Source organism: Thermostichus sp. OS-CIW-33 (assembly GCF_054059615.1).
Genome location: NZ_JBSSCH010000016.1, coordinates 1 through 47,770, shown reverse-complemented (window position 1 = coordinate 47,770; position 47,770 = coordinate 1). Strand labels below are relative to the sequence as shown.

Genomic DNA, 47,770 nt, shown 5'->3' with positions numbered 1-47,770 from the left:
TAGAGGTCCGTGGTTGGCTTGCCAACTGCAGGGCTACCGTTCGCGCCAGCGGGCCGGAGGCCTTAAGCCCGCCCCGTACTGCGAAGCAGTCAGGGCCGGGTAGTTTACTGCCAGCTTTTTGCGCTTCTTGTACAGGAAAGCGAGATCCTTAGCCCAGGAGGTTGACGGGCCGACTCAGTTGGATCCCTTGCGAGAGCTGGGGTTGAACTTGTGGGGGATCCTCACTTGGCCAATTTCCTTGGGGCTGGTCGTCTTCTCCTGCTGGGTGCTGTATCGATTTGGCCCCAGCCTGCGCCGACCCCAAATCCCGATTTGGCCGGGGGCCATCGTGGCCAGCCTACTGTGGGTTGGGGTGTCGTGGGGGTTGCGGATTTACGTGGAGCACTTTGGGCAGTTCAACCAAGTCTACGGGGCGGTGGGGGCAGTTATTGTGCTGCTGCTCTGGGTTTGGCTCACTTCCTTGGCGCTGCTGTTTGGGGATCAAATCAACATCGCCCTCTACCAGGCGCGAAAATGGATTGCAGAACGGGATCCCTAGCCCCACCCCAAATCCGAGTCATGGATGCAGACGGAAATTCTTTCGCCCACTCCTGAGCACATTGCCGTAGCGGCTGCGGCCTTGCTGCAGGGCCAGTTGGTGGCCATCCCCACGGAGACGGTTTACGGCCTGGCGGGCCATGGCTTGGATGAGCAGGCAGTGGCAAACATTTTTGCCGCCAAGGAGCGCCCCCGCTTCGATCCCCTGATCCTGCATCTGCCGGCTGGGGCGACCCTAGAGCAGCTGCAGGGGTGGCTGGTGGATGTGTCGGCTTTTACTCCCACCGCCCGTGCTCTGCTGGGATCCCTGATCGACACCTTCTGGCCGGGGCCCCTAACCTTGGTGCTGCCCAAGTGTCCCACCGTGCCGGATCTGGTGAGCAGCGGGTTGCCTACTGTTGCCCTGCGGGTGCCTGCTCACCCGGTGGCTCAAGCTTTGTTGCAGGCGGTGCAAACCCCTCTGGCTGCCCCCAGTGCCAATCGCTTTGGCCGCATCAGCCCCACCTCAGCCCAGGCCGTCTATGCAGAGTTGGGAGGGCGGATCCCTTACATCTTGGATGGGGGAGAGTGTGCTGTGGGCCTGGAGTCCACCGTGCTAAAGCTCAGCCCCGAAGGGATCCCAACGCTGCTGCGCCCAGGAGGGATCCCACTGGAAGCCCTAGAAGCTCACCTGAAACTGCCCATCCGGGCCTCTGAGGACGGCAAAACGGGCCCGCCGGAAGCGCCGGGACGACTGAGCAGCCACTATGCCCCCAGTAAGCCCCTCCGGCTTTTGCCCACCCCTTTTGCCCAGCTTCAGCCCGGCGATTGGCAACAGGTGCAGCACCTGACAACCGGTCATTCCCACCTGGGCATCCTCAGCTTTGCCACGGATCCGCAGGCTCTGCTGAACACCCTCTCCCGCCATTGGCCGGGGATCACTTTCAGTTTGGAGTGTTTGGGTTCGGATCCCAAGGCAGCCGCCCGCGCCCTCTTTGCCAGCCTGCGCCGCCTGGATGAGGGAGATGCTACGCTCCTGCTGGCAGAGCCCCCACCCATCTCGACGGGGTTGGGCTATGCGATGATGGATCGGCTACGCCGGGCCAGCAGCCTTTCGCGTTAGCGTCGCTTAGCGATATGGAACTCTCCCCCCTCGTTGCCATCGTAATGGGCAGCGATTCCGATTTGCCCACCCTTGCACCTGCCGCCCAGGTGTGTGAGGAGTTTGGGATCCCTTACCAATTGCAGATCCTCAGCGCCCATCGCACTCCCGAGGCGATGGTAGAGTTTGCCCGCTGCGCCCATACCCAAGGGATCCGCGTCATCATTGCCGGGGCAGGGGGAGCAGCCCATTTGCCGGGGATGGTGGCGTCCCTCACCCCTCTGCCGGTGATCGGGGTGCCGGTGCTCAGCCCATCCCTGCAGGGGATCGACTCCCTGTACTCAATTGTGCAAATGCCCAAAGGGATCCCGGTGGCCACGGTGGCCATTGGCAACGGCTACAACGCGGGTCTGTTGGCGGTGCAGATCCTAGCCAGTGGGGATCCCGATCTGCTCCGGCGGGTGATCGCCTATCGGGAAAGCCTAAAACAGGCGGTGCAGGAGAAAAACGATCAGTTGCAAACCCAAGGGTGGAAAGCCTACCTCGACTCTATAAAGCATAAGAGCATAATTTAAGGAGCGTTGATCTATCTTGCCGCTTGCAAAGGGCCAGATAGGGCCGAGTTTTGGGAGTTGCCATCGGTGAAACATCAATCGGGTCGCCCTTCTTCCGGCCAGGGATCCTGGCCAGAATATCTGCAGCGGGTGGGGCGTGGGGCAGTGGAGACGGGATCCCAAGTTGCTCTGTGGATCCTATCGGGGCCGCAGTGGCGGGTTTTGGCTCTGTCGGCCTTGGCGTTGGCAGGGCTGGCCTTCTGGAATGGGCGGCTGGCGCTCTCTCTGGGGGTGGGCACCTTGGTGATGTTGGGGCTACAGGGGGTGCGCAGCCCTGAGTTCAACCGCCGCTGGCAGGAGTGGCAAGCTTGGTTTCGGCAGGCGGATCGCTGGCTTTTGCTGGCAATTGGTTCGGGAGCAGCCGCCACCTTGGGCACCTACACCCTCATCTCCATCTGGGCAGAATCCACCCAACGCTGGCTGGCCACCGGTGCCATTCTACAGGGATTGGCCACTCTAGCCTTGTTGTCGCTACTGTTTGGGGAGTGGCTCAGGGGCCGACAAGAGCGGCAACGGTCTCAATTGGAGCGCGACCTCAGCGACATTGCTTCTCCCGATCCCTTCCGACGGCTGGCGGGCGTTCGCCGCTTGCAGAGCTTAATGTCCCACCTGGATCCCGAGCAAACCCGGCTGGCGGTGGATTATCTGCGGTTGGCCCTCGACCAAGAGACGGTAGCGGTTGTGCGGGAAGCCCTGCTGGAGGCCCTACAGGGATGGGGGATCCTGCGCCGCCTCAACGATTTGACCAATCTCAAACACCCCAGCAGGGATCCCTCTTCAAACTAAGATAACGGCTGTCTTGGTCCTCAAGGGTTTGACTGGGATGATAAATTCAGTCCCTTGGGCAATCCGCCAAATAGATTGCTCACCTCAGGTTTAGCTAAACCGCCGAGAAGCCCCGCGCTGTATGCGTAGCAACCCTGCGGGAAGCTAGCTACAGGGTCGGGAGTATGTTACGCGGCATACCCCCTTTCCATCTAGGCTCAGGCTTGTCCCTCTGCCGCCAGCCCTATTGCAAAAAGCTTGCTTGGAGCTGGCCTGCAAGGAAGGTTAGAATCTTTTACTATGGGTAATCCTCTCCAGCCGCTCCCTTAGCCGCACTGTGCCAGCATGTATACCATTTCCGACTTTGACCGCCTGATCCAGTTTCTCCCAGTGGAGATCCGCCCTGAAGTGCAGATCGAGATCGGCACCCCTGACCAGTCTCGGGTTGTGCAGCCGTTGTGGCGCTTCCCCTGGCAAAAGTACTCTCGCTTTGCCATTGACCTCAGCCGTTGGCAGAAGCTGAGCCCTGACCAGCAGAAGATCTACTTCTTGCGAGAAGCGGTGATGGCCACAGAGCTGGCTTTGGGGGATAACTGGTCGGCGTTGTTGCTGTATCCCGCCTTGATCGGGGCCGGCAGCATGGGCATTTTGGTGGAGCTGCAGATGGGAGATAACCTCGGCGTTGGCTTAGCAGCAGGCTTGGCCGCGTCAGCGGTGTTTCTGTTGCGCAAAGCGGAGAAGGGCCAGAAGGCCCAGGTAGCAGCCGACGAGTTTGCCGTGCGCTATGCCTCCCAGAATGGCTACACCTCCGAGCAAGCTGCTGCTATCTTGCTGAGCGCGCTGCAGCAGGTGGCCATCCTCGAAGATCGCGTCAAGAACGACTACGACACCACCATGCGCCGCCGCAACCTGGAGTTCTTGGCGCAGCGGGGTTTGGGATCCGGCACCTTGACCATCAATCCTAAGTACCGCAACAAAGGCCAGAGCTCCAACCCCGGCCCCAATCCTTACCAAAACCCCTTCCAGCGCTGAGTCTTCAAGGCATGCGCAGCTCCCCTTCTACCTCGAGGCGGGTGTAGGGGCCGACGCGAAGGAAGCGCTCCCCCAGCATCTCGGCGGCGGCAGGCTGGATCCAGCCCATGCGCTGCAGCAGGTGCAAAGCCAGGGCATACTTGGCCCGGGCGGCTCCATCCTGGACCTTGATGGCCAGGCCCATGCCTTCCCCCACCCGGCCAATGCACTGGATCCCTTCAGCACCCGATTTGCTCACCAGATCCCCTTGAGTAGCCCGCATCAACTCCGTGTCGAAACACCCCTGTCCGGCCACCATCTCCGGGTGATGGGTCATGGCCCGTGCTACCGATTCCAAGTCGGGCCGCTCGCCGGCGGTCAGTTGGGCGAATAGAGAAGCCAGGTGGTTCAGTTGCAATTGGTAGGTGGGCACCCCACAGTCATCCCGCGCAAACAAAAACTCCTCCGAGGGCATTTGCAGCAAATCCGCCAACTTGGCCCGCACCAGCGCTTGCACCGGATGCTGCCGCTGGGCATAGTCTGACAAGGTCCAGTTTTGGGCGCGGCTGGCCACGAGCATGCCGGCATGTTTGCCGGAGCAGTTGTGGCACAGGGGGCTGGGCTTGCCGGGTGGGGTGGGGCAGACCAGCAAATCGGGAGACAGATCGGCCCGCCACAGTATACTGAACACCTGCCGCGCATGAGCCGTGGTGCCCTGATGGGATCCGCACATGATGGCAATATCTTTCTCGCTGAGGCGGTAGCGCTCGCGGATGCCGGTGGAGAGCATGGCCAGTGCTTGGAAAGGTTTGAGGGCAGAACGGGCAAAAACAGGGGTGGTGCTGTTGCCGGCCATGGCCAGAGAACGCCCGCGGCTATCGGCCACGACAGCTTGGCAATGATGGATAGATTCGGTCAACCCCTCCCGCAAGACATGGATTAAGAGTTCAGGGGCGGTGGAACGATTCTCAAATGACATGAAAACCTGGGAAAGGGCTGACGAAGCTGGGAAAGAGGGTGTGTACTCTTCAAATCATACGCGCAGATCCTACGCGAGAAGTTGGCGGGATCCCCTAAAGTAGCAAAATGGAACCCTTCCGCTCGGATCCCTGACCTCTGCCATGTCCTCCAATCCCCTGGTGTTTTTGGTCTGTCACGGCAGCCGGGATCCCGATTATCAGCAGGCTTTGGCAGATTTGTTGGCCCGGGTGCAGCAGCAGCTGGCTCCCCAGCCGGTGGAGCTGGCCCAGTTGGAAGGTCAGCCTCTCACCCTGGCCGAACAGATTCAAGGACGGCTGGCAGCTTGGCTGGGCGCAGGCCGATCTCCCGATCAAGTGGTGCTGCTGTCGCTGTTTATGGGCGAGGGATCCCATGTGGAAGAGGATTTACCGGCTGCGGTGAAGCAGGTTCAAGCTCGCTGGCCGCGCCTGCCCATCCGGTTAACACCCCCCATTGGCCAGCACCCGGCCCTCCTGGATCTGTTGGCGGCTCGCATTCTGGCTCCACAGCCCTCTTGCTCTGCAACGCTCAGGCAATCCGGCGAACGGGCAGATGCCTGGATTGTGCTTGGCCATGGCAGCCGTCTGCCGGGGTTTGCCGCCCAGCTCCAAGCAGGGATCCAAACTGTGCAACGGCGCTTGCCCGAGATCCCCTTGCATGTGGCTTTTGCTGCCCAGTCCCCCACCTTAGAAGCGGTCGTGATCCATTGCTTGCGCCTTAGCCAGTGCCGTCTACGGGTGCTGCCGTTTTTTCTCTTTCCAGGCGGTCTGCTGCGCGCCCTACAAGAACAGGCTCAGCGATTACAGCGGGAATGGCCTCTGCTCCAAATCCAGGTGGAGCCGCCCCTCTGGCGGGATCCTCAACTGATGCAGGCCATTGTGGAGACACTCCAGGCTTTTAGCCCGGCGCTGGAATAGCCGAATCTTTCCCGTTCCCTCAAAATGGATATTTCCAACAGCAATGACGCGACCAGGACTTGAGATGGGCAAAGTGTATTTGGTGGGGGCAGGGCCTGGGGATCCAGGGCTGCTGACGGTGAAGGGAAAGGCGCTACTCGCCCACGCGGATGTGGTCATCTACGATGCTCTGGTGGGATCCTCCATCCTGGAGCTGATCCCGCCGACGGCAGAACGGATCTATGCTGGCAAACACTGCGGCGCTCACACCTTGCCCCAGGAGCAGATCACAGCCTTGCTGATGGAGAAAGCTCGGACGGCAGCCGTGGTGGTGCGGCTCAAAGGGGGGGATCCCTTCATCTTTGGGCGAGGCGGCGAGGAGATGTTGGCTCTGGTGCAGGCCGGGATCCCAGTGGAGGTGGTGCCGGGAATTACGGCGGGCATTGCCGCCAGCGCCTATGCCGGGATCCCTCTCACCCATCGCGACCTCAGCTCCTCAGTTGCTTTTGTTACCGGACATGAGGCGGCAGGGAAATACCGCCCTCAGGTCAATTGGCGGGCTTTGGCCGGGGCGGTGGAAACCCTGGTGATCTACATGGGCATGCACAACCTCAGCCACATTGCCGCTGAATTGTTGGCCGGAGGGAAAGCTCCCGATACCCCGGTTGCCCTGATCCGCTGGGGCACCACCCCTGAGCAAGAGATTCATCTGCTCCGCCTGCAGACTCTGGCTGGGCGGCCCTCGCCCGTAGCACCGCCTTCAATTGTTGTGGTGGGAGCAGTGGTCAGCCTGGCCAGCTTGTTGCCCACTTTGCGTCCGCCAGTCTCGTATTGCTCCGCAGCGCTTGCGCAACCGGAATCTCCATGAACGCCTTCTTTCGCAAGTTGGGTGCCCTCTTCTCCGCCTACTACGCCTACATGCTGGAGTACCGGGCCGAGCTGATCCTGTGGGTGTTGGCCGGATCCCTGCCCCTGATCATGATGGGGGTGTGGAGCGAGGCAGCCCGCTCAGGAGACTTCTCGCTGTCTGCTCTGGAGTTCATCCGCTACTTTCTGGCGGTGTTCCTGGTGCGCCAGTTCACCATCGTCTGGGTCATCTGGGACTTTGAGCGAGAGGTGGTCGAAGGCAAATTATCTCCTCGCCTGTTGCAGCCTCTGGATCCCGCTTGGCACCATGTGGCCAGCCACCTGATGGAGCGCTTGGCCCGTCTCCCCTTTACCCTGGTTTTAATCGCCCTTTTCTTCGTCCTCTACCCCCGTGCCTTTTGGATCCCCTCTTGGGCACAGGTGGGGCTGGGATCCCTGGCCATTCTCCTGGCTTTTGCCCTGCGCTTTCTCATGCAGTACACCCTGGCGCTGCTGGCCTTTTGGGTGGAACGGGTGACGGCCTTGGAGCAATTCCATTTTTTGGTGTACTTGTTTTTCTCGGGGGTGATCGCTCCTCTGGAGGTGTTCCCACCCCCCGTGCGCCAGCTCTTGGCCTGGACACCCTTCCCCTACCTGGTGCACTTTCCCGCCAGCCTCTGGGCAGGGATCCCGGTGGATATTCTGCGCGGCTTTGGCATGGGCCTGGCCTGGACGGGCCTGCTCTGGCTGGCCAATCGCTGGTTATGGCGCAAAGGCTTGCAACAGTACTCAGGAATGGGAGCTTAGAGGCCCAGGTTCAATTCCCCATCTTTACAGCCACCGTGGTTCTCAGCTTTCAACCAGACCACTTCTGAAACCACTATCATGGGTTCAGTCTCCGTAGCCAAATGACGAATCCTGTCCGTCTCCCTAAAATAGCGACAGATAACGGGTAATAGCGCTTTACCCTTTTCCTTGACAGCCTCCTCGGGTTCTCATGAAGCGTGTACTGGTCGTAGATGACGATCCCCTCTCCCTGAAGGTGCTGAGCCGCCACCTGACTCAGCATGGCTATCGGGTTTCTACAGGCGCTTCGGGTGTAGAAGGGTTGCGTCTGTTTGCCCAAGAGCAGCCGGATGTGGTGGTTTCAGATGTGGTGATGCCGGAAATGGACGGCTTCGAGTTTTGCCGACAGCTGCGCCAACAGCGCGGCGGCGAGCTCGTCCCCTTCATTTTTCTCTCTTCGCGGGGAGAGATCGATGACCGAGTTCAGGGCTACGAGCGGGGGGCGGATGACTACATCATCAAGCCCTTTGAACCCCTGGAGTTGGTGGCCAAAATCGAGGCCCAGATTGAACGCTCCCGCCGCACCCAATCGGAAATTCTGCGGCTGATCCAACAGCAGTCCCAGCCAAAACCGGAAGCGGCCCCCCGACCCACTCCACCCGAATTGCCCCTGACCCCTGCCGAAGAGCGGGTCTTTCGGGAAGTCATTCGCGGCTTCACCAACAAGCAAATCGGCGAGAAGCTGTTCATCAGCCCGCGCACCGTGCAAACTCACCTGACCAACATCCTCAGCAAGCTCTCTCTGGAAAATCGCTCACAACTGGTGCGTTTTGCCTACGAACGGGGCTACACCGCCCAAGAGGAGCCGGGCCAGAAGGGATCCCTTTCAGGCCAGGTGTAGCCTCAAAACAGCACGTGGCGCTTTTCGCACCCGGCAGGGGATCCGCTCCTTGCCCAAGCGGACAAATGCCTCGTAGCGATGGCAGCCGGAGAACCCATAATACTCCCCTTCCACTTCCAAAACCTCAATGGGCTCCTGCAGACCGATTGCTTCGATAGAAGCCATCAGCGCCCGCACCTTATCCGGATCCGTTTGCCGCGGCAAAGGGCGGCGAATTTGGGCAAGGGGAATCTCGCGAATCTGCGCCATGTTGAACTTTCTCCCTAAGCAAGCTACTTAATCATACTCGTTATGACTTTGCTCTATCAAGACTGGCAGAGGGGATGGATTCTCAGGCCAGAGCATGGCAGGATAACACCATTCCTCACTGCTCTCTCCCTCAGTAGCCAACCCAGCCATGTGGCAACTCCTCAAAGCCTTATGGGGAAAGATCGCCGGCCAAGCCCCCCCTGCACCCCCCGCTGCCGCGCCACGACCACCTCTTGACAAGAGGCTGGTTCAGCAGCCCTCTCCCCGGAATGTCCCTGCTGCAGAGGCCGCCCGCAAAGAAGAAGCCCCTGAGCCCACACCAGAACATCCCACCCCAAAAGTTGCAGTAGCTCAACGGGGTGAGGAACCTGTGGTGTGGATCCCTTCTCAGGAGAAATCCCCAGACTCTGTGGCAGTAGAATCCCCCATCGGCCCGGCTCAACCCACCTCTACCGCCAAAAGCATCAGCAGCTTCTGGGCCATGACCGACACTGGATCCCGGATTTCCTGCATTGCTGCCACCACCGACAGTGGCCGTGCGGTCAGCTCCATTGCGACTGCTAGGCTCCGCCAACCGGAATAGCGACCGGGATCCCTCTGGCTCCAGAAAAAACTTCAGGGCAAGTCAGGAATAACTCCCATCCATTTCCACCCGCTACTGCAGGGATCCCCAGGGGGCATTGGGCCGATAATGGACAGGTAGCGTTGGGGGTTCCAAGCATGCTGGAGATGATCTTTAACGGGGCCAACTGGTTTGCTCTGCCCTTTTGGGCAATGATGATTCTGTTGCCGGGTTGGAAGGTAACCCGCAAGGTGATGGAATCGCTTTTGCCCATCGCTATTTTGGCGGCGGTTTATTTGTATCTTTTGGTCACCGGGTTCAACGCGGATGTTCTCAAGGAATTTTCCAACCCTCAACTGTCTCTGACCAGCTTAACTGGCCTATTCAGTCAACCCTCTGTTATGGCGACGGGATGGGTCCACTACATCGTCATGGATTTGTTTGTGGGCCGCTGGATCTTCTTGGAAGGGTGGGATAAGCGAGTATGGACAACCCATTCCCTGATTTTGTGCTTGTTTGCTGGGCCTGTGGGTCTGCTCTCCCATTTGCTTACGGTGGCGATTGTACAAGCAACTCGCCAGAACCGGCCCAGTGCTCCTCAACCTGACAAAGGCTCAGAAGTGCCGCAAGAATCCATCTAGCCCCTGCTTGGCTTTATGGCTCTTTCCGATGCACAAGGTGCAAAATGAGCAGCGTGGGATCATCCTCGACCTCAACGTTGCTGCCACGCAGCTCCCCAGCGCTACGTACTCGCCAGCACACAGGGTGGTTCCCGAGTGCCTTTAGGTGCCGTTGTAAACAACAACCACAAAACCCACTGAGGTCGGATCCAACCGTCAGGCTGTCGGGTTTAGGGCCTACAGCCCGTTTACGCGAACAATGCGCCCTGTGCTGCTGTGGGCGAGAGCGGCTGACTACCCTGGCACTGCAGGCAGCGTAGCACAAAGCCGCTTTAAAGGGCGGGGCTTCAAACCCAGTTTTTCGGTAACCGAATTCTTGTATTCTGAAACCCTGACATACTCCCCGCCCTACTGGCTTGCTTCCGCGCAGCGATGGGACGGGGCCTTAAGCTCAGTCTTCGGGTAAACAGGAGTGCAAACCTCTCATGACTGCTACCTTTGTTCACACACCCTTGGCGCAAACTGTTCTGCCTCGCCCTTCCCGAACTCGGGATCTCCTGCTGGTTCTGGGGGGAAGTTTGTTCGTAGCTGCCTTGGCTCAGGTGCGGATCCCTCTGCCCTTCACGCCGGTACCGATTACCGGGCAAACCTTTGGAGTAATGCTGGTGGGGGCAGGCTTTGGGGCACGGCTGGGCTTTCTCACGTTGCTGGTGTACCTGCTGGAAGGGATCCTGGGATTGCCCTTCTTCAGCGGTGGCGGATCCGGGCTTGGCCACTTGGCCGGGGCGACGGGGGGCTACCTGTTGGCTTTTCCCCTGGCTGCAGGGCTGATGGGTTGGTTGGTGGAGCGCTGGGGCGTGGATCGCAACCCCTGGAAGATGGCGCTGGCGATGTTGTCCTGCTCGGCTCTGATTTTTTTGCTAGGAGCCACTTGGCTGGGGGTGTGGCTGAACCAGAATGTTGAGCCCACCTCGATCTTGGCCGTCCTCAACAAAGGGGTCTTCCCTTTTATCCCAGGAGACTTGGTGAAGTGCGGACTGGCGGCAGTGCTGCTGCCCACCATCTGGCGCTGGGTGGGTCGGGAAAGGCCACCGGCAGACTCCTAGCCCACTGGGCAAGAGCAGCAACTCTAAAGACCGCTCCGGCAAAGCAGAAGGGGCCTGGGATTAGCCTCGGGTCGGAAAATCTAAAAAAAAGATAACAGCTCCGAGGATTTGGCCTTTTTTCTGAGATTCTAAAAACTGTGCTCAATACGGTGTTCAATACGGCCTATTCATGGAGCTTTTCTTTACGTTGCTCTAGACTTTTATAAGTCGCTGACTGGTCGCGATAGAGCCCCCTTGTGGGGCTTTTTATTTTCTAGCTGCCGACCAAAAGAAGCTGATCTCAACCTTAAGCTATAATTATGTCTTTCTGAATTCATGGGATCCCTATGGATTCCCTGGATAGACGGGATCCCTGCCATGCAACAGACGCGCCGGATCCCAGAAGCATCCCGGTGGGTAGTCATTCAGTCCTTGACGGGCACCTTCTTTTCCAGCCACTGAGCCACTTGATCTGCCAGGTCAACTCCTTCCAACTGACAGAGTTCTCGCAGCATTGTTGGGCTGGTCACGTTCACTTCGGTTAGTCGTTCCCCGATAACATCAATCCCCACAAAATACAGCTTCTCCTGCCTGAGCACCGGTGCCAAAGCCCCGCAGAGAGCCCGTTCTTTTTCGGTAATCTTGGTTTTTTCCACTCGACCGCCGGCAGCAACATTGCCCCGAAAATCGCCCTCTCCAGGGATCCGATTGACGGCACCCAAAGGCTCTCCTTCCAGCAGCAAAATGCGTTTGTCTCCTGCCGCCGCCTGTGGCAAATACTCCTGCACCATCACAGGCAGCCGACCAAATTGGGTGCTCATTTCAATCAACGAGTTGAGGTTTGGATCCCCGGCATTGACCCTCAGGATCCCTTCCCCACCTTTGCCACCCAAGGGCTTGAGCACCGCCTGTCCTTCCTGTTCAACAAACTGACGCAGCAGACGCTTGTTGCTGCTGACGCGGGTGCGCGGGATCCACTCTTGAAATTGCAGGGCATAGAGCTTTTCGTTGGCCGAGCGGATCCCGGCAGGATGATTGAGCACCAGTGTGCGGCTGGGAGAGAGACGATCCAAAAGGTAAGTGGCATAGAGATAGGCCGCATCTACCGGCGGATCCTTGCGCATCCACACCGCCTGCATTTGGCTCAGGGGCAGCAGTTGCCGGTCTTTGACCTCATACCAGGGATCCGCTTGCAGATCCAACCGGATTTCCTCAAGGGATCCCCACGTTTCCCCTTGATCCCAGTAGAGATCCGCCAGGCCCAGGCAGAAAATGCGGTGTCCCCGTTTCTGCAGAGCTTCCATCAGGGCAATGCTGGTGTCATGGCCCACCTGCAACTGAGGCAATGGATCGACAATAAAAGCTACCTGCATGGGAGGTGTGGTTCACTGACGAAAGGCTGCCCCGAGTATGCAACAAATCGGAGCCGATTGTGCTCTGCTGGCAGGCTGTTTCCACAAGAGAAGACCCCCTCTGGAAAGCTCGATGCAGAGTTGTCTTTTTAATATCCTCTTAACCTCGACAGGCGACGCAAACGTTAGCTTGATAGGTGGAATCCCCAGTTGGCCCTCAGTTCTCGGCTGGGTTGACCGGATTTCTGGCCTAACCTGTGAGGAATGCTCCATCTGTGAGTGCTCCCCCTTCTCAACCCTCAGAGCCGGTTCGCATTGAAACCACGCGGGACTTGCTGGAAGCCTTGCGTGAGGGGCGCTCCCTGGTGGGTGCCAACCTGGAGAATGCCTACCTCTCGCGGGGCCTGTTCGACCGCATTCAGATGCCCAAATCCAATTTGACGCGGGCTAACCTGCGCTCGATCAGCCTGCAGCAAGCCGACCTACGTCTGTGCAACTTTCGCCGCGCTGAGCTAGAGCGGGCCAATTTTACCGCCTCAGATCTACGGGGATCCAGCTTTAGCCAGGCTCTGGGGGACTACAGCAACTTTACTGCCGCCAAACTGGACAAAAGCAGCTTTCAGGGGGGCCGTTTCAGCCATTCCATCTTTCGCGAAGCCAGCTTGGTGGCTGCTAATCTGGCGGAGGGGAACTTTTTTGCCGCCGACTTCCGCCAGGCCAACCTATCTCGCTGCAACCTCTCCCAGGCTGCCTTGGTGAGTTGCCAGCTTCAGTTTGCCAACCTAGAACAAGCCATTTTGGTGGGGGCCAACCTACGGGACGCTCAGATTGAAGATACGCTCTTCAGTGGAGCCGATTTTACCGATGCCAAGCTCTCCGATGAGACGCGCAAGCTCTTAATCGAGCGGGCCAGCGGCACCAACGAGCTTACCCAACGGGATACCCTCAACACCTTGCTGGCGGGTTTGCAGCCCAAGTCGCGTAAGCTTTTTGGCTTGCTGTGAGGTTGGAGCCGTCAAGGACAACCGGGCTAAAGAGAAAACTCAAAACTGGTTGAGGTCGATCCCGGCTTCCCGGGCCATGGCTCCTATACCCTTGGCCTTGAGAGTCTTCAAGGCTTTGGTGGAAAGGCGCAGACGAACAAACCGCTTACCCTCTTCCCACCAGATGCGCTTCCACTGCAAATTGACTTCCTGCAGGCGCTTGGTGCGCCGGTGGGAGTGGGAGATGGCAAAAGCGTTGTTGCGTTTCTTGTTGGTTAGTTGGCAGCGACGCGCCATGGGATCAAAGCAAACTCAGCCTAGCTATCGTAAGGCATCTTTTTGTTGGGCAGCAAGCTGAAGTTGACTTTGCAACTGGGCTAGCTCTGCCTTCAGTCGGTCAAAGGTTTGTTGGCAGTGGTTAACGCTTTTTAGGGGCAGCTCTTCATTTTTGGCAATGCAGGTCACCTGTACAGAGCCGTCGGCAGCCTGACGGGTGCGATCCACAAACACTTCCACCGTCACCAGTTTGGTGTGGGGATTTTTTCCGGGAGGCTCGCCGGCCACCCAATAATCAAGGCTGTTGTGGAGGATATTGAGTTGGCAGCGCTCCAAAACAGCGCGGATCGACTCGCTGAGCTGCTCGGCTGAGCCCACAAGCTGGGTAACGCAAGAGTATCGAGCCATAGAACAGGCAAGCCACCACGGTTATCCTACCATTAAGTTTTCGGCTCCTGCAGCCAAAGGCGAACCGGCAAAATTGCGCTCAAGAGTACTCTACACCGGCTCGGTCAACCCTGCTGCGAGGAGGTGAATTACGTTAGAACATGAACAACTCCCAGGAGAGTTGCCATGTTTAGGGTCTCCTGTTTGGCTCATTCTCTTTTGCTACTGGGATCCCTGGGCCTGGGTTGGATAGGCGTGTCTTTTGCCCACGCGCAGCCCTTTCAGGCGGGCGACCTGGATGGGGATGGCCGTTTGACGGTGCAGGATCTCAACCTGTTGGGGGCCTACTTGCGGGGAGAACGGGGATTGACCGACGACCAGATCCGAGCTGCCGATGTCGACCAGGATGGACGGATCACAGAAGCCGACTGGCAAGTGTTGCAGCAGCGCATTCAGGCAGCAACGGATGTGCCCACAGGACAGGTGCAGTTGGATTCCGCCTATTCGGGACAGGTGGTGGATCGGCTGACAGGGCAGCCCTTGGCCGGGGCGGAGGTGGCCATTCCGGGGGCGGGTATTTCGGTGCGCACCGATGCCCAGGGTCGGTTTCGCCTGCCAGGGCCACTGCCGGCAGAAGAAATTTTGGTGGCGCGGCTGGAAAATTACTTGCCCTATTCCCAAAGTACAGGCAACGGTCAAGCCAGCGGGGATCGGCCTTGGCAACTGCAGTTGGAGCGCTGGGATCCCAACACAACTTTGGTACTGGAGGCGAATGTCATCCGCCTGGGGGATAACCAGTACTCACCGGAATCGGCTGCCGCCGGGCAATTTCTGGGCCCTGCCCAAGGGGTGGAGATGACCCGCTCTTTCACTTTGCAACGCCTGCCTTCGCGCCCACCGGTTTTGCGGATTGGATCCCTGATTGGGTTGGATACTGCCGCCGCCTATCGGGCCGGCCAATCCCGGATCCCCAGTGCCAACATGTCTCCCATGCAGGTCATCCTGAACGGAGTGGAAGTCGAACAGATTCACCTGGGGGGAGATAACCTACAGATTCCCCTGCCGCTGCAACCTCTGCGCCTGGGCCTGAACACTGTTACCCTGCGCACCGGCAAAACCCTGATTCAGCCCCCCATGGTCACCCGTGGTCCCCAAGTGCCGATCAGCATTCCCCTTTTCGGGGGATCCCTGCACATCTCGGTGCCGCTGGGAGGTGATACAGTCATCCGGCACGGCGGAGCCTGGGTGGATCATGACGATGTGCAGTTGGCCAATGTAACCATCGAGATCCCCAACTGACCCTGCTCCGTTCAATGGTTTTACGGCCCATACCGTCAGCCAATAGCTTGGACGTTGAATCCAGGTTGAGCGGGCCACGGGGCCTGTCGGTCAAGAGGAACAAGTTTGAGCCTGCTTTCGATAACTGACTCGATATCTGATCCGTTTGCTCAACAAGGGAAATACGTTTGTCCAGCGATTGGAAGATTCCCCTTCCAATAGCAGGCATACTGCAGTTGCTGAATGGCTCCTCTTCGATGCCTCTGTGAGTTCTGTGCATCTTGCTCTGCAAGAGGGATCCCTGAGGTGGCCCATGTGAGTGAGGTGAAATCCTGGCAACCGAGCAGATCGATAACCCAAACTGAGGAGAGCTGACTATGAGTATGAGTATGAATAGGGCTTCTGCCTTCCCCTTAACCTGGCTGTGGACGGGATCCCTGGCCCTGGGGGTGACGGCCCTGGTGACCCGCCAAGTGATCTGGGGGCTCTTACCTTTGGCAGCAGCCTACCCTGCCATCCGCCGCCGCGAAGAACAGCTTGGCCAAGTTCTGGAACAGACCTGGACACAGCAGCAACAGACAGCAACCCAACTGGAGACCCTGCAAGCGCGTTTCGAGGTGCTGGACGCTCGGCTCACTGCTGAACCGTCCCTTCTGCAGCAGACCTTGGCTTCCCCGGCTGAAGCCATTCAAGAGCTCGAGCAGAAAGTAAAGGTTTTGGAGCCCATCTGGGTACAGCAGCAGCAGACGGCGGCCCAACTGGAAACATTACAAGGGCGGATCGACGCCCTCGAAGCTCGGCCCACGTCTCATCTGTCCGTGCGGCAACAGCTGGCCCCCATCACCCAGGCCATCCAGCAAATCCAGCAGCGGTTAAAAGCCGTGGAGCTGCGGTTGAATGCTCTGCCGGTATCCCAGCCCCAAGTGACTTTGGAGCAACTGGAGTTGGTGCAGGCGCAACTCCAACACCTGCAACAGCTTGTGGCATCCCAGCCGACCCCTGCTTTTCCGCGCAAAGCCCTGGGGGTGTTCATCGACGCGGCCAATCTCCACGCCAGCGCCCAACAGTGGGGATCCCATCTCGACTATCCCAGTCTGCTCAGCTGGCTGGCCCAGGGCAGATCCGAGATGGAAGTGCATGTCTACAGCGGGGTAGATCGCCACAACCTAGCTCAGCGTCGTTTCCTGCGGGAGTTGAGAAAACAGGGCTATCGGGTGGTCACCAAGCCGGTGGTGATCCACGCCGACGGCAGCCGCAAAGCCAATCTGGATGGGGAGCTGATCGTGGACTTGATGACGATGTGCTCCCACTACGAGACGGTGCTGCTGCTGAGTGGGGATGGAGATTTTGTGCCGGCCCTCAAGCATATCCGCCGCCAAGGCTGCCGGCTGGAGGTAGCCGCCTACAGGCCGAACACGAACCCGGCGTTAATTCGGATAGCCGACCAGTTCGTGGATTTGTGCGCTTGGCAGGGGACAGGAACGCTGGTGCCGCTGCCTGCAAAACAGACTCCGGCCACCGGCTGAACCTTGCCATCTCAGCACAGTTACATCGATCCCTGACTCCCCTCTCCCAAGGCAGGGAGAGGGGCTGGGGTTGAGGGTAGGCGGCACAGCGTCTTAACCTTGTTTGAAGTGATCAGAAGTGCTCATCTTCTCTAACCATTTTCTGATTTGCAGTCTCAACGCCTGAGACTCGCTTGGATCAACCTTGCCCCAGCAGTCAACTTAACCCCAATTGGAGAGTCCAGATGTCAACGCAACTCACACAGCGGTTTGTGCAGGCAATGCACTATGCCCATCGCTGGCATGCTTCTCAGACCCGCAAGGGAACCGGGATCCCTTACCTCAGCCATCTGTTGGCCGTAGCAGCCATCGCCCTGGAGCATGGGGCGGATGAAGATGAAGCGATTGCCGCTCTGCTCCACGACAGCCTAGAGGACGGCCCCCACAACACAGGCGAGCCCCGGGCCCAGATTGAGCAACAGATCCGGGAGCACTTTGGAGAACGGGTGCTACAGATCATCCTGGGATGTACGGATACCGAAAGCGATGGCTCCCGAGGCGAGCCCAAAGAAAACTGGAAAGAGCGCAAAACCGCCTACCTGAAGCACCTGGAAACGGCAAATGCCTCGGTTTTGTTGGTGGCCGCCTCTGACAAGCTGCACAACGCCCGCTGCATCTTGCGGGATTTTCGCCAACTGGGGGATGAACTCTGGCAGCGGTTTTCCGCCGGAAAAGAGGGATCCCTGTGGTATTATCGATCGTTGGCAGAGATTCTGAGGCGACGGCTGCCCGGCAATCTATCGGCGGAGCTTCAAGAGCTGGTGGCTGAGTTGCAATGCCAAGCTGGAGCGGTAATGCCTTGACAGAGACAAGCAGGGCTGAAGAAAATGCTGAGGGCAGCCCTATTCATCACACTTTTTGGGTCACGCACCTATGGTTCTCGCTGTTGGCACCCCTGCTCCTGTGTTTAACACCACTGACACCCAAGGCAACCAAGTCTCTCTGGCTGATTTTGCCGGGAAAACCGTAGTCCTCTACTTTTATCCCAAAGACGACACCCCCGGCTGTACCAAAGAAGCCTGTGGATTCCGCGATGCCTACGCCGACTACCAAAGCAAGGACGTGGTGGTGCTGGGGGTGAGCATGGACGACCAGGCTTCTCACCAAAAGTTCACCGAAAAGTACAACTTGCCTTTCCCCCTACTGGTGGATAGCAGTGGGGTGATTACCCGCGCCTACGATGTGGATGGGGGCGGCTATGCCAAGCGGGTGACCTACGTCATTGATGGCGAGGGCAAAATTGCCAAGGTCTACCAGAACATCAATACCGAAACCCATGCCCGCGATATTTTGGCGGATTTGGGTTTGTAGAAACGCTGCCTCTTTTCGGTACTCCTCGCTAGATCCCGGCCTTTGCGCATGAACGACGACATTCCGGTCGCCCGTCGCCAGTCCACTCCGGCGAAAAAAGCGCAAAGTTCGGTGCCTGCCCTGAGGTCCCGTCTAGTCTTGGGCCTGGTGCTGGTTGGGCTAGTGCTCCTGGCGGGTTGGGGGATAGAGAAGTTACCGGGATCCCAGCAGGCGGCGGATCCCCAAGTTCTGGAAGAAACCGGTCAGCCCCCTCTGCCGCAGCCAACTGTGCAGAATGGGCGAGCTTCCTTGCTGGGGCACTATGCCTATTCCGAAGCCCCTGCAGACAGCTTGCGGGTGGTGGGCAGCTACCGTGGTCGAGAGGTGCGCCTGCGCCAGGCGGCTGCCGAAAGTTACCTTCGCATGAGCGAAGCAGCTCAAGCTGCCGGGATCCGCCTTGTCCCCATTTCCGGGTTTCGCTCCATTGCGGATCAGGAATTCTTGTTTTTTCAATTGGCTCAATCCCGAGCCTTGCGACCCGAGGAACGAGCTGCTGTCAGTGCTCCCCCTGGCTACAGCGAGCACCACACTGGCTATGCCATCGACCTTGGGGATGCCGGGTTTCCGCAGTGGGATACTCAAGAAGCCTTTGAGACCACCCCGGCCTTCCAGTGGCTGCAGAGCAACGCGGCCCGCTTTGGCTTTGAGCTGTCTTTCCCCAGAAACAACCCTCAGGGGGTAAGCTACGAGCCCTGGCACTGGCGCTTTGTGGGCGACCGTGACAGCCTGGAGACCTTCTACGCTCCCCAAATCAAACCATTCCCAAATCAGCCCAATCAAACCGAGACCCCTACTCTCCCGTCTTCCAGAGGGAGAAGAGCTGGGAGTGAGGGCTGACTCCTTTGGGGAGAGAGGAAAGGGGGAGCTCCTTGGGACTACCGTCACGGCCCTCTCCCTTGCAGGGATCTCATTCCCCTCTTGAATGGGTTCACAAGCCTAAGCAAGCGGATGACGCGATTCGAACGCGCGACCGTCTCGTTGGCAACGAGAAGCTCTACCACTGAGCTACATCCGCGTCGGGAAATTTATGATGGCAAGTTTTGCGGTGGTTTGTCAAGTCAGGGATCCCTGGCGCATTTTGTTCCAGAATGAGAGAAGTTCATCTTTCTTTGCAGTTGCGCAAAGTCTGGGCGGGATCCCGGGCAGCGCCTGTTTGAGGGTATTGCTATGCGGGTAGCCATTATTGGGGCCGGATTGGCCGGGTTGGTGACGGCAGTCGATTTGGTCGAGGCAGGACACGAGGTGCAGCTCTACGAGGCGCGGCCTTTTGTCGGCGGCAAGGTGGGATCCTGGCAGGATGCCGATGGCAACCACATCGAGATGGGGCTGCACGTTTTTTTCTGCAACTACAGCAATTTGTTTGCCCTGATGAAAAAGGTGGGGGCCTACGAGAACCTGCTGCCCAAGCAACACACCCACACCTTTGTCAACCGAGGTGGGCAAACGGCCAGTCTGGATTTTCGCTTTCCCCTGGGGGCGCCTTTCAACGGCCTCAAAGCTTTTTTCACCACCGAGCAGCTCTCTTGGGCGGACAAGCTGCGCAACGCCTTGGCGCTGGGCACCAGCCCTTTGATTCGCGGCTTGCTGGACTATGAAGGGGCAATGCGGCAAATTCGCGCCTTGGATCGGATGAGCTTTGCCGATTGGTTTCGGCGGCATGGGGGATCCGAGGGTAGCCTGAAGCGGATGTGGAACCCGATTGCCTATGCCTTGGGCTTTATCGATACAGAGCAGATTTCTGCCCGCTGCATGCTGACGATCTTTCAGATGTTTGCCAGCAAAACAGAGGCCTCCAAGCTCAATTTCCTCAAGGGATCCCCGGACACCTATCTCACTCAGCCTATCGTCCGCTACATCCAAGCCCGTGGGGGCCAGATCCACACCCGCAGAGGGGTCAGCCGCATTGAAGTGAGCGACTCCTCTCCCTACCCCGTGACCGGCTTGCTCTTGACTAATGGAGAGCGGGTAGAGGCAGATGTGTACGTGTGCGCAGCGGCGGTGAAAGGGGCCAAGCGGCTGATCCCGGAAGTGTGGCGGCAGTGGCCACAATTCGACAACCTCTACAAGCTGGAATCCGTACCGGTGGCCACGGTGCAATTGCGCTTCGATGGCTGGGTGACGGAGCTGAACCCCCAAGGCCAGGCCAAACGAGCCAGCCAACACCCAGAGGCTCTGGGTATCGACAATCTCCTCTACACTGCCGATGCCGATTTTTCCTGTTTTGCCGATCTGGCCCTCACCAGCCCCGCCGACTACTACAAGCCGGGCCAGGGATCCCTGCTACAATGCGTGCTCACGCCGGGGGATCCCTTCATTTCCATGCCCAACGAGCAAATTGCCCAGCACGTGTTGCACCAAGTCCACGAGCTGTTTCCTTCATCCCGGCAACTGAACATGACCTGGTACAGCGTGGTGAAACTGGCCCACTCCCTCTATCGAGAAGCGCCGGGCATGGATCCCTACCGCCCACAGCAAAAGACCCCAGTACCCAACTTCTTTTTTGCCGGCAGCTACACCGCCCAAGACTACATCGACAGCATGGAAGGGGCCACCCTCTCCGGCCACCTGGCTGCTCAGGCCATTCTGGCTGCCCACAGGGATCCCTGATAGGAGGACTTTCACCTGATGGCACTTGACCCCTTTGACATACTCCCCGTCATAAAGGGCGAGGATTCCGGTTCCTGGTTCTGCTACGGCACTTCCTCTGTCGGGTTGCCCTCCCATTCGCGCCAGCGGGACGGAGCCCTTGAAGCCTGCACTCTCTCGCTTTAGCGGCGCGGAGCGCTTTGTGTCGGCATGAGTGTGGGAGTATGTCACAGTGGGTACCAGAAGTCTTGGCCCAAAGCCGAGAGTTGGGTAGAAGTCCAGCCCTTCGCGCCCCTCGCCAAAAAATACGCTCCATCCTAGGGGATCAATACGAGCCACAGGCCCCATACCCTGAGAGTTTTGCCCAGGAAGGATGATGATCGCCCTCAACCTGCAGCCGGCTGTGAATTTAACCGATGAAGTTTTCGAGCAGCTCTGCCGGCGGAATCCTGAGCTGCGCCTGGAACGCACCGCCCAAGGAGAACTGATCGCCATGGCTCCTGCAGGCAGCGAAAGCAGTCGTCAAAACTTGAGCCTTAGCGCCCAGCTCTGGCAGTGGAACCGGCAAACTCAGCTTGGTGTGGCCTTTGACTCTTCCGCCGGTTTTGCCTTGCCCAATGGGGCCATTCGCTCTCCCGATGCCGCTTGGATGCCCAAAGAGCGCTGGCAGCAGCTCACCCCAGAGCAGCGCCGTCGGTTTGCTCCTCTGTGCCCTGACTTTGTGCTGGAACTGAAGTCTCCTACTGACGAGCTGGCCACCCTTCAGGCCAAGCTGCAGGAGTACCTGGACAACGGATCCCAACTGGGCTGGTTAATCGACCCGGAAAGCGGGAAGGTCTATGTCTATCGCACAGGTCAGCCGGTGCAAGTTTTGGAGCGACCTACCAGCTTGTCTGGGGATCCCGTTCTCCCTGGCTTTGTGGTGGATCTCACCTTAATCTGGGAATAGTGCTCCCCACGCTCTAAAACTGCCCACCAGGATGAGCTCATGATTGCCCTCAACCTGCAGCCGGCTGTGAATTTAACCGATGAAGTTTTCGAGCAGCTTTGTCGGCAGAATCCTGAGCTGCGCCTGGAACGCACTGCCCAAGGAGAACTGATCGCCATGGCCCCTGCAGGCAGCGAAAGTGGATTCCGCAACGCCGACCTACTGGGCCAACTTTGGCAGTGGAATCGACGCAAGAACTTAGGTCTTGTCTTTGACTCTTCTGCAGGTTTTGCCCTGCCCAACGGGGCCATTCGCTCTCCCGATGCCGCCTGGGTTGCCAAAGAGCGCTGGCAGCAGCTCACCCCAGAGCAGCGCCGTCGGTTTGCTCCCCTCTGCCCTGACTTTGTGCTGGAACTGAAGTCCCCTACCGATGAGCTGGCCACCCTTGAGGCCAAGTTGCAGGAGTTCCTAGACGACGGATCCCAGCTGGGCTGGTTAATTGACCCGGAAAGTCGCCAAGTCCACGTCTATCGCCCCGGTCAGCCGGTACAAGTTTTGGAGCAGCCTGTGAGTTTGTCTGGGGATCCCGTTCTCCCTGGCTTTGTGGTGGATCTCACCCTAATCTGGGGATAACCGACCCACCTTTTTCCCAGGTTGGGGAGAAATGTCAGGGATCCCCCCGCTGTTTCACTGCTCAAAATAGCCCTGCTCTACTGCTTGGAGCCAGAACTAACCGCTGCTCCCACCCTCTCCATTAGGTCGTCCAGCTCGCTGTAGTCCGGCAAAGTGGTGTCGATGGCCTGCCCCTGACGCAACACCACCCGGTCATGTTGGGGTCGCGAGAGCAGCTCGTCAAAGCCACGTCCTTTGAACAGCACCAGATCTGCCGGCAGCCCCACCCCAATTTGCCCTCGCTCGGTCAAGCCCATGATGCGGGCAGGGGTGGTGGTAATCGCCTGTGGCCAATCCCCATAGGGGGTATCCAGGTGCAAAATGCGGGTGGCCTCCCGGAACACCTCCAGGCCGTCGTGATCCCCAAAGCCATAAAAGGGATCCCGGCAATTATCGCTGGCTATCATCACCGGCACGCCCAAAGCCTTCAGCTCATGCAACAGCGTCACTCCCCGCCAGCGGGGGGTATGGCCGGGGTTACGGGCTTGCAAATATAGGTTACACATGGGCAGGCTGACCACGGCAATTCCCGCCTCTCTGACCAAGGCCATAGTCTTGTGGGCCACCTCCGGCGGTTGCACGGCCAGGCTACAGCAATGGCCACACACCACCTGATGGGGAAAATCGTTGCGCAAGGCCGCCGCTGCTACGTGTCTCAATGTGAGGGATCCGGGATCATCCGTCTCATCCGTATGAAAGTCCAGATTCAGGCCCCGCTCCTTGGCCAGGGCAAACACCCGATCCAACTGTCGATCCACCTCTGGCCCCATCGCCACCACTCCACCTAGGATCCCGCCCACTTCCGCCACCTTGTCCGCCAGCTTTTCTGCTGCAGGGGTGAGAAAGGTATCCAAGCTCAGAAGCGTGACCGCCTGGAGTTCCAGCTTGCCCGCCCACTCTCGGCGCAACTGGACAAACACCTCCCAGTTGGCCCCCATAACTTGAGGGTTCTCACAGGCCAGATGGGTGCGCACCGCCTGGGATCCATGGGCATAGCTGCAGCGCAAACCAAAGCTGAAGCGACGGTAGAGATCCTCCCGAAACTGCTCCGGATCCCCGTCATAGGCTTGCTTCATCTTCACCCAATCTTCCTGGCCGGCCTGCCTCGCCCCGGCAAAGGTACCATCGGGATTGGGGGTGCGCGGCCACACATGTCCCTTGTCCAGGTGGGTATGGATGTCCACAAAACACGGCCACACTTGGCCCCGCCTTAGATCCACGCTGGGGATCCCCTGGGGCGGGATCCCTGTTGCCAGCCGGATTTGGCGGATCTGCCCCCCTTCAATTTCCAGATCCAGCAACACCAGGTTATCGCGGTTGGGGACAGCCCCCCGCACCGCCTCCTTCAGTACCGACAGGGGAACCTGAGCATTCAGCAGCCAGTAGTGGGCAACGCCGGGGATCTGCACGGTGGGCAACGAAAAAGTGACTCCCAATCTTAAGGGGATCCGAGCCCCTCAGGAGGAATCCAGTGCTACAGCAGCTAGGCAAACTGGCCCACCACCTGCATGGCAAAGCTGAGCAAAATGAAGGCCAACCAGGGGGAAAAGTCCAAGCCGCCAATGGGGGGAATGATGCCGCGGAACAGGTTGAGATAGGGATCGGTGAGTTGGCTGAGCACCGACAGGATGGGGTTAGACCAGTTCAGTTGCGGGAACCAGCTCAGCAAAATCCGCACGATCAGCAGAGCATTGTAAATGACAATGAACTGGTAAAGGGAGCGGAACAGCAAAGACGCGGCAGTGCCGTAGACCAACCCCATGGAGAGGCCGTCCACCCAAGCGAGAGGAGACAACAAGTGACTGAGCATCATGGTTGGGAAAAGTAGGGAAACAACTCGATCAACTCAACATCCATTAAGCTGAAGCACCTTCGCCAGAGGCAGACCTGGCCCAGGATCGCAACTCAGCCGAGAGAGGATGGCAGAACCTAGAGAGGAAAGCCGCTGCCGCCTCTAGTTTGGCATGGACAGGGATCCCCTGCTCAAGGCTTTTCCTCAACAGCCCTGGAAGAGGTTTCCTTGACGAGCAATTGCGTGCGCATGGCCTGAATCGCCTCGTTTAACTCGGCAATCTTGGCCTCTAGAGTGCGGCGGGCTTGAGCAATGCGTTCTGCCTCATTTTCCCACTTCCTCCAGTCGCTGGACATGGCCGACTCACCCGAAGCACTGAGGCGCGGTCGTTCAGGGGCTACCGAGGTGCCGTTGAGACGATCCGGATCCCGGCGTTGGCCTTCGGCGGATCCCTTTCTGAGTCGAGGGGCAAGCACAAACCCAATGACCCCGCCGATGATCCCTCCCAACAGGGCGCCAGTCACTACACCCGCAATGAAGTCACCTTTCTGATCTGCCACGCTTTTGTCCAGCTCAATAACAATAAACTTGAGTCATCTTCTTCCGTTCTACCTTTCCTGTCCCACTCCTGCCAGCAAATCCGACCAGGGTTGAGGTGGCCGCCAGCGGCTGAGATGTTCCAGATGGGCTTGCACCTGCTCCCTCAACTCGGCAAGCGTGTGTTGCAGATCGCCGGTCGAGGGTAGGGATCTCAGCGTTGCCTGCCAGAGGTAAGCTGGGGAAAGTTCAGGGCTGAGCAACTGCCACAAACGCTGCAGCTCCTCAAAGTGAAGGCGATCATCTTCTGTGAGGGAAAGCACCAACTGGCGGCGCAGATCGCGGGCCTCTTCCGACATCAGGTAGCGCAAGCCCATTTGGGCGGTGGGTAACCAATCCAATCCCCCATCGCTGCGGGCAATTTGAATCAGGTTCTCCAGGCGGTTCCAGCGGAACTTACCATCCTTGATCAACACTTGCAGCAGCCGTTGGCGAATACGCGGCGATTCATCCGTCAGCAGGCGCTTGGCCACATAGGGATAGGCCACACCGACGATGCGGAACTGGGGATAGAGGCTGAGGGCTACTCCCTCTTGGGTCACCAAAGAGCGGATCACCAGAGCAAAGTGGGAGGGCACCTGAAAGGGGTAGCGGTACATCAAGTCGGAGAACTGATCTGTGGCCGTTTTGAAGTTAAAGTTGACCACCTCTTGGGTCAGCACGTCTGCCAGCACCTTTTCCAAGGCGGGGATCAGCTCTTGGCGGCCGACATCCGACTGCAAAAAGCCCAGATGAATAAAGTCATCGATCAGGGCGTTGTAGTCGCGATCCACCAGGTGAACCAGAGCATCCACCAAGTACTCCTTCATTTCCTCGGTAAGCTGATCCATCATGCCGAAATCGATGTAGGCCAAGCGACCATCGGCCAGGGCGAACAGGTTGCCCGGATGGGGATCCGCGTGGAAAAAGCCGTATTCCAGCAATTGCTTAAGGGCAGCAACCACCCCGATGCGCACCAATTGTTTCACCTCCAGGTTGGCTGCTCGAATGCGCTCCACATCCGTCAGCTTGATGCCGTCGATCCACTCCAGGGTCAGAACCCGGCGGCTGCTGTAAGCCCAGAAGATGCGCGGCACGTACACATCCGGATCGTCGCGGAAGTATTCGGCGAAGCGCTCGCAGTTTCGCCCTTCGTGCAGGTAGTCGATCTCTTCAAAAAGCTTGCGGCCAAACTCATCCACCACCGCCGTCAAAGTACTGCCCAGGTTCAAGGGCAGCCAGGGGCCCAGCCATGTCGAGGCCCAGCGAATCAGGTACAGATCCAGGCTCAACTGCTCTCGCAGATGGGGTCGCTGCACCTTCACCGCCACCCATTCGCCGCTGTGCAACTGCGCTTTGTAAACCTGGCCCAAACTGGCAGCAGCCACCGGCTCTGGAGAGATCTGGGCAAAGATCTCGGCAATCGGACGGCCCAACTCGGATTCGATGCGGGCAAATGCTTGCTCGGAAGGAAATGGCGGCAGTTGATCTTGCAGTTGGGTGAGTTCTTCTAGGTAGTCTTTGCGCACCAGATCGGGGCGGGTGGAGAGGGCCTGCCCCACCTTGATGAACGTTGGCCCCAGGTCGGTGAGCAGCTTTCGCAACTGCACCGAGCGCCGTCCCACATTGCGATCAGTGTGTCCCCACAGTTGATCCCAGCGCAAACAGAGGACAAACCACAAGAAAGGCCAGAGAATAGCCAGCGCCCGACCGATCACTTGGGGCAGGCGCCAGCGGTAATAACGGCAGATCAATTGCGGATCGTAAACTTCCAAAGCGGCAACGGATGAAATTCTACTAAACACACTCCAGCGATCTCACAGTCTTTTGTTTTAAAGCTCTCGGTATCCATCTTAACAGAAAAAGCCTCGCCGTTTCTGTGCCTCACCCGGCCCCATTCTCGGCCAGGGCCGGCCTGTTTCCCCCTCAAATGATGGTGTTGTCCGGGATCACCGAGTCTTTGATGATGGTGACGATGCCGTTGCTGATCCAGATCCCTTCCTCTTCCCGCTGCGCTTCGGTGACGTGATCCTTGTTGAGGATGCGGACATTGCGCCCAATGCGGGCATTCTTATCCACGATGGCGTTGACAATGTGAGAGTTGGCCCCGATGCCCACCGGTGGGATCCCTTCCTCCAGCCTGGCCTGTCGCTCTTCTGCCGACTCGTAGTAATCGGCTCCCATCACCAGGGTGTTTTCGATGATGGTGTTGGCCTCCAAGCGGCTGCGAATGCCGATGATGGAGTTGCGAATTTGGGCGTTTTTGATGATGCAGCCATCGGCGATCATGGAGTTGACAATCTGGGAGTCGAGGATTTTGTTGGGGGGCAAAAAGCGCGGGCGGGTGTAGATGGGCATTTCGCTGTCGAAGAAGCTGAAGGGCGGGTTGGGCTGCTGCACCAGTGCTAGGTTGGCCCGGTAAAAAGCCTCGATGGTGCCGATGTCTTCCCAGTAACCCTTGAAGAGGTAGGCTTGCAGATGGTACTTGCCGATGGCTGCCGGCAGCACCTCTTTGCCAAAGTCGGTGTGCTCCTTGACTTTGAGCATCTCGATCAGAGCTTCTCGCTTGAATACATAGATGCCCATGGAGGCGATGTAGGGCTTGGCTTTGGCTTCTTCCGGGCTGAGGCCGAGGGCTTGGGTGTCCACCTGACAGGCTTTCAGCAGATCTCCTGTTGGCTTTTCCTTGAAATCCACAATGCGACCGTTCTCGCCAAGCTTGAGCAAGCCAAAACCCGAGGCCACTTTTTCTTCACAGGGGAGCACCGCCAGCGTCACATCGGCCCCAACCTGCCGGTGATGCTGGATGAAGGGGCGGTAGTCCATGCGGTAGAGGTGATCCCCAGACAGGATGAGGAAGTCCCGCGGCTTCCAGGAGTCCATCAGCCAGAGGTATTGGCGAACGGCATCGGCGGTGCCTTGGAACCAATCGGGATTGTCAGGGGTTTGTTGGGCCGCCAAAACGTCCACAAAGCCGCCTGTGAAGGGGGACAAGCGGTAGGTGTTGACGATGTGGCGGTTTAGAGAGGCCGAGTTGAACTGGGTGAGGACGTAGATTTTTTCGATGTCGGAGTTGATGCAGTTGCTGACCGGGATGTCGATGAGGCGGTATTTGCCGGCCAGGGGCACAGCGGGTTTGGCGCGGCGCTTGGTCAGGGGATAAAGTCGGGTGCCACGCCCACCTCCCAAGATGATCGCCAGTACATCGCGCATGGTTGTCCTCCACCAGGCTACACCCAATAGCATAGACTGCTGCGGGGCCACCTCAACGACTGTCCTGTCGGATCTGGCCGGGCTGCTCGGAAAGGGGAACAAGTTGGCAAAACGGGGGGGAGCTGATGGCGCGCATCCTGGCCTTTACCAACAACAAAGGGGGCACCGGCAAGTCCACCCTCTGCGTCCACGCGGCTCAGTTGACGGCCCAACGGGGATACCGAGTTCTGCTCATCGATCTCACGTCCCAGGCCACTGCCAGCAGTCTCTACTTGGAAGAGGCCGGATCCTTGCCGGCACCGGAAACGGTTTGGGCCAGCTTACACCCGCAACACCAACGTCCTCTGGAAGAGGTGATCTACTGCACCGACAAGGGGGTAGATGTGGCGCCCTCCCACAGCACCATGGCGGAAGTGGCGGCCCAACTGGCTGCTGCTGGAGAGATGGGGCAGAATCTGTTGCAGCGCCAACTGGATCCCTTGCTGCCGGACTACGACTTCATCTTTCTCGATACGCCGGGAGAACTGAATGCTCTCACCGCCAATGCCCTGCGGGTGGCCCAGCGGGTGTTGATCCCGACACGGCTCAACCGCGCCGATTTCTCCTGCACGGAAGTAACCTTGCGCTACATTGAGGCCCTGAAAGGCCAGCTAAGCCAAGCCCGCGCCATTTTGACAATGCTGGATGACCGCTATCTGCCGGGGGGCATTTGGTCGGGATCCCATACCGGGCAATTGTATGTGCAAGCGCAACAGATTTTTGCGGATGTGCTTTCACCCGTTACCATTCCAGATAGCAGCGATTTGCGCATCGCCTTTGACTACGGCTTGACGGTGATGGACTATCGGCCTGGATCGGCGGTGTGTCAGCGGCTGCTACAGTTTGTTGAACGCGAGGTGCTCTTGTGACTGGATCTGACCGCAGCCTCTTTCCTTCGTCGGGGGAAACTTCCCGCCGCTCCGGCGGAATTCGGCGCAAGGCCGGTGCTAAAACCAGTTCAGAGCCCACCTCCGCAGAGTCTACTCCCACAGGCGAGGAGCCGACAACGATGTCTTCTCAGTCTCCCCCAGAACCAACCCCAGAATTGCCGGAAATTGCAGCCCTCAAAAGCCAACTGGCCGAAGCTCAACAACTCTTGCAAGACTACCAAAACAAAGTCTCTACCCTGCAAGCTCAATTGCAGCAGGTTACTGCCCATCGGGACGAATTGCAAAAGGCGCTGGCGCAGTTGCAAGCGGTTGCGGACGAGCGGGCCAAAACCATCCAGGAGTTACGGAAACCCAAAGAGCAAGCCCCCATCATTCAGCCCAAACCCCAATCCTCGCCTCTGCACGCGCAAAAGAAGATCATGAATCGGCCCATCTTCGACAATGTATCAGCCACTGATGAAAGCATGCCTCCCTATCTGCTGGATTGACTGGGATGGAGGGGATCCCTAAGGGCGTGATTTGGATGGGGTCTCCACCTGTTCTGCTCCCTCCTGTTTTCAGCCCGACCTGTGCTTTTTTCCCTGCTTCCTGGAGATCCGGGATTCGATAGCTGGATATTGGATTTGGACAACCGTCGTTCTCGCTGCCCTTCTCATGAGCCAATCTCCATCGACTCTCCCTGCTGGTGATGCCATTCCGCCCCACGGGGGCACCCTGATCAACTGCATTGCCCCGCCTGAGCAGGCGCAGGAGCTGCGTTCCAAAGCCGAACATTGCCCCATTCTTTATCTCGACGAGCGGGCCCAATCGGATCTGGAGATGATCGCCATTGGGGGCTTCAGCCCGCTAACGGGGTTTATGGGGCGGGAAGATTACCAGACAGTTCTGGAAACAATGCACCTGGCCAATGGCTTGGCTTGGTCGCTGCCGGTCACCCTGCCGGTCTCCTCAGAAGTGGCAGCGGGTCTGAAAGAGGGGCAAATGATTGCCTTGGCCAGTGCCGAGGGCAAGATCCTGGGCCTACTGGAGCTGACGGAGAAATTCACCTACGACAAAACCCGCGAAGCCCGGCAAGTTTATCGCACCACCGATGAGCAACATCCAGGGGTAAAGGTGCTCTACGAGCAGGGATCCGTCTATTTGGCCGGCCCCGTCACCCTCCTGCAGCGGGATCCCCACCCTCTTTTTCCGGCCTACCAGATTGACCCGGCCCAATCGCGGCAACTGTTTCGGGAAAGAGGCTGGAAAACCATTGTGGGCTTTCAAACCCGCAACCCCATCCACCGCGCCCACGAGTACATCCAAAAATGTGCCTTGGAAATTGTGGACGGGCTGTTTCTGCACCCGCTGGTGGGGGCTACCAAAAGCGACGACATTCCCGCCGATGTGCGCATGCGCTGCTACGAGGTGTTGATCGAAAAGTACTACCCCAAGGAGCGGGTGATCTTGGCCATCAATCCTGCGTCGATGCGCTACGCCGGCCCCCGCGAGGCCATTTTCCATGCCCTCATTCGCAAAAACTACGGCTGTACCCATTTCATTGTGGGACGGGATCACGCCGGGGTGGGGAACTACTACGGCACCTACGATGCCCAACACATTTTCGATGAGTTCCAGCCGGGGGAGCTGGGCATCATTCCCTTGAAGTTTGAACATGCTTTCTATTGCACCGTCACCGGCACCATGGCCACGGCCAAGACCAGCCCCAGCCAGCCTCACCAGCGCATTCACCTCTCAGGTACCAAGGTGCGGGAAATGCTGCGCCGCGGTGAAGTGCCCCCGCCGGAGTTTTCTCGACCAGAAGTGGCCCGGCTGCTGGCCGAAGCCATGCGAGAGCGGGGTTAACCCTGGGAATCTCCCTAAGTGGCAGTCAAAAAGGGCCTGGGACAGACCAGACCCTCTGTATTGAAAGTTGTATTGAAAGTTGAACTTGAACCAGATTCCAGTCGAGTATCAGGCCGGCTCCGCTAGATTGATTGTCGGGTTGCGGTCGAAGAAGCCCCAAGGTACCAGCCTAAAGCCCGTTCTGTGTACAGGCATGACGGGCCAATCCTCATCCCATGAAAAAACCCCTGCCCAACGGCATGGGGAGAATGTATGATGGGGAGCCCGCGTTTCTACAGAACTCCCTCGAAGTTAAGCAGCCCTGAATAGGCAGCAACAGTTCTCATCCCGCCTCAAACCAGAGTTGTTCGGGATCCACATAATAGCAGCGGGCATTGTCCGCACAGATCAGCGCCCAGCCGTTTTGGTCGGCCTCGACCAAAGTATACTCACACTGGGGAATGAAATAGCCTTGGTGGTTTCGGGTATCGCTCTTAACCCAAACGGTCTGACGGTTCATCTTAAAGTTCCTCCCATCTGCAGTCAAAGGGGTCAAAAAAGTGAGGTTGGAAAACGGGACTCGATTCAGTGGCTATGGAAGCGGCGGCAGTGCAACACCACTGCAATATAATGAAGTGCAGCCACCGCCGAGCTAAGCATCTCGCGCCAGCCCGGAGTTCAATCTCATCAATCAACTGAGGCCGGGGAAGAGAAGCGACGAGAGCTAACCCCTATCGATAAATGGATCCCATATTGCTATTGGGTACAAGAAGTTTAGCACCAACTCCATGAGAACATCGCTAAGAGTTGTAGATTAAAATAAAAAGCTCTAGATTTTCCTAAAGTCTTGTTGCAAAACAAGGAATAGGGTCACTTAATCTTCTTCAAAAAGCCAGTTGTAAATCTTGCTCAAGTGGGGCCAAGCAGGACGGCGGTTCCCTCCCTCTTGCAGGTTGGATTTGACACCCTCAATCTGCTCGGGATCCCGTGCCAAGATTTGCTTAATGGCCTCCACCTGCTGGCGTACCCCGGTTTTTTTCAGCTCCAGCATGGCTAGGGTCAGATTCACACGGGGCTGGGCATCCACCGGATCCAACTTCACAGCAGTCTGGGCGGCCTTCAGGGCTTTTTCCGCCTGCCCCTCCAGAAGGTAGAGCCAGGACAAGCACGTCCAAGCCGCCGCCGCCTTTGGGGATCCCTTACAGATTGACTCAAAAGAGGGAATTAACGTCTTGGCTGCTTCCCCGGATTCATAGCGCCGAATCCCTTCCTGAAATAATTCTTCAATTTTTTGGCTCATCTCCCCCAACCCAGCACATCAACCTATTGACAAAATCGACAAGCTACCCGTGTAGGGTCGCTCTTGCCTGCTCGCTCATCTGTTGTAGCGCACTGCCGCTGGGGAGAGGGATCCCTTCTCCTTCAGCCAGCCAGAGCCAATACTCGATATTGCCGGCAGGGCCAGTGATGGGCGACCACGTGTAGCCTTGCACCTGCCAGCCCTGGGCCACGGCCGAGCGCATCACCGTCTCCAGCACGCGGGCATGGACAACCGGATCCCGTACCACCCCCTTTTTGCCCACCTGATCCCGGCCCGCCTCAAACTGAGGCTTTACCAGCAACAAAGCTTCCCGCGGCGGGCGCAACAGGTTCCAGAGAGGATCCAACACCTTGGTTAGGGAAATAAAAGAGAGATCCACCACTGCCAGATCTGGCCAGCTTGGAGTAGGCACCTCCGTTCCGTAGAGATCGACAGGCTGCAGGTAGCGCAGATTGGTTCGTTCCTTGAGGATGACCCGTGGGTCGGTTCGCAAAGACCAGGCCAGTTGCCCATAGCCCACATCCACTCCGTAGACCCGCTGGGCTCCCCGTTTCAACAAGCAGTCTGTAAAACCTCCTGTGGAAATGCCCGCATCCAAACAAATACGACCCTGCACCTGAACAGGAAAAGTTTGCAGCGCCCCCTGTAGCTTTTCTCCCCCCCGTGAGACAAAAGCAGGCCCAGACTGGACTTGCACCGCTGGATCCCCGCTCACCCAGGTTCCAGGCTTTTCCGCCCGCACCCCATTTAGAAAGACTTCTCCTGCCAAAATGGAGCGTTGCGCTTGCTGGCGTGAGGAAAAATATCCGCGCTCCACCAACCAGCTATCCAGACGCACCCGCTTGGCCATCTCGCCGGTGCCTCACCTTGCATAGATCTTCCCGCCCATTAGAATAGGCGAGCGGGATCCCAACTGACCAGAATTGAGGGATCGCCAACAGCAGATTAGCCGAACCGTCCGCTCACGTACTCTTCCGTTTCCCGATGGGCGGGAGAGTTAAAGATTTTCTCAGTGCGGTTAAACTCCACCAGCCGTCCGTAGCGAAACCCCTCTTCGTCGACTTCAGTGTTGAAGAAGGCGGTAAAGTCGGAGACCCGCGCTGCCTGCTGCATGTTGTGGGTAACGATAATGATCGTGTAGCGACGGCCCAGTTCCTTGAGCAACTCCTCAATGCGCAACGTGGAGATTGGATCCAACGAGGCACAAGGCTCATCCATCAGGATAACCTCCGGCTGGATGGCCAAGGTGCGGGCAATGCAAAGACGCTGCTGCTGTCCCCCCGAAAGGGAGAGCCCACTCATCTTCAGCTTGTCTTTCACCTCATCCCAGAGGACGGCCTGGCGCAATGTGCGCTCCACCAGCTCATCCAAGTCCCCTTGGTAGCCGTTGACCCGTGGCCCAAAGGCAATGTTGTCGTAGATTGATTTGGGAAAGGGGTTGGGCTTTTGGAACACCAGGCCAACTCGCCGCCGCACTTCAGCAGGATCTACATCGGGATCGTAGATGTTTTTCCCGTGAAAAATTACGGATCCCTCTACTCTCGCCCCCGGGATCAGATCGTTCATGCGGTTAAAGCAGCGCAGCAAAGTACTCTTGCCGCAGCCGGAAGGGCCAATAAAAGCAGTGATGTGATTCTTGGGAATCTTCAGAGAAACCTGCTTCACCGCCAAATGAGAGCCGTAGTAAACACTGACTGCTTGCGTTTCCAGCTTAACAGTTAAGTTGGCAGACTTCTTAGAGGAATCAGGAGTGCCGGGAAATGGAGGGCGCATAGGAATACCAGAGGTAGACGTTGCTTCAGAACCCAAACTCAAAATCGAAGAATAGTGAGGCAAAAATCTCAGAAGAACCAGATCAGATAGTAATGGTTTCCTGACGACGACTCAGCAGCAGCCGGAAACTGATCGTGGTGATCAAAACCAGAATCACCAAAGCCAAGGCTCCTCCCCAAGCAATTTTCTGCTGGTTCTCGAAGGGAACAATGGCAAAGTTGTAGATCAGCACCGCCAACGAGGCTACTGGCTTCAGCAGACCATCAGGCCATAGAAAGCTGAACAGAGCAGTAAAAATTAGAGGTGCAGTCTCCCCAGCTGCTCGGGCAATGGCCAAGGTCACTCCCGTCAGAACGACCGGCAAAGCAGCTGGCAAAACGACCCGAAACACAGTCTGCACCCGCGAAGCTCCCAAGGCGTAGGCGGCAGCCCGAGTGTCCGCCGGCACCAAGCGCAGAGCCTCCTCGCAGGAGAGGATGATGATCGGCAAAGTCAATACCGATAGAGCTACTCCGCCAGAAAGGGCAGAAAAGGTCTTGGTGGAAAGCACCAGCACCCCATAGGCGAACACGCCAGCGATGATGGAAGGAACCCCCGTCAGCACTTTGATAATGAAACGCAGAGATGATGCTGTAGAACTGTTCTGGCCGAACTCCGAGAGATAGATCGCAGCAAATAGACCAATAGGGAAAGTGATTGTAATGGCAATCGATACCACAATGATCGTTCCCAGCACAGCGTTGCCAAAGCCGCCTACCTGATCGCCAGGAGGAGGAGGAAGCTGGGTTAAGGTCTGCCAATTGAAGCGCTCAATGCCATTGACGAAAACATAGTAAAGGATGGAAGCGAGCACAAAAATCGCAAAAATGCTGGAAGCAAAGATCAGGCCTGTCATCACCCAGTCCAGCACGACGCGCTTGGATCTGACTTTGCGTTTGAACAAATTGGCCTGTGCTGCCACTTGTGTCGCCATGTTCCTCTACTCCCGAGAAGCCGTCAAAGCAAACTTGACGCGCCGAACCAATAGCTCAGCGATGATGTTGACCACCAGCGTAATGACCAGCAAGATCAAAGCCGCATACATCAGAGCCGAGATCTGCTCGTCGGCTGCTTCTGCAAACTCGCTGGCCAGCAATGCAGGGATGTTGCTGGCAGGGGCCAAAAGCGAGACTCTAATCCCCCGCGCATTGCCAATCAGCATTGCCACCGCCATGGTCTCGCCCAGGGCGCGTCCCAAACCCAGCACCACAGCCCCCAACATACCCCCAATCGCAGCCGGTAGTACCACTCCAAAAATGGCTTCCCATCGCGTAGCCCCCATCGCATAGGCAGCCGCGCGCAGCTCAGGAGGAACAGCCACCAAAACCTCTCTGGCGATGGCCGTGATGATGGGGATGATCATGATCCCCAAGACAACCCCTGCCGTCAGCATCCCCGGCCCAATCGGTGGTGTGCTGAAAATGGGAAGCCAATTGAAGTTCTCGTACAGGAACATCTGAACGGGGCGGAAGAAGGGGATGAAGACAAACAATCCCCAAATGCCGAACACCACACTGGGAATAGCCGCCAACAGCTCAACCACAATGATCAGAGCCAGACGCAAGGACTTCGGAAGAAAATCCTCGCTCAGAAAAATAGAGATGCCAAAGCTAAAAGGAACCCCCACAATCAGAGCGATGAGAGAAGTCACTAGCGTGCCGTAGATCTGTGGCCAGGCCCCATAGATATCCTCGACCGGATCCCAGGTGGTGTTCCAGAAAAAGCTTAGTCCAAACCTGTCTATAGCAGGTAAAGACTGAATGCCGATCTCCAGAGCAATCCAGAGCAGCAGGAAGGCCGAGAAAAACACGGCAATCCGCGTAGCCCAGATAAAAACCTGGTCGCGCCGGCGCTGGAAAACCGGCCGAGGCCGAAACATAGAACTGCTGTCAGAAAAAAAGGTATTCATCCGCCTGAAGCCAGAAGTGGTTGGTAAGAGTTTTTACGGGGTAATGCCTTCCAGCGCAGCCAGAGCTTTTTGCCGCGTTTCTTCCGGCAGAGGGACATATCCCAACTGCTCAGCGAAAGCCTGCCCCTCAGTGAGGCCGTAGCGGAGAAACTCTCTAACGGCCTTGGAAGTCTCGGCTTTGGGGTAAACCTTGTAGGCAAGGATCCAGGTGTAGCCCGCAATAGGGTAAGAGTCTTCCCCACTAGGATCCGGATCGACCCCCAGCAAACGCTCGTCGAGCTGAATTCTGGCCAGCGCCGCTTTCTCCGTCTCGACGTTGGGAGTTACAAACTTGCCTGCCCGGTTTTCCAGACGGGCAATGTTCAGGTTGTTGAGCTTGGCAAAGCCGAATTCCACGTAGCCAATCGAGCCAGGAATTTGCTTGATCTGCTCGGAAACCCCTTCGTTCCCACGCGCCCCTACGCCGGTTGGCCAGTTTACCGAAGAGCCGCGACCCACCTTTTGCTTCCACTCTGGGCTAATAGCGTTGAGGTGAGTGGTGAAGATATCGGTGGTACCACTTCCATCAGAGCGATGCACGACGGTAATCGGCAAATCCGGGAAAGTCACCTGTGGGTTAAGGCCAGCCAGCAGGGGATCGTTCCAGTTCTTGATCTTGCCCAGGAAGATATTCGCCAGTGCCAGGCGGGAAAGGCGGATTTCGGGGCCCACCCCAGGAATGTTGTACGCTGCAACTAACGCTCCGCCCACCATGGGTACAGAAACCATCCCTTTGGGAGGGTTAGCCTCATTCTCAATTTGGTTGATCTCTTCAGGACGGGGCACGCTGTCACTGGCACCGAAATCGACCGTGCGGGCTACAAACTGCCGACGACCCGCACCGCTTCCTACAGACTGATAGTTGACCTGGATGTTAGGGTTTTTCTTGCCAAACTCTTGGGCCCAAGTTTGATAGATGGGGGCCGGGAAGGTCGCCCCAGCGCCATTGATGGTGATGGTCTGCTGAGCAAACACCCGCTGCCAATTCGTCTGACTGGCCGCAAAGCCGGCAACAGTGGCAGACAAAAACTTCAGGAAAGAACGACGCTCCAAGGGGTGCAACGTCACCATACAGATCTCCTCTCCCAGATGAAGATAAAATCCTAGCCCAGATCTAAAAAAGGCTACTTCACTCGAGAACCTTACCCAACCCAATCAAAACTCGTCGGGCTGGGTATGCCACTACCGCCTGGAAGCTTGGAGGCAACCCTCAAGCTAACCCTGCGATCCTCAACAAGCCTTCAACCGATCGCAGTGCCCCAAGGCTTCCTCCGAGCACGCAGGGTTCCCTCGGGAACGCTCCATTGAAGACTTCGCCAGTCTGCGCAGCTACTATAACGTAAAGGTCAGTTGTTTTTGATTAAATCGAGGTTAAGCCCAGGTTATCCTTGGGGATATCCGCCAAATGTTGCAAACCCCTCAAGGGATCCCCTTTGGTGTCAGCCACTCCCTATCCTGGATTGGGTATCTCCCAAAACAGAGAACTTCCGCCTTTTGAGTTTGGAAAGGTGGCTTCTTCATCTTCCCGCCAAGGTTCAGAGCTGGAAGAGGACTCTAGAGACCTGCCAATCGGGAATAAGCTCTGAGAAGGGATCCCCTATGCCGACGGGCTGGTGGCTATGGCACTCTGGGCTGACGATGAACCTGCTGAGCCTCTAGAATGGAGGGCTGTCGAGAAAAGAAGTGTCTTCCCAATGTCGAAACGTAACATGCAGGTTGTGCTGCGCCAGGCGATCCCAGGGCTGGGCAAGCCCGGAGAGATTGTCAACGTCAAGCCCGGCTATGCTCGCAACTACCTCTTCCCACGGCAGATGGCGGTGCGGGTTACCCCTGGCATATTGAAAGAGCAGCAGATGCGTCTGGAGCAGGAAGCGGCTCGTAAACTGGCAGAAAAACAACGGGCGGAAAACTACAAGACCGCTCTGGAGACCATCGGTCGCTTCGTCATCCGTAAGAAAGTGGGAGAACACGACCTCCTATTTGGGCAGGTTACCACCAGCGATATTGCCGAGGTGGTGCTGGCTACCAGCGGCCTGGATATCGACCGCCGCAACATTCTCCTCAATGAGGAGATCAAGAAAACCGGGGTTTATCCTGTGCAGGTAAAGTTACACCCCGAAGTTACCGCTACGCTGCGCATTCAGGTTACTCCTGAATGAGAAGCTACCTTTGAGGCTCCCTGAATTCCTGTGAGGGATCCCGGGGTGGGCAGGGTTTCTGCCTTAGACGACAAGCGGGTATGCTCAGCCTATAGCTTGGCCTACCTGCTGAGTGGGCCTGCTTGGCTGAGAGGCCAGTTACCCTGGGGCTGGGTTGATTTTCCTGTCCTGGCTTGTGGTGATCAGCGATTACGACTTAACGGGTGGGGATCGGCTTCCTCCCCAGAACATAGAAGCCGAGGAGGAAATCCTGGGGGGCATCCTCCTCGATCCGGATGCGTTGGTGCGGGTCGCGGAGTTTCTGCGTCCAGAGATGTTCTATATCTCTGCCCACCAAGAGATTTACCGGGCTGCTCTCCAACTGCACAGCCAAGGCCAACCCACTGACCTGATGACTGTGTCTGCCTGGTTGGCGGATCATCATCTTCTGGAGCGGGTGGGAGGAACAGGGGCGATCCGTCGTCTGCTGGAGCAAACCGTCAGCAGCGTCAACATCGACCAGTATGCTCGCCTGGTGATGGATAAGTACATGCGCCGCCAGTTGATCCAGGTGAGCAATACCTTGGCTCGTTTGGCCTACGATACCAGTCAGCCCCTGTCTCAGGTGATGGATCAAGCCGAGCAGCAGGTGTTTGGCCTCACCCAAGAGCGGGTGCAGCGCAGTCTTATCCCGGCCTCCGAGGTTTTGGTCAATATCTTCTCGGATTTGGAAGAGAAGTTCCAAAGCGGGGCACAGCTTCCGGGGATCCCGACCAAATTCATCGACCTGGATAACTTGACCCAGGGCTTGCAGCGATCCGACTTGTTGATCCTGGCCGGTCGTCCCTCGATGGGGAAAACCAGTCTTGCCCTCAACATTGCCCAAAATGTGGCTGCCTACGCCAAGCAGCCGGTCGCCATCTTTAGCTTGGAAATGTCACGAGAGCAACTGGTGCAGCGGCTTTTGGCCAGCGAAGCCCGCATCGACAGCAGCCGTCTGCGTTCTGGGCGCATCAGCGAACACGAGTGGCAGCGCCTGGGACAAGCCATTGGTTTTTTGTCGCAATTGCCCCTGTTCATCGACGATACCCCCGACTGTACCGTTACCGAAATTCGCTCCAAAGCGCGGCGTTTGCAGGCGGAACAGGGGGGAACGTTGGGGATGGTGTTGATCGACTACCTACAACTGATGCAGGGATCCGCTGCTGACAACCGGGTGCAGGAGCTGTCGCGCATTACCCGTGGCCTCAAGGCCATGGCCAAAGAGCTGATGGTGCCGGTGCTGGTGCTGTCTCAGCTCAGTCGGGCTGTCGAGTCGCGCTCCGATAAGCGCCCGCAACTGGCAGACCTGCGGGAATCGGGCTGTCTGGCCGGGGATACGCAGGTGATGGATGCGGATCGCGGCAAGATCTGGCGGCTGGATCAACTGGCGGCCCTGCCGGCTGCGGCGGAACTGCCCTGCCTGCTCAGCTTGAACGGGCGCGGGCGCTTGGTGCCCCAACAGCCTGTGAAAGTGTTTTGCAGTGGTCGGCAGCCCACCTGTGTTCTGAAGACCCGCCTCAACTTTTCCATTCGCGCCACCGGCAACCATCCCTTCTTGACCCCAGACGGCTGGAAAACCCTCGACGAGCTGCAATTGGAGGAAGAGGTGGCGGTGGTAGTGCAGGAGGGGCTGATCTGGGATCCGGTGGTGTTCATCAGCGAGCCGGGGGAGCCTCAGCCGGTTTACGACGTCGAAATGCCCCGCCACCACAACTTCGTGGCCAACGGTCTGCTAGTTCACAACAGCATCGAGCAGGATGCCGATCTGGTGATGATGATCTATCGCCCGGAATACTACGATCCCAACACCAGCGATCGCGGCATTGCCGAGGTCATCATTGCCAAACATCGCAACGGCCCCACCGGCACCGTGCGCCTGCTGTTCGAAAGCCAGTACACCCAGTTTCGCAACCTGGCGGATCCCAACCGCTGAGCAACCGATGCCGAAGAGGGATCCGGAGCTGCTGCCTTGGGAACAACCCCGCAAGGTGTTAGCTTAGGATCGCTGCGGGCCAAAGCAATGCTCTTGAGCCGGCTACCCTCTCTCCTAATGCTCAAAACGATATGTTTAAAAACGTGTTAATTGCCACCGACCGCCGAGATGGCCTGCAGCGTTTTGGCAAGTGTTTGGAAGATCTGCACAGCAACGGCATTGAGCGCGTCACCTTCGTCCGCAGCGTAGATTGGCAAGAGGACGACATCGGCATTCCCGACGACATTACCCCCGAAGTCCAGGCGGAGCAGGCCCAGTTGCAGAAGCTGCTGAACCCGATCCCAGCAGGGTTGGAAGTCAAGGCTCTGGTGCAGGTGGGCAGGCCAGCCGATCTAATCCTAAAAGGCATCCAAACCTATGGCTCCGATCTGCTGATTACAGGCATGGGTACCCACAACCTGCTCGCCGAAAAATTGTTCGGCAGCACCACCATGACGCTGTTGCCGAAGCTGAAAATCCCCCTACTGGTGATGCGCCCCCAGCTGCTGGCTACCTTTACCCTGGAAGAATTGCGCTTGCGCAGCCGCCACCTGTTTCGCTGCCTCTTGGTGCCCTTTGACTTTGAGCAGCCGCGTCAGCAGTTGCTCAACCATCTCGGCCACCTGCTGCCCGGTACTTCCCAGTGCCAGACGGTTACCCTGCTCTACGTGGTGGATCCCAGCGCCCGCCGCAACCAAGGAACTCCGGTGGAGGTGCTCCAACGCAAAGCCGAGGCTGACCTGGCCCAGGTGCTTGAACCCCTGAGCGAGCAGGTGAAGCCCGTACAGCTGCGCACCCTGGTGCGGGTGGGATCCCCTCTCAAAGAGATCCTGGCTACTGCTGCCGATGAAGACATGACGGCCATCGCCACTGCCTCCCCCCACGTGGGCAGCTTCTGGGAGTGGTCGGTTCGCAGCCTCACCGGCGAGATTTTGCGGCAAAGTTGGCATCCGGTGTTGTTTTTCCCGCGCGGGTCTTTGGCCCAGTAGATCCAGGCAAGATCCAAGCCGAGTGTTGCAGATTAACTCACCTTCCATGAACCCCCCTTCCACGACAGCGCTGCAGGATCTGTTTCGGGCGGTGGCCCAAGGGGAGCTCACCCCAGAGCAAGCCCTGCAAGCCTATCGCTTTCTGCCCTTCGAGCCGGTGGGAGATTTCGCCCATGTGGATCACCACCGTCCCTTGCGCACGGGCTTTCCCGAAGCCGTGTGGGGGCCGGGCAAGACCCCAGATCAGATTGCCCAGATCCTGGAGCAACTCCACCAGCGGGGATCCCTGGCCTTGGCCACCCGCATCGAAGCCCAGGTGTATGCCGAGATCCGCAGCCGCTTACCCCAGGTGCAGTATTCCCAGGTGGCCCGCTTGTGTTGGATCCCGCCCCGGCAGGTGGTCAGCCATCCTGGACAGGTCAGCGTGATCTCCGCCGGCACTGCCGACTTACCGGTGGCAGAAGAAGCCGCCCTCACGCTGGAGCTTTCCGGATTTCAGGTGAAGCGCCTCTGGGATGTGGGGGTGGCCGGGATCCATCGGCTGCTGCACAACCGGGCGGCCCTGCAAGCGGACGTGCTGATCGTGGTGGCGGGCATGGAGGGGGCCTTGGCCAGCGTGGTGGCGGGTCTGGCGGATTGTCCGGTGATCGCTGTGCCCACCAGCATTGGCTACGGGGCCAGCTTCCAGGGCTTGGCTGCCCTGCTCACTATGCTCAACTCCTGCGCAGCGGGGGTGGGAGTGCTGAACATTGATAACGGTTTTGGGGCGGCGATTCTGGCAGGCCAGATCCTGCGTTGCGGACAACGGCTGGCAGCTCGATTGAGTTCATGCGGCCCCACTGGAGATCCAACAGGGAATCGACAGATTTCGGAAGGTTAAGAATTGTAAATAGATCCTGAGCCAAACAGGCTATACTCAGGCCATAGTTTAGGCTTGGGCTTTCTCTTTCCCATCCTTCGGGAGTTTGAGGGTGTTGCCTCTGGTCACCTAACTGGGTTCATGCCTTTTTCTGGGGTACCTTTATCCGAAGATGGGGAGGGTTCCTACGCTGGTTAACTGCTGTGTTGGACTGACTGGGGCGGACAAAACGCGCGAATATGCTAATTGATGCAACACTTGTCAAAAATGCAACAGATGCGATGGGAGCGACCTTGATCCTGGCGCAAGGGATGACTCAGTCCTTCACCTGGACAGATATTTTCTTGGTGGTGGCTTTGGTGTTTTTGGAGGCCGCCCTCTCTGCGGACAACGCCGTTGCCCTAGCAGCTCTGGTGAAGCATCTGCCCACCCCCCAGCAGCAGAATCGGGCCTTGCGCTGGGGCATCATCGGCGCTTACAGCTTTCGCATTGCCATTGTCTTCGCGGCAGTTTGGTTGGTGGAGTATCCGCCCGCCCAATTCTTGGGGGCCTGTTATCTGCTCTGGCTAGCCTGGCAGCACTTTCGGGGCGAGGAAGAAGGCCAAGAACAGGACATCACCCGCCACGCCAATTTTTGGCAGACCCTGGTGATGGTGGAACTGACGGATCTGGTCTTTTCTTTCGACAGCATCGCCGCTTCGGTGGGCGTCTCCCGCAAGGCTTGGGTAATCATCCTCGGCGGCATTCTCGGCATTACCCTGATGCGCTACATGGCTTCTCTGTTTTTGCGTTGGTTGGACGAGTTCTCTCACCTGGAAGACGCCGCTTTTGCCATCATCGCCTTGGTGGGGAGCACCATGTTGTTGGAGGTGTTTTTCCCCCAAATCGAGATCCCGGAGTGGGGGATGGTGGTGGCTGTGATCCCCCTATTTGTCTGGGGTTTCTCGCGGCGCGTGAAACTCAATTCGGAGCAGGATGAACAGCCGGAGCTGGCTGACGGAGAGAAGAGGGAAGAGAAAAGAGCAGGGGTTACAGACGAGATGGAAATCGTCCCCTCCGGTTGGGTGACTGCCCTTGAGGAAGACCTCGCCCCTGAGCCCCAGAGCAGAGAGAATGGAGAGGAGAGGTACGGCTTGGGCCTATCGCCAGGGATCCCTGATCTGCCTTGATAGGGCTGTGGGCTGCTTCATTGCCTTGGCCCCTGCCGACTCCTAAACTAGCAGTGAAGCCGACTCAAGGAGGGAAGCATCCTGAGCCCCCAGTTTTGCTTGAAATCATTGGTCAAGTGCTTCAGAAGCAGCATAGACAGCCCAAAGGAGCAGCAGGCCGCGGAAAATAGGCTCCAGCCTTTGGCGAGGGCGGAGGTTCTGAGCATGCCAGCAGTGCAGAGCACTGCCCCCTTGGTGGAGCTGCGCCAAGTTTCCAAGCGCTTCGGCTCGACGGTGGTGCTTGACCACGTGGATCTGAAGGTGTACCGGGGTGAGGCCCTGGGCCTGGTGGGGCCTTCGGGCACCGGGAAATCGACGCTGCTGCGCATCATCGCCGGCCTAACGGAGCCAGACGCTGGAGAAGTGCTCTGGTGCGGGATCCCGCTCTCGGAGATTCAAGCCCATCATGCAACTCCCCCTTTGCGAGTAGGGATGGTGTTTCAGCAGGCCGCCCTCTTCGACTCCCTGACGGTGGAAGAAAACGTGGGGTTTTTGCTCTACGAGCACTCGCAGTTGCCCCGCTCCCGTATTCGGGAATTGGTGGCCGCCAAGCTGGAGGCGGTGGGGCTGGCGGGCAAAGAGCACAACCTGCCAGAAGAACTCTCGGGGGGGATGCGCAAACGGGCCAGCTTCGCCCGCGCCATTATGGAGGATCCTTCTCTGCCCCAGGATGAGCCCCAATTGCTGCTGTACGACGAGCCCACTGCGGGTTTAGATCCCATTGCTTCGACGGTGATTGAAGATCTCATTCGGGAGCTGCAGCAGGTGAAAAAAGCCTGTGAGAGCTACATTGTGGTGACCCACCAGCACAGCACCATTTACCGCGCCACCGACCGCATTGTCCTGTTGGCTCAGGGGCGGGTGCAGTGGGAGGGATCCGTGCAGCAGATTGAAACGTGCGATAACCCCTTTGTGCGGCAGTTTTTCAGCGGTAGCGTAGAAGGGCCAATTCAAGTGGCGGGGCAGGTGTGATGCGTTCGCGAGCAGTGCGAGAAGGGGCAGTGGGCCTGTTGATCCTGGCGGGGGCGCTGGGCTTTGCCGGCCTGTTTTTGTGGATCTACAACCTGCGCTTTGGCAGTCGCGGCTTTCAATTTACCGTCACCTATACCAACGTGGTCGGCCTGACAGAGGGATCCAGCGTGCGGCTGCGGGGGGTAACCGTAGGTCGGGTGGAGCGTATCACGCCTCAACCCAATCAAGTGGAGGTGCAGGTGGCCATTGACCAGCCTTTGGCTATTCCCCGCAACGCCCTGTTTGTAACCAAACAGACGGGGTTGGTGGGGGAAACGGTGATGGACATCCTGCCCCGACTGAACGTCCAGTTGACAGGATCCCCCCTGGCGCCAGACTGCGACAGCAGCCAAATGGTTTGCAATGGAGATGTGGTGGAGGGAACCCCTGGAGTGGATTTTGGCCAGCTATTGATTAGGCTGGATCGATTGCTCACACGGGTCAACGAGGACGAGCTCTTCGATACCCTTAACACCACTCTGGAGGGGATCACCCGCGTCGCCAATAGCGTAGCCAGTCTTTCAGAAACCGTAGAAGAGCAGGTAGCGGCTATTCGCACCGAAGATCTGGACTTGTTGCAATTCACCACGGCTGCCACGGCCATCCAAGACGCGGCTGGGGCTGTGAGGGGAACTGCCCGCAGTTTTCAAGCGGCTGCCGATCAATTCACCGCCCTGGTGGATCAAAACCGCACTTCCCTTAACGCCGTCCTGGAGAACATCCAGCAGGTGAGCGCCGATCTACAGGCCATGTCGAGCGCGGTGCGCCCGCTGGTTACCGATCCACAACTCCAGGCCGATGTGCGCCAGATCCTGGCCGAGGTGCGAGCGGCTGCGGAGAACGTGGCCCAAGCTACCGAAGATCTGCAGCAGATTGCCGCCAGCCTCAACGATCCGGGCACTTTAGCTACTCTGCGCCAAACCCTCGATTCCGCCCGCATCACCTTTCAGAATATGCAAAAAATTACCGCCGACATCGACGAGCTGACCGGGGATCCCCAGTTTCGCCGCGGCATTCGAGAGTTGGTATTGGGGCTGAGCAACTTGGTCTCCAGCGTCCCTGGGGAAGATGGGATCCAGCCCGCGGTGGCCGAAGGGTATCACTTTCGTTTTGCGCCCGTCTCTTTTGCCCAGGGGATTGTCTCTGGATCCCAAGGATGGCAGCCGCAGACTTCCCCATAAATTGGCAACCCGCTGAGGTGAACAACGTCGGCCAAAGCCGTTGAAGGGATCCCCAACCTGGGGTAGGCTTTGCGGATAAGGTGTTGCCTGTATTGCTACGCAACGCTGGCGCGACTGAGGTTGAGGTGTGAGGAATGTGTGGCATTGTCGGCTACGTGGGTTTTCAGTGGGCTGCCCCCATCCTGTTGGAGGGCCTGCGCACCTTGGAGTATCGGGGCTATGATTCTGCCGGCATTGCCACGGTGGATCCCGAAGAGGGATTGAGAGTTGTCCGCGCTACCGGCAAGCTGCACAACCTGCTGGTGAAGCTGACGGCCAACATGCCCACGGCCAAGGTAGGGATCGGACATACCCGCTGGGCCACCCACGGCGGCGTGACCGAAGAAAATGCCCACCCCCAGTGCGACGAGCGCGGGCGCATTGTGGTGATCCAAAACGGCATTGTGGAAAACTACCTGGAGCTGAAGGAGCGTCTCCTGGAGCGGGGGATCCCATTCCGCTCCCAAACCGATACGGAAGTGATCGCCCAACTGCTGGGTCTCTACACCGAAGAGCTGGGCTCCTTTGAGGCGGCCTTTGGCCAGGTCATGGGGCAACTGCGGGGAGGAAACGCCGTAGTGGCTCTGGATCGGGAGGCGCCGGATCGGCTGATCGCAGCCCGTTTGGGCAATGCCGGAGCCGTGGTGGTGGGAGAGGGAGAAGGAGAAAACTTCGTCGCCTCCGATCTGCCTGCCATTGTCCGCCATACCCGCAAGGTGGTGTTCTTGGAGGATGGGGAAATGGCGGTTCTCACGGAGTCTCAAGTGCGCTACTTGCGCATTACCGGCGAGGAGCTGCGCAAATCCAGCATCACCGTGGCCTGGGATCCCGTCTCAGCCGCCAAGGGAGGCTACAAGCACTTCATGCAAAAGGAGATCTTTGAGCAGCCCCGCACCACCACCGATACGCTACGGGGGCGGGTGGATCTGGAACAGGGCCGGGTGACACTGGAGGGGCTAACGCTTTCTGAAGCACAACTGGCCCACATCGAGCACATCCACGCTGTAGCCTGTGGTACTGCCTGGCACGCCTGCTGGGTGCTCAAGTACTTCATCGAGAGCTTGGCCCGTACCCCCGTGGAGGTGGACTATGCCTCTGAGTTTCGCTACCGCCAGCCGGTGTTGCGCCCCAACCACCTGTTGCTGGCTCTAACCCAGTCGGGAGAAACCGTCGATACGCTGGCAGCCATGAGCGAGGCCCGCACCCAAGGGATCCCGACTCTGGCGATTGTCAACGCCATCGGATCCCAGGCCAGCCGTCTGGCGGATGCCGGGGTTCTCTACATCCATGCCGGGCCGGAGATTGCCGTGGCTTCCACCAAAGTGTTTACTGGCATGTTGGTGGCGGGGTATTTGCTGGCCCTGCAACTGGCCCAAGCCAAAGGGATCCTCAGCCCGGCCCAGATCCAAGCCCACCTGCAAGCCTTGATTGAGCTGCCGGGCAAGATCAGCCTGATGCTGAAGGACGCCGCCCTCTACGACCAACTGGCGGAGCAGTACCATCATGTTGCCAACATGCTCTATCTGGGCCGCTGGGTTAACGCCCCGATTGCCCTGGAAGGAGCTTTGAAGATGAAAGAGGTGAGCTACATCCACGCCGAAGGCTACCCGGCAGGGGAGATGAAGCATGGCCCTATCGCCCTCATCGACGAGCGGGTGCCGGTGGTGTGCATTGCCACCCGGGATCCCGTCTACGAAAAAATGCTCTCCAACATCGAACAGGTGCGGGCGCGGGGGGGACGGGTGATCGCCCTCATCAACCCCGAAGACACCCAGGTGCGGGAGAAAGCCGACCACATCATCGAGGTGCCCAGCACGACACCCCTGTTGTCGGCGGTTCTGAACGTGATCCCCCTGCAGTTGTTCGCCTACGCCATGGCTTTGCGCCGCGGAGCCGATGTGGATCAGCCGCGCAACTTGGCCAAGTCGGTAACGGTGGAGTAACGGCTGTTGCCCTTGCCGCCCCTGGCCTCTGGTTTTTGCAAAATCGGGCAGATCACCTCTTTTTCATCAGCAGCCGCAGGGGTGATTTGCCAATCGGAGAGGAGACCTTGAATTTGGCTTTTCAGCGCTTGCAGATCGGCAATTCGCTGTTCAATCTCCTGCAGCTTGCCTTGCAGATGCTGGCGAATTTCTGGACAAGGCTGCTCCCCTCGGTCGTGGACATCCAGGATTTGGCGGATTTCTTCTAAGCTCAGGCCCAGGCTCTGGCAGCGGCGGATAAAAGCCAGGCGAACCAAAACCGAAGGGTCGAACAATCGATAGCTGGACTCCGCCCGTTCCACCGTTGGCTTCAGCAGGCCTATCGATTCGTAGTAGCGCACCGTGCGTACAGGCAAGCCGGCTGCTAGAGCCACCTGGCCGATCTTCAGGCTGGCAGACAAGTCCTGGACAGCAGCAGGATTCGACATGTCCCCAACTGGATCCCTGTAGATTTCTTCAGCGTGACATACTCCCGCACTCATGCTGACGCAAAGCGCTCCGCGCCGCTAGCGCGAAAAGGACGTTTCCTGCGCTTGAGGACTACGTCCCGCTGACGCGAAAAGAACGGGATGCCCCACCGCCCTGTGCTTGATGTGGATGGCCGC

50 protein-coding genes, 1 tRNA gene and 1 pseudogene are annotated in these 47,770 nt (G+C 58.2%); 32 read left to right on the top strand and 20 right to left on the bottom strand.

Features of this window, described 5'->3' with window-relative positions:
• Positions 1-127 precede the first annotated feature (127 nt).
• The 5 genes from ACVWZG_RS11155 (at position 128) to ACVWZG_RS11135 (ending at position 4,029) form a co-directional block, all read left to right on the top strand.
• Positions 128-538 (top strand): YihY/virulence factor BrkB family protein, encoded by a 411-nt coding sequence (locus ACVWZG_RS11155; protein ID WP_414426329.1) that lies wholly within the window; start codon positions 128-130, stop codon positions 536-538.
• A 24-nt stretch (positions 539-562) separates the two neighbouring features.
• On the top strand, positions 563-1,639 hold the full coding sequence (locus ACVWZG_RS11150; RefSeq protein ID WP_457407069.1) for an L-threonylcarbamoyladenylate synthase: 1,077 nt from the start codon (positions 563-565) through the stop codon (positions 1,637-1,639).
• A 14-nt stretch (positions 1,640-1,653) separates the two neighbouring features.
• Positions 1,654-2,193: a 5-(carboxyamino)imidazole ribonucleotide mutase gene (gene purE, locus ACVWZG_RS11145; protein WP_414384463.1), complete on the top strand. Its 540-nt coding sequence runs from the start codon at positions 1,654-1,656 to the stop codon at positions 2,191-2,193.
• A 66-nt stretch (positions 2,194-2,259) separates the two neighbouring features.
• Positions 2,260-3,018, top strand: a complete 759-nt coding sequence (locus ACVWZG_RS11140) for a hypothetical protein (protein WP_011432665.1) — start codon at positions 2,260-2,262, stop codon at positions 3,016-3,018.
• A gap of 324 nt (positions 3,019-3,342) precedes the next feature.
• On the top strand, positions 3,343-4,029 hold the full coding sequence (locus ACVWZG_RS11135) for a DUF3318 domain-containing protein (RefSeq protein WP_414329157.1): 687 nt from the start codon (positions 3,343-3,345) through the stop codon (positions 4,027-4,029).
• A gap of 4 nt (positions 4,030-4,033) precedes the next feature.
• Here ACVWZG_RS11135 and ACVWZG_RS11130 read toward each other — a convergent pair whose 3' ends face one another.
• Positions 4,034-4,987: an asparaginase gene (locus ACVWZG_RS11130; RefSeq protein ID WP_414400684.1), complete on the bottom strand. Its 954-nt coding sequence runs from the start codon at positions 4,985-4,987 to the stop codon at positions 4,034-4,036.
• 142 nt (positions 4,988-5,129) lie between these two features.
• Between ACVWZG_RS11130 and ACVWZG_RS11125 the strand changes: the two genes are divergently transcribed.
• From ACVWZG_RS11125 to ACVWZG_RS11110, 4 genes are all read left to right on the top strand, one after another.
• Complete coding sequence (locus tag ACVWZG_RS11125; RefSeq protein WP_457407068.1) at positions 5,130-5,924, top strand: sirohydrochlorin chelatase; 795 nt, start codon at positions 5,130-5,132, stop codon at positions 5,922-5,924.
• A 64-nt stretch (positions 5,925-5,988) separates the two neighbouring features.
• Positions 5,989-6,771 carry a uroporphyrinogen-III C-methyltransferase gene (gene cobA / locus ACVWZG_RS11120; RefSeq protein WP_457407066.1) on the top strand — a complete coding sequence of 261 codons (783 nt, stop codon included), beginning with the start codon at positions 5,989-5,991 and terminating at the stop codon, positions 6,769-6,771.
• Entirely contained in the window at positions 6,768-7,556 is a 789-nt protein-coding gene (locus ACVWZG_RS11115) for an ABC transporter permease (RefSeq protein ID WP_457407064.1), read from the top strand. Before cobA ends, ACVWZG_RS11115 begins: the two co-directional genes overlap by 4 nt.
• A gap of 190 nt (positions 7,557-7,746) precedes the next feature.
• Entirely contained in the window at positions 7,747-8,436 is a 690-nt protein-coding gene (locus ACVWZG_RS11110; protein WP_457407061.1) for a response regulator transcription factor, read from the top strand.
• On the opposite strand, the gene ACVWZG_RS11105 is transcribed toward ACVWZG_RS11110, so the two are convergent.
• A complete protein-coding gene (locus ACVWZG_RS11105; RefSeq protein ID WP_414358160.1) occupies positions 8,422-8,685 on the bottom strand; it encodes a ParB N-terminal domain-containing protein in 264 nt (87 codons plus the stop codon). The two genes, ACVWZG_RS11110 and ACVWZG_RS11105, sit on opposite strands and share 15 nt — an antisense overlap.
• Positions 8,686-8,833: 148 nt before the next feature.
• On the opposite strand from ACVWZG_RS11105, the gene ACVWZG_RS11100 reads away from it, so the two are divergent.
• The 3 genes from ACVWZG_RS11100 (at position 8,834) to ACVWZG_RS11090 (ending at position 10,973) form a co-directional block, all read left to right on the top strand.
• Positions 8,834-9,268 carry a hypothetical protein gene (locus ACVWZG_RS11100; protein ID WP_457415376.1) on the top strand — a complete coding sequence of 145 codons (435 nt, stop codon included), beginning with the start codon at positions 8,834-8,836 and terminating at the stop codon, positions 9,266-9,268.
• A 137-nt stretch (positions 9,269-9,405) separates the two neighbouring features.
• Positions 9,406-9,888: an ABA4-like family protein gene (locus ACVWZG_RS11095; protein WP_457407056.1), complete on the top strand. Its 483-nt coding sequence runs from the start codon at positions 9,406-9,408 to the stop codon at positions 9,886-9,888.
• A 464-nt stretch (positions 9,889-10,352) separates the two neighbouring features.
• Complete coding sequence (locus ACVWZG_RS11090) at positions 10,353-10,973, top strand: biotin transporter BioY (protein WP_011432681.1); 621 nt, start codon at positions 10,353-10,355, stop codon at positions 10,971-10,973.
• A gap of 404 nt (positions 10,974-11,377) precedes the next feature.
• On the opposite strand, the gene gshB is transcribed toward ACVWZG_RS11090, so the two are convergent.
• Positions 11,378-12,325, bottom strand: a complete 948-nt coding sequence (gshB, locus tag ACVWZG_RS11085; RefSeq protein WP_457407055.1) for a glutathione synthase — start codon at positions 12,323-12,325, stop codon at positions 11,378-11,380.
• A gap of 254 nt (positions 12,326-12,579) precedes the next feature.
• On the opposite strand from gshB, the gene ACVWZG_RS11080 reads away from it, so the two are divergent.
• The gene (locus ACVWZG_RS11080; protein ID WP_238376916.1) at positions 12,580-13,308 is read left to right on the top strand and encodes a pentapeptide repeat-containing protein; all 729 of its coding nucleotides are present in this window, start codon (positions 12,580-12,582) and stop codon (positions 13,306-13,308) included.
• A gap of 39 nt (positions 13,309-13,347) precedes the next feature.
• Here the strand turns inward: ACVWZG_RS11080 and rpmB are convergent, their stop codons facing one another.
• Together rpmB and ACVWZG_RS11070 are read right to left on the bottom strand one after the other, a co-directional pair.
• Positions 13,348-13,584, bottom strand: a complete 237-nt coding sequence (rpmB, locus tag ACVWZG_RS11075) for a 50S ribosomal protein L28 (RefSeq protein WP_011431026.1) — start codon at positions 13,582-13,584, stop codon at positions 13,348-13,350.
• Positions 13,585-13,608: 24 nt separating this feature from the next.
• On the bottom strand, positions 13,609-13,971 hold the full coding sequence (locus ACVWZG_RS11070) for a hypothetical protein (RefSeq protein WP_414344659.1): 363 nt from the start codon (positions 13,969-13,971) through the stop codon (positions 13,609-13,611).
• Between the two features lie 165 nt (positions 13,972-14,136).
• On the opposite strand from ACVWZG_RS11070, the gene ACVWZG_RS11065 reads away from it, so the two are divergent.
• The 5 genes from ACVWZG_RS11065 to ACVWZG_RS11045 all read left to right on the top strand — a co-directional run bounded on the left by ACVWZG_RS11065 (position 14,137) and on the right by ACVWZG_RS11045 (position 18,980).
• The gene (locus ACVWZG_RS11065) at positions 14,137-15,249 is read left to right on the top strand and encodes a dockerin type I domain-containing protein (protein WP_414382614.1); all 1,113 of its coding nucleotides are present in this window, start codon (positions 14,137-14,139) and stop codon (positions 15,247-15,249) included.
• 368 nt (positions 15,250-15,617) lie between these two features.
• Positions 15,618-16,754 (top strand): LabA-like NYN domain-containing protein, encoded by a 1,137-nt coding sequence (locus ACVWZG_RS11060; protein WP_457407052.1) that lies wholly within the window; start codon positions 15,618-15,620, stop codon positions 16,752-16,754.
• A gap of 224 nt (positions 16,755-16,978) precedes the next feature.
• Entirely contained in the window at positions 16,979-17,596 is a 618-nt protein-coding gene (locus ACVWZG_RS11055) for an HD domain-containing protein (RefSeq protein ID WP_011432688.1), read from the top strand.
• Positions 17,597-17,666: 70 nt separating this feature from the next.
• A complete protein-coding gene (locus ACVWZG_RS11050) occupies positions 17,667-18,104 on the top strand; it encodes a peroxiredoxin (RefSeq protein ID WP_457407050.1) in 438 nt (145 codons plus the stop codon).
• 48 nt (positions 18,105-18,152) lie between these two features.
• Positions 18,153-18,980 (top strand): M15 family metallopeptidase, encoded by an 828-nt coding sequence (locus ACVWZG_RS11045; RefSeq protein WP_457407049.1) that lies wholly within the window; start codon positions 18,153-18,155, stop codon positions 18,978-18,980.
• Positions 18,981-19,086: 106 nt separating this feature from the next.
• Here the strand turns inward: ACVWZG_RS11045 and ACVWZG_RS11040 are convergent.
• Positions 19,087-19,158: transfer RNA gene (locus ACVWZG_RS11040), tRNA-Gly, on the bottom strand.
• Between the two features lie 152 nt (positions 19,159-19,310).
• On the opposite strand from ACVWZG_RS11040, the gene zds reads away from it, so the two are divergent.
• The 3 genes from zds to ACVWZG_RS11025 all read left to right on the top strand — a co-directional run bounded on the left by zds (position 19,311) and on the right by ACVWZG_RS11025 (position 22,290).
• Positions 19,311-20,750, top strand: coding sequence for a 9,9'-di-cis-zeta-carotene desaturase (gene zds / locus ACVWZG_RS11035; RefSeq protein WP_457407047.1), 1,440 nt, complete (start codon positions 19,311-19,313; stop codon positions 20,748-20,750).
• Positions 20,751-21,105: 355 nt separating this feature from the next.
• Entirely contained in the window at positions 21,106-21,678 is a 573-nt protein-coding gene (locus tag ACVWZG_RS11030) for a Uma2 family endonuclease (protein WP_414408086.1), read from the top strand.
• A gap of 39 nt (positions 21,679-21,717) precedes the next feature.
• On the top strand, positions 21,718-22,290 hold the full coding sequence (locus tag ACVWZG_RS11025; RefSeq protein WP_457407046.1) for a Uma2 family endonuclease: 573 nt from the start codon (positions 21,718-21,720) through the stop codon (positions 22,288-22,290).
• 77 nt (positions 22,291-22,367) lie between these two features.
• Here ACVWZG_RS11025 and ACVWZG_RS11020 read toward each other — a convergent pair whose 3' ends face one another.
• The 5 genes from ACVWZG_RS11020 to ACVWZG_RS11000 form a co-directional block, all read right to left on the bottom strand.
• On the bottom strand, positions 22,368-23,738 hold the full coding sequence (locus ACVWZG_RS11020) for a cytosine deaminase (RefSeq protein WP_457407072.1): 1,371 nt from the start codon (positions 23,736-23,738) through the stop codon (positions 22,368-22,370).
• 74 nt (positions 23,739-23,812) lie between these two features.
• Positions 23,813-24,142, bottom strand: coding sequence for a YggT family protein (locus tag ACVWZG_RS11015; RefSeq protein ID WP_457407044.1), 330 nt, complete (start codon positions 24,140-24,142; stop codon positions 23,813-23,815).
• A 170-nt stretch (positions 24,143-24,312) separates the two neighbouring features.
• Positions 24,313-24,681, bottom strand: a complete 369-nt coding sequence (locus ACVWZG_RS11010) for a hypothetical protein (RefSeq protein ID WP_011432696.1) — start codon at positions 24,679-24,681, stop codon at positions 24,313-24,315.
• Between the two features lie 48 nt (positions 24,682-24,729).
• Positions 24,730-26,502 (bottom strand): ABC1 kinase family protein, encoded by a 1,773-nt coding sequence (locus ACVWZG_RS11005; protein WP_414350152.1) that lies wholly within the window; start codon positions 26,500-26,502, stop codon positions 24,730-24,732.
• 121 nt (positions 26,503-26,623) lie between these two features.
• On the bottom strand, positions 26,624-27,910 hold the full coding sequence (locus ACVWZG_RS11000; RefSeq protein WP_457392343.1) for a glucose-1-phosphate adenylyltransferase: 1,287 nt from the start codon (positions 27,908-27,910) through the stop codon (positions 26,624-26,626).
• A gap of 125 nt (positions 27,911-28,035) precedes the next feature.
• Here ACVWZG_RS11000 and ACVWZG_RS10995 point away from each other — a divergent pair, with 125 nt between their 5' ends.
• From ACVWZG_RS10995 to sat, 3 genes are all read left to right on the top strand, one after another.
• The gene (locus tag ACVWZG_RS10995) at positions 28,036-28,818 is read left to right on the top strand and encodes a ParA family protein (protein ID WP_414350153.1); all 783 of its coding nucleotides are present in this window, start codon (positions 28,036-28,038) and stop codon (positions 28,816-28,818) included.
• Between the two features lie 140 nt (positions 28,819-28,958).
• A complete protein-coding gene (locus ACVWZG_RS10990; protein WP_414329683.1) occupies positions 28,959-29,327 on the top strand; it encodes a hypothetical protein in 369 nt (122 codons plus the stop codon).
• 166 nt (positions 29,328-29,493) lie between these two features.
• Complete coding sequence (sat, locus tag ACVWZG_RS10985; RefSeq protein WP_457407042.1) at positions 29,494-30,684, top strand: sulfate adenylyltransferase; 1,191 nt, start codon at positions 29,494-29,496, stop codon at positions 30,682-30,684.
• Positions 30,685-30,792: 108 nt separating this feature from the next.
• Here the strand turns inward: sat and ACVWZG_RS10980 are convergent.
• From ACVWZG_RS10980 to pstS, 8 genes and pseudogenes are all read right to left on the bottom strand, one after another.
• Positions 30,793-30,894: pseudogene (locus tag ACVWZG_RS10980) on the bottom strand (copper amine oxidase); the annotation flags it as partial.
• 112 nt (positions 30,895-31,006) lie between these two features.
• The gene (locus ACVWZG_RS10975; protein WP_414332524.1) at positions 31,007-31,183 is read right to left on the bottom strand and encodes a hypothetical protein; all 177 of its coding nucleotides are present in this window, start codon (positions 31,181-31,183) and stop codon (positions 31,007-31,009) included.
• Between the two features lie 354 nt (positions 31,184-31,537).
• Entirely contained in the window at positions 31,538-31,963 is a 426-nt protein-coding gene (locus ACVWZG_RS10970; protein ID WP_011432703.1) for a hypothetical protein, read from the bottom strand.
• 43 nt (positions 31,964-32,006) lie between these two features.
• Positions 32,007-32,834, bottom strand: coding sequence for a TlyA family RNA methyltransferase (locus ACVWZG_RS10965; RefSeq protein ID WP_457407040.1), 828 nt, complete (start codon positions 32,832-32,834; stop codon positions 32,007-32,009).
• Positions 32,835-32,929: 95 nt separating this feature from the next.
• On the bottom strand, positions 32,930-33,757 hold the full coding sequence (gene pstB / locus ACVWZG_RS10960; RefSeq protein ID WP_457407038.1) for a phosphate ABC transporter ATP-binding protein PstB: 828 nt from the start codon (positions 33,755-33,757) through the stop codon (positions 32,930-32,932).
• 82 nt (positions 33,758-33,839) lie between these two features.
• Positions 33,840-34,730 (bottom strand): phosphate ABC transporter permease PstA, encoded by an 891-nt coding sequence (gene pstA / locus ACVWZG_RS10955; RefSeq protein WP_414407471.1) that lies wholly within the window; start codon positions 34,728-34,730, stop codon positions 33,840-33,842.
• 6 nt (positions 34,731-34,736) lie between these two features.
• Positions 34,737-35,705 (bottom strand): phosphate ABC transporter permease subunit PstC, encoded by a 969-nt coding sequence (gene pstC, locus ACVWZG_RS10950; protein WP_457407035.1) that lies wholly within the window; start codon positions 35,703-35,705, stop codon positions 34,737-34,739.
• A gap of 33 nt (positions 35,706-35,738) precedes the next feature.
• A complete protein-coding gene (gene pstS, locus ACVWZG_RS10945) occupies positions 35,739-36,815 on the bottom strand; it encodes a phosphate ABC transporter substrate-binding protein PstS (protein ID WP_457407034.1) in 1,077 nt (358 codons plus the stop codon).
• A 623-nt stretch (positions 36,816-37,438) separates the two neighbouring features.
• Here pstS and rplI point away from each other — a divergent pair.
• The 8 genes from rplI (at position 37,439) to glmS (ending at position 47,126) form a co-directional block, all read left to right on the top strand.
• Complete coding sequence (rplI, locus tag ACVWZG_RS10940; protein WP_414329820.1) at positions 37,439-37,903, top strand: 50S ribosomal protein L9; 465 nt, start codon at positions 37,439-37,441, stop codon at positions 37,901-37,903.
• Positions 37,904-38,081: 178 nt separating this feature from the next.
• Positions 38,082-39,857, top strand: coding sequence for a replicative DNA helicase (gene dnaB, locus ACVWZG_RS10935; protein WP_457407071.1), 1,776 nt, complete (start codon positions 38,082-38,084; stop codon positions 39,855-39,857).
• A gap of 131 nt (positions 39,858-39,988) precedes the next feature.
• The gene (locus ACVWZG_RS10930) at positions 39,989-40,885 is read left to right on the top strand and encodes a universal stress protein (protein WP_457392329.1); all 897 of its coding nucleotides are present in this window, start codon (positions 39,989-39,991) and stop codon (positions 40,883-40,885) included.
• A 46-nt stretch (positions 40,886-40,931) separates the two neighbouring features.
• On the top strand, positions 40,932-41,765 hold the full coding sequence (gene larB, locus ACVWZG_RS10925) for a nickel pincer cofactor biosynthesis protein LarB (protein ID WP_457392326.1): 834 nt from the start codon (positions 40,932-40,934) through the stop codon (positions 41,763-41,765).
• Between the two features lie 260 nt (positions 41,766-42,025).
• On the top strand, positions 42,026-42,913 hold the full coding sequence (locus ACVWZG_RS10920; RefSeq protein WP_414374009.1) for a TerC family protein: 888 nt from the start codon (positions 42,026-42,028) through the stop codon (positions 42,911-42,913).
• A 204-nt stretch (positions 42,914-43,117) separates the two neighbouring features.
• Positions 43,118-43,924 carry an ABC transporter ATP-binding protein gene (locus tag ACVWZG_RS10915; protein WP_414351846.1) on the top strand — a complete coding sequence of 269 codons (807 nt, stop codon included), beginning with the start codon at positions 43,118-43,120 and terminating at the stop codon, positions 43,922-43,924.
• The gene (locus ACVWZG_RS10910) at positions 43,924-45,144 is read left to right on the top strand and encodes an MlaD family protein (protein ID WP_457407033.1); all 1,221 of its coding nucleotides are present in this window, start codon (positions 43,924-43,926) and stop codon (positions 45,142-45,144) included. Before ACVWZG_RS10915 ends, ACVWZG_RS10910 begins: the two co-directional genes overlap by 1 nt.
• Positions 45,145-45,278: 134 nt before the next feature.
• Positions 45,279-47,126 (top strand): glutamine--fructose-6-phosphate transaminase (isomerizing), encoded by a 1,848-nt coding sequence (gene glmS, locus ACVWZG_RS10905; protein WP_414382665.1) that lies wholly within the window; start codon positions 45,279-45,281, stop codon positions 47,124-47,126.
• Here glmS and ACVWZG_RS10900 read toward each other — a convergent pair.
• The gene (locus tag ACVWZG_RS10900; protein WP_457407031.1) at positions 47,087-47,593 is read right to left on the bottom strand and encodes a heavy metal-responsive transcriptional regulator; all 507 of its coding nucleotides are present in this window, start codon (positions 47,591-47,593) and stop codon (positions 47,087-47,089) included. The genes glmS and ACVWZG_RS10900 overlap by 40 nt on opposite strands.
• Positions 47,594-47,770 lie beyond the last annotated feature (177 nt).

What these genes read in the sequence shown, in the direction of transcription:
- ACVWZG_RS11030 (WP_414408086.1), top strand. Translation starts at nt 21,106, where the DNA reads ATGATCGCCCTCAACCTGCAGCCGGCTGTGAATTTAACCGATGAAGTT.
- ACVWZG_RS11130 (WP_414400684.1), bottom strand. Translation starts at nt 4,987, where the DNA reads ATGTCATTTGAGAATCGTTCCACCGCCCCTGAACTCTTAATCCATGTC.
- ACVWZG_RS11105 (WP_414358160.1), bottom strand. Translation starts at nt 8,685, where the DNA reads ATGGCGCAGATTCGCGAGATTCCCCTTGCCCAAATTCGCCGCCCTTTG.
- pstC (WP_457407035.1), bottom strand. Translation starts at nt 35,705, where the DNA reads ATGAATACCTTTTTTTCTGACAGCAGTTCTATGTTTCGGCCTCGGCCG.
- purE (WP_414384463.1), top strand. Translation starts at nt 1,654, where the DNA reads ATGGAACTCTCCCCCCTCGTTGCCATCGTAATGGGCAGCGATTCCGAT.
- ACVWZG_RS11135 (WP_414329157.1), top strand. Translation starts at nt 3,343, where the DNA reads ATGTATACCATTTCCGACTTTGACCGCCTGATCCAGTTTCTCCCAGTG.
- larB (WP_457392326.1), top strand. Translation starts at nt 40,932, where the DNA reads ATGAACCCCCCTTCCACGACAGCGCTGCAGGATCTGTTTCGGGCGGTG.
- ACVWZG_RS10910 (WP_457407033.1), top strand. Translation starts at nt 43,924, where the DNA reads ATGCGTTCGCGAGCAGTGCGAGAAGGGGCAGTGGGCCTGTTGATCCTG.
- ACVWZG_RS11095 (WP_457407056.1), top strand. Translation starts at nt 9,406, where the DNA reads ATGCTGGAGATGATCTTTAACGGGGCCAACTGGTTTGCTCTGCCCTTT.
- glmS (WP_414382665.1), top strand. Translation starts at nt 45,279, where the DNA reads ATGTGTGGCATTGTCGGCTACGTGGGTTTTCAGTGGGCTGCCCCCATC.
- rpmB (WP_011431026.1), bottom strand. Translation starts at nt 13,584, where the DNA reads ATGGCGCGTCGCTGCCAACTAACCAACAAGAAACGCAACAACGCTTTT.
- ACVWZG_RS11070 (WP_414344659.1), bottom strand. Translation starts at nt 13,971, where the DNA reads ATGGCTCGATACTCTTGCGTTACCCAGCTTGTGGGCTCAGCCGAGCAG.
- ACVWZG_RS11050 (WP_457407050.1), top strand. Translation starts at nt 17,667, where the DNA reads ATGGTTCTCGCTGTTGGCACCCCTGCTCCTGTGTTTAACACCACTGAC.
- ACVWZG_RS11100 (WP_457415376.1), top strand. Translation starts at nt 8,834, where the DNA reads ATGTGGCAACTCCTCAAAGCCTTATGGGGAAAGATCGCCGGCCAAGCC.
- pstA (WP_414407471.1), bottom strand. Translation starts at nt 34,730, where the DNA reads ATGGCGACACAAGTGGCAGCACAGGCCAATTTGTTCAAACGCAAAGTC.
- ACVWZG_RS10990 (WP_414329683.1), top strand. Translation starts at nt 28,959, where the DNA reads ATGTCTTCTCAGTCTCCCCCAGAACCAACCCCAGAATTGCCGGAAATT.
- ACVWZG_RS11065 (WP_414382614.1), top strand. Translation starts at nt 14,137, where the DNA reads ATGTTTAGGGTCTCCTGTTTGGCTCATTCTCTTTTGCTACTGGGATCC.
- ACVWZG_RS11045 (WP_457407049.1), top strand. Translation starts at nt 18,153, where the DNA reads ATGAACGACGACATTCCGGTCGCCCGTCGCCAGTCCACTCCGGCGAAA.
- ACVWZG_RS11090 (WP_011432681.1), top strand. Translation starts at nt 10,353, where the DNA reads ATGACTGCTACCTTTGTTCACACACCCTTGGCGCAAACTGTTCTGCCT.
- ACVWZG_RS10965 (WP_457407040.1), bottom strand. Translation starts at nt 32,834, where the DNA reads ATGGCCAAGCGGGTGCGTCTGGATAGCTGGTTGGTGGAGCGCGGATAT.
- ACVWZG_RS11115 (WP_457407064.1), top strand. Translation starts at nt 6,768, where the DNA reads ATGAACGCCTTCTTTCGCAAGTTGGGTGCCCTCTTCTCCGCCTACTAC.
- ACVWZG_RS11055 (WP_011432688.1), top strand. Translation starts at nt 16,979, where the DNA reads ATGTCAACGCAACTCACACAGCGGTTTGTGCAGGCAATGCACTATGCC.
- ACVWZG_RS11025 (WP_457407046.1), top strand. Translation starts at nt 21,718, where the DNA reads ATGATTGCCCTCAACCTGCAGCCGGCTGTGAATTTAACCGATGAAGTT.
- cobA (WP_457407066.1), top strand. Translation starts at nt 5,989, where the DNA reads ATGGGCAAAGTGTATTTGGTGGGGGCAGGGCCTGGGGATCCAGGGCTG.
- pstS (WP_457407034.1), bottom strand. Translation starts at nt 36,815, where the DNA reads ATGGTGACGTTGCACCCCTTGGAGCGTCGTTCTTTCCTGAAGTTTTTG.
- ACVWZG_RS10970 (WP_011432703.1), bottom strand. Translation starts at nt 31,963, where the DNA reads ATGAGCCAAAAAATTGAAGAATTATTTCAGGAAGGGATTCGGCGCTAT.
- ACVWZG_RS10915 (WP_414351846.1), top strand. Translation starts at nt 43,118, where the DNA reads ATGCCAGCAGTGCAGAGCACTGCCCCCTTGGTGGAGCTGCGCCAAGTT.
- gshB (WP_457407055.1), bottom strand. Translation starts at nt 12,325, where the DNA reads ATGCAGGTAGCTTTTATTGTCGATCCATTGCCTCAGTTGCAGGTGGGC.
- ACVWZG_RS11125 (WP_457407068.1), top strand. Translation starts at nt 5,130, where the DNA reads ATGTCCTCCAATCCCCTGGTGTTTTTGGTCTGTCACGGCAGCCGGGAT.
- ACVWZG_RS11060 (WP_457407052.1), top strand. Translation starts at nt 15,618, where the DNA reads ATGAATAGGGCTTCTGCCTTCCCCTTAACCTGGCTGTGGACGGGATCC.
- ACVWZG_RS10900 (WP_457407031.1), bottom strand. Translation starts at nt 47,593, where the DNA reads ATGTCGAATCCTGCTGCTGTCCAGGACTTGTCTGCCAGCCTGAAGATC.
- rplI (WP_414329820.1), top strand. Translation starts at nt 37,439, where the DNA reads ATGTCGAAACGTAACATGCAGGTTGTGCTGCGCCAGGCGATCCCAGGG.
- ACVWZG_RS10975 (WP_414332524.1), bottom strand. Translation starts at nt 31,183, where the DNA reads ATGAACCGTCAGACCGTTTGGGTTAAGAGCGATACCCGAAACCACCAA.
- ACVWZG_RS10920 (WP_414374009.1), top strand. Translation starts at nt 42,026, where the DNA reads ATGGGAGCGACCTTGATCCTGGCGCAAGGGATGACTCAGTCCTTCACC.
- ACVWZG_RS11110 (WP_457407061.1), top strand. Translation starts at nt 7,747, where the DNA reads ATGAAGCGTGTACTGGTCGTAGATGACGATCCCCTCTCCCTGAAGGTG.
- ACVWZG_RS10995 (WP_414350153.1), top strand. Translation starts at nt 28,036, where the DNA reads ATGGCGCGCATCCTGGCCTTTACCAACAACAAAGGGGGCACCGGCAAG.
- sat (WP_457407042.1), top strand. Translation starts at nt 29,494, where the DNA reads ATGAGCCAATCTCCATCGACTCTCCCTGCTGGTGATGCCATTCCGCCC.
- ACVWZG_RS11000 (WP_457392343.1), bottom strand. Translation starts at nt 27,910, where the DNA reads ATGCGCGATGTACTGGCGATCATCTTGGGAGGTGGGCGTGGCACCCGA.
- ACVWZG_RS11015 (WP_457407044.1), bottom strand. Translation starts at nt 24,142, where the DNA reads ATGATGCTCAGTCACTTGTTGTCTCCTCTCGCTTGGGTGGACGGCCTC.
- zds (WP_457407047.1), top strand. Translation starts at nt 19,311, where the DNA reads ATGCGGGTAGCCATTATTGGGGCCGGATTGGCCGGGTTGGTGACGGCA.
- pstB (WP_457407038.1), bottom strand. Translation starts at nt 33,757, where the DNA reads ATGCGCCCTCCATTTCCCGGCACTCCTGATTCCTCTAAGAAGTCTGCC.
- ACVWZG_RS11150 (WP_457407069.1), top strand. Translation starts at nt 563, where the DNA reads ATGCAGACGGAAATTCTTTCGCCCACTCCTGAGCACATTGCCGTAGCG.
- ACVWZG_RS10930 (WP_457392329.1), top strand. Translation starts at nt 39,989, where the DNA reads ATGTTTAAAAACGTGTTAATTGCCACCGACCGCCGAGATGGCCTGCAG.